Genomic DNA, 56229 nt, shown 5'->3' on the forward strand with positions numbered 1-56229 from the left:
AAGAATTGCGATGCGCCGGTCTGGTGGCCTGAGCGGCGTGCCCAGAACCCGATCCCATCTCGAACTCGGCCGTTAAACACGCCAGCGCCTATGGTACTGTGTCTCAAGACACGGGAGAGTCGGTCGCCGCCAGACCCGCCCATCGCAAGCACCATTCCCTCGACACGACACCGATCCGGCCCCGGACGACAGCGCCACCGCCCATCGCGGCAGACGCCCCGGACACGCCGAAACACTCTTGGCGCGGGGTGGAGCAGCCCGGTAGCTCGTCAGGCTCATAACCTGAAGGTCACAGGTTCAAATCCTGTCCCCGCAACCAAACATACAAACCTGCCGCGCCCAAAAGCGCGGCGGGTTTTTCGTTCGGCCGACCCCTCTGCGCCGAGGCATCTGAGCTCCCCCGACTTCAGGTCGGCCGCCGCGACGCCCAGAATCCACAAGGCCTCTCGCGCCGCATAGCGCCCGTCACCCGAGAAGGCTCGCTGGAGTTGCTTTCGCCTGCTCGCGATAGCGGCTGGAAATGCATCCTGAGCGCACAATCGACGGGTAACCGCGGGCTTGAAAGCTCTATAGCCCGCGCCGCCGCATCCCTCCGGCTGTAGAAGACGGCCATATCCGACTCGGAAGGACAAAGTGGCAATATCGATTGCGCACAAGCGACGCCCTGGCAGGCATTACTCCTTGAGGTTGAGCGATCAAAATCACTCTTCTTGCGTTGTTTGGACCCTTATACCCCGATCCTGAATTTAAGACTTGACCCATCTTCGGAATGCGATTGTATCAGGCGCCCGAATCGCGACGCAGTGCTTGCGTTCTGGCGAGCTTCGTCATCACGAGAAGGCAACGCACGAGACATGGCTCAGTCGACCGACGGTTCCCTCCGCTTCGTCACTCTCGCCTCTGAGATCGTCTCGGCCTATGTGAGCCACAATCACGTGCAGAGCGCGGATCTGCCCGGCCTCCTCAACGAGGTGCATGCGGCGATCCGAGGGATCTGCGATGCCGGCGCCCCCACCCCGGCCACCAAGGCGACCCCGCAGGAAATCCGGCGCTCGATCACCTCGGATTTCCTGATCTCCTTCGAGGATGGGAAGCCCTACAAGACGCTGCGCCGCCATCTCACCCTGCGCGGCCTGACTCCGGAGGCCTACCGCGCCAAGTGGGGCCTCGCCCCCGACTACCCGATGACCGCGCAGAGCTATTCCGAGCAACGCTCGCAGCTCGCCCGCTCCCTGGGACTGGGGCAGCCGCGCGCGGCGACGACGGCGCCGGCCCCCGAGCCTGAGCCCGCGCCGCAACCCATCGGGAAGCGGCGGACCCGTAGCAAGGAGGCCGTCTGACGACGCACCGCTTGCCGTGAAGGTGTCGTCGCCCTGCCGCAATCGGCCTCGATAGCGTAGGGCCACAAGGTGCGCCTGCCTTCTCTCGGTCTGGACGGCGCGCCCGCCCCGACGCCGGAGACCTGCATGCTGACCCGCCTCACCCTGCCCGCCCTCGTCGCAGCCCTGCTGGCCGCCAGCCCGGCCGCGGCGCAGATGGCGCGTACGGAGACCCGGGAGCCTGCGAAAGACGGCACGGCGAAGGTCGTGCCCCTCAGCAAGGCCGACGTGCAGCTCTCCTTCGCCCCCGTGGTGAAGCGGGCCGCGCCCTCGGTGGTGAACGTCTACGCGTCCCACGTGGACAAGCGCTCCAGCGCGCGCACCAGCGCCATGGAGGAGTTCATGCGCCGCTTCTTCGGCGAGCCGGAGGGCGGCCGCGGACCCCGGGGCGACCGGGCGCAGCGGTCCCTGGGCTCGGGGGTGCTGGTCGATGCCGACGGGCTCGTGATCACCAACAACCACGTCATCGACAACATGAACGAGGTTCGGATCGCCCTGGCGGACCGGCGCGAGTTCGAGGCCACGATCGTGATGCGCGACACCCGCACCGATCTCGCGGTGCTCAAGATCAAGGAACCGCCGAAGGGCCTCGTGCCGATGCCGTTCGGCGACGCCGACGCCCTCGAGGTCGGCGACTTCGTGATGGCGATCGGCAACCCGTTCGGCGTCGGCCAGACGGTGACGCAGGGCATCGTCTCGGCGCTGGCACGCACGCAGGTCGGCTCGGCGGACTATCAGTATTTCATTCAGACCGACGCGGCGATCAACCCGGGCAATTCGGGCGGGGCGCTGGTCGATCTGCGCGGCCAGCTCGTGGGCATCAACACCGCGATCTACTCGCAGTCGGGCGGAAGCCACGGCATCGGCTTCGCGATTCCCGTGGGCATGGTCAAGGCCGTGGTCGATGCCGCCCGCGACGGCGCGGGCATCGTGCGCCGGCCCTGGCTCGGCGCGCGCATCCAGAGCGTGACCCCCGACATCGCCGACAGCATGGGCCTCGACCACCCGACCGGCGTGCTGGTGGCGAGCCTGCAGGCCAAGAGCCCCGCCGAGGAGGCGGGCCTGAAGCGCGGCGACCTGATCCTCACCGTCGACGGCCAGGAAGTCGCCGACCCGGAGGCCTTCGGCTACCGCTTCGCCCTCAAGGGCATCCAGGGCAACGCCCGGTTCGGGATCCTGCGCGGCACGACCCGCCAGACGGTGGCGGTCAAGCTCGCTCCGGCGCCGGAGACGCGGCCGCGGGACATGCTCAAGGTGAAGACCCGCTCGCCGTTCCTGGGCGCGACGCTCGTGAACACCTCGCCCGCGGTGGCCGAGGAGATGCAGGTCGATTTCCCCGCCGACGGTGTGGCCGTGCAGGCCGTGGACGAGAACTCCATCGCCGCCCGGGTGGGGCTGCAGAAGGGGGACGTGATCGTAGCGGTCAACGGCGTGCCGATGGCGACCACCAAGGATCTCGACCGGGTCACCCGCAACAGCCTCAATTCCTGGGAAGTGGCGATCAACCGCAACGGCGAGGTCCTGACTTCGGTGTTCGGCGGCTGATCCCGGGCGAGCCCGGCACCGGCTCGCGACCGTGGGCAAGCGTGGGCAAGGTCGGGCGCGCCGCTTGCGCCGCCGGCCGCGCCCGGTGTTGATGCGCAGATGTCCGACCTGTTCGCTTCCGCGGAGCCGCCCTCCGCGCCGGATTCCGGCCGCGCCTCCGGCACCGAGGCGGGCCGCCCCCTCGCAGACCGCCTGCGGCCGCAGAGCCTTGCCGAGGTCGTCGGCCAGGAGCACCTGACCGGGGAGGGCGGGGCGCTCACGCGCCTGCTGCGCGGGCGCAGCCTCGGCTCGCTGATCTTCTGGGGACCGCCCGGCACCGGCAAGACCACCGTGGCGCGGCTGCTGGCGCAGGGCACGGACCTGCATTTCGAGCAGATCTCGGCGATCTTCTCGGGCGTGCCCGACCTGCGCAAGGTGTTCGAGGCCGCGCGCAAGCGCCGGGCGACCGGACAGGCGACCCTGCTGTTCGTCGACGAGATCCACCGCTTCAACCGGGCGCAGCTCGACGCCTTCCTGCCGGTCATGGAGGACGGCACCGTCACGCTGGTGGGGGCGACGACGGAGAACCCCTCGTTCGAGCTGAACGCCGCGCTCCTGTCCCGGGCCCGGGTGCTGCTGTTCCGGGCCCTCGATCCGGGCGCCATCGCGCGGCTGCTGGTGCGGGCCGAGGCGCTGACGGGCCGAGCCCTGCCGCTCACCGAGGAGGCGCGCGGCGTGCTGGTCCGCATGGCCGACGGCGACGGGCGGGCGGCCCTGACCCTGGCGGAGGAGGTGTGGCGCTCGGCGCAACCGGGGGAGACTCTCGACGCGGAGGCCCTGCAGGCCATCGTGCAGCGGCGGGCGCCGATCTACGACAAGGCGCAGGAGGGCCACTACAACCTGATCTCGGCCCTGCATAAGACCGTGCGCGGCTCGGATCCGGACGCGGCGCTCTACTACCTCTGCCGGATGCTCGATGCCGGGGAGGACCGGCTGTTCATCGCCCGCCGGCTGGTGCGCATGGCGGTGGAGGATATCGGGCTCGCCGACCCGCAGGCCCTGGTGGTGGCCAACGCCGCCAAGGACGCCTTCGACTTCCTCGGCAGTCCGGAGGGGGAGCTGGCGCTCGCCCAGGCGGCGATCTACCTCGCCTGCGCGCCGAAATCGAACGCGGTCTACACCGCCTACAAGGCCGCGACCCGGCTCGCCAAGGAGGCGGGCTCCCTGCCGCCGCCGCGGACCATCCTCAACGCGCCGACCAAGCTGATGAAGCGGATCGGCTACGGCGAGGGCTACCGCTACGACCACGACGAGCCCGATGCCTTCTCGGGACAGGATTACTGGCCCGACGCGCTGGGGCGCCAGCACCTCTACGAGCCCACCGAGCGCGGCTACGAGACCCGCCTCGCCGAGCGCCTCGACCGGTGGGAGGCTCTGCGCAAGCAACGGCGCGGGGAGGCGTAGAGGCGTCCGACGTCATCGCGAGCGCAGCGAAGACAGCGTCATAGGTCGAGGGGCGCGTTGTCGATCACCTCCTTCATCACGAAGAAGGTCCGGGTCTGGCGCACCCCCGGCAGGCCGATCAGCGTGGCGCTGTGGAGGCGGTTGAAGTCGGCCATGTCGGAGACCCGGATCTTCAGCATGTAGTCGAAGTCGCCGGCCACGAGATGGCAGTCGAGGAGCACGGGAATCGCCCGCACGGCAGCCTCGAATTCGGAAAAGCTCTCGGGGGTCGAGCGGTCGAGCACGACGCCGACGAAGACCAGGGTACCGCGTCCGACCCGCATCGGATCGATCAGCGCCCGGACCGCCCGCACGAACCCGTCCGCGAACAGGCGCTGGATCCGGCGGTGGCAGGTGGCCGCGCTGGTGCCGACCCGCTCGGCGATCTCGGCATTGGCCATCCGACCGTCCGCCTGGAGCAGGCGCAGGATCTTCTGGTCGATCCGGTCGAGCCCTTCGGACATGGACGATCCTTTCATGTTCGACTGGAGAACCGGACTTTCCTGCGTGAGTTTGGCCTGGCAACGCAAGAGAACGACGTTCCACGCCCAAAGATCGAGAGCACCTTTCATTGCAAATCGGGTAGTTTTCCCTGCGCCTCGAAGATAGGAGCCGGGACCTCACGGCCCGGTCGTTCTCGGGGCCTCGCCTCGATGCATCCGGGCCGGACGGAGACCGCTCCTGCCCCCGGGCGCGTCCCGAGATCTGGAGAGACCCGATGCTGGCACAGTTCGAGCGCTATCCCCTGACCTTCGGCCCGACGCCGATCGAGCCGCTCAAGCGCCTGACGGCTCATCTCGGCGGCGAGGTTGAGATCTTCGCCAAGCGCGAGGATTGCAATTCCGGCCTCGCCTATGGCGGCAACAAGCTGCGCAAGCTCGAATACATCGTCCCGGACGCGATCAAGAGCGGCGCCGACACGCTGGTGTCGATCGGCGGCGTGCAGTCGAACCACACCCGCATGGTCGCGGCGGTCGCCGCCAAGATCGGCATGAAGTGCCGGCTGATCCAGGAGGCCTGGGTGCCCCACGAGGACGCCGTCTACGACCGGGTCGGCAACATTCTCCTGTCGCGGATCATGGGCGCGCAGACGCAGCTCGTGGATGACGGATTCGACATCGGCATCCGCGACAGCTGGAAGCGGGCGCTCGCCGAGGTCGAGGCCGAAGGCGGCAAGCCCTACGCGATCCCGGCAGGCGCCTCGGTGCACAAATACGGCGGGCTCGGCTATGTCGGCTTCGCCGAGGAGGTGCGCAAGCAGGAGGCCGAGATGGGCCTGCGCTTCGACTACGTGGTGGTCTGCACGGTCACGGGCTCGACCCATGCCGGCATGCTGGTGGGCTTCTCCGCCGACGGGCGCGCCCGCAACGTCATCGGCATCGACGCCTCCTGCACCCCGGCCCAGACCAAGGCCCAGGTCCTCGACATCGCGCAGAACACCGCCGCCCTGGTCGGCGCGGGCGACATCGTCGCCGACGACGTGGTGCTCAACGAGGACTACGCCTACCCGGTCTACGGCGTGCCCTCGCAGGAGACCGTGGAAGCGATCCGGCTCTCGGCCCGGCTCGAGGGGATGATCACCGACCCGGTCTACGAGGGGAAGTCGATGCAGGGCATGATCGACCTCGTGAAGAAGGGATTCTTCCCGAAGGGCTCGAAGGTGCTCTACGCCCATCTCGGCGGCGCCCCGGCGCTGAACGGCTACAGCTACACGTTCCGCAACGGCTGAGCCGGGGCGAACGCGCCTCCCATCCATCGCCTCATCCTGAAGGTGACCGCGCAGCGGGCCTCGAAGGAGGGCTCCAGGGATCGCAGCGTCCTCTGGAAGGCTCCTTCGAGGCCTCCGCTGCGCTCCGGCGCCTCGCGATGAGGGGGAGGGTGGAGGCCGCGACTCTGGCCTGCAGTCCCCTATATGGCGGCGCGGGACCCGCACCGGAGAGGGCAGGGATGATCGCACCGGCACGCGCGCTGCTCCTGGCCGCCCTGCTCGCCCTGGGCGGCCCCGCCGCGCGGGCCGCCTCGGGGCCGGCCGTGGAGGCCGAGAACGGGATGGTGGTCTCCTCGCAGCGCCTCGCCTCGCAGGTGGGCGCCGACATCCTCCGGGCCGGCGGCAACGCCGTGGATGCCGCGGTGGCGGTGGCCTATGCCGAGGCGGTGGTGAACCCCTGCTGCGGCAATCTCGGCGGCGGCGGCTTCCTGGTGCTGCACGCCGCCGACGGGCGCAGCCGCTTCGTCAATTTCCGCGAGACCGCCCCGGCCGCCGCGACCCGGGATATGTACCTCGACGCGACCGGCACCGTCGTGAAGGGCGCGAGCCTGCGCGGCTGGAAGGCGGCCGGCGTGCCCGGGACCGTGCTCGGCCTCAATACCGCGCTGGCCGAATACGGCACCCTGCCGCTGGCCCGGGTGATGGCGCCGGCGATCGCGCTCGCCCGGGACGGGTTCGTGCTGACCCGGGGCGACACCGACATCCTCGAATCCGGCACCACGCTGTTCGCAGCCCAGGCCAACGTCGCCCGGATCTTCCTGCGCCCGGACGGCAGCCCCTGGCGCCCCGGGGACCGGCTTGTCCAGGCCGACCTCGCCCGGACCCTCCAGGCCATCGCCGATCACGGCTCGGACGCGTTCTACAAGGGTGCGATCCCCGAGGCCGTCGAGGCGGCCTCACGGGCGGGCGGCGGCCTGCTGACGGCGGCCGACTTCGCCGCCTACACGGTAACGCAATCCGAGCCGCTGACCTGCCGCTACCGGGGCGCCACCGTCCTGTCGGCGCCGCCGCCCTCGTCGGGCGGCACCACGCTCTGCGAGATCCTCGGCATCCTCGACGGCTACGACCTGCGGGCGGCGGGGTTCAACTCCGCGCGAAGCGTGCACCTGATGGTCGAGGCCATGCGGCGCGCCTATGCCGACCGCAACCTTCTGCTCGGCGATCCGGCCTTCGTGGCGAACCCGGTCGACCGGCTCCTGTCGCCGGCCTATGCGGAGACGCTCCGGGCCTCGATCCGCCCGGACCGGGCGACCCCGTCCGCCGAGATCCGCCCGGATCCCGGCCTGGAGACGCGGGAGCGGGCCGAGACCACCCACATCTCGGTGATGGACAAGGCCGGCAACGCGGCCGCGCTGACCTACACGATCAACGGCTATTTCGGCGCCGGGGTGATCGCCGCCGATACGGGGTTCTTCCTCAACGACGAGATGGACGACTTCACCGTCAAGACCGGGGTGCCGAACCTGTTCGGCCTCGTGCAGGGGACGAAGAACGCGATCGAGCCCGGCAAGCGCCCGCTCTCCTCCATGGCGCCCACGATCGTGCTGCGGGACGGCAAGGTCGCGCTGGTGGCGGGCTCGCCGGGGGGCTCGCGGATCATCACGATCACCGCGCAGACGCTGATCAACATGCTGGATTTCGGCATGGCGCCGCAGGAGGCCGTGGACGCCCCGCGCATCCACCACCAGTGGCTACCCGACACGGTCTACGCCGAGCCCTTCGCGCTCTCGGCGGACACGCAAGCGATCCTGCGGAGCATGGGCCACACGCTCGTCGAGCAGAAGCCCTGGGGGGCGCAGGAGCTGATCGCGGTACGCGCCGCGGCGCCCGCGCTCCCCGAGGCGACGTCCTCGGGCAACGATGCTTCGCGCACGCAGGGGATGCGGCCGGGACTGCTCTACGGCGCCAACGACAACCGGAGGGCCGCCGGCGCGGCGGTTGGCGAATAAGGCGCGGTCGGCTGTATCGGAACAACCCCGTCGTGGCGGAACCCGCTCACCAGCCCCCTCGACGGTGCAGGCGCGGATCTGCCGGCCGATGCGGGGCGCGCCTGCGGTGTGCCCGGAAAAGAGGGAGGGCCCCGGGCTCGTGCGCCCGCGGACCCTGCCGCTCAGCCCTCTCCGGCCTCCCGTGCCACCGCCCGGAACCCGATGTCGCGCCGGCAGAAACCCTCCGGCCAGTCGATCCGGGCCACCGCCGCGTAGGCGCGACCTTGAGCGTCCGTGACGCTGTCGCCCAAGGCCGTGACCGCCAGGACCCGGCCGCCATCGGCCAGGAGCTGCCCGCCCTCGGCCCGGGTGCCGGCCTGAAAGACGTGAACCCCGTCGCCCTCGGCCCCATCGACGCCGCGGATCACCGATCCCCGGACCACGGCACCCGGATAGCCCGCCGCCGCCATCACCACGGTGAGGGCGGCCCGCTGGGCGTCGAATTCCAGGCTTACGCCGGAGAGGTCGCCCTCGCAGGCCGAGAGCAGGGCCGGCACGAGGTCGGAGGCGAGGCGCGGCATCAGCACCTGCGCCTCGGGGTCGCCGAAACGGGTGTTGTACTCGATCAGCTTGGGGCCGTCGGCGGTGAGCATCAGGCCGGCATAGAGGATGCCGGTGAACGGGCAGCCCCGCGCCCGCATGCCGGCGAGCGTCGGCGCGATGATCTCGGCCATCACCCGGGCCTCGATCTCCGGAGTGACCACCCGGGCGGGGGAATAGGCGCCCATGCCGCCGGTGTTGGGACCGCGGTCGCCGTCGAAGACCCGCTTGTGGTCCTGGGCGGTGCCGAGGGAGATGGCCCGCGTGCCGTCGCACAGGGCGAAGAAGCTCGCCTCCTCGCCGAACAGGCACTCCTCGACCACCACCTCGGCGCCGGGCTCGGCGAACAGGGCGGTCAGCGCGTCCTCGGCCTGGTCGAGGGTCTCGGCCACGGTGACGCCCTTGCCGGCGGCGAGGCCATCCGCCTTCACGACGATCGGGGCCCCCTGCTGCCGGACATAAGCCAGCGCCGGCTCCAGTTCGGTAAAGCGCGCGAAGGCGGCGGTGGGGATGCCGCAGGCAGCGCACAGGTCCTTGGTGAACCCCTTCGATCCCTCGAGCCGGGCGGCGTCGCGGGTCGGCCCGAAGGCACGGATCCCGGCAGCCTTCAGATCGTCCACCAGCCCGGCGACCAGGGGAGCTTCCGGCCCTACCACCACGAGGCCGATCGATTCCGCCGTGCAGAAGGCCGCCACCGCCGCGTGGTCCGTGACGGCCAGGTCCGGCCGGTTCGTCCCATGGCGGGCCGTGCCGGGATTGCCGGGCGCCGTGAATAGGCGCGTGCAGAGAGGGCTCTGGGCCAGCCGCCACGCCAGGGCGTGTTCACGGCCGCCGGAGCCGATCAGGAGAATGTTCATGCGCACGCCACCATGGACCGAGCTTGTGGGCGAAGCCTGCCGGTGGGCAAAGGTTTTTTTCGGGCTGTCCCCGCTCTGCGCGGATATCCCGGGCGCTCAGCAGCCGATGCAGACGCCCGTGTTGACGCCACCGCGCCGCCCACCCCCGTGGCGACCGAGATGACGGCCTCCATGGATTCCCCCCCGGACTCCCCCCCGGATGCCGCGATAGGGCAGGACGGGTCCGAAGGACTCGAATTGGACGTTGCGCTGGATCGTCTGGTTCAGCGTATTGAAGTCCGAGACCCGCTGCTGGTTGAGCGCCCGGATCTGACCCTGCAGGGCGAACGAGGCGTTGGCGGCGTTCGGGTCGTTCTGCTGCACCTGGGCCTGGGCGGCGCCGGCCGGGAGGGCGAGCGCCAGGGCGAGGAGCGCGCGGGATGCGGGGCGCATGGGTCCCTCCGTGCAACGTATCGCGATGTATCGCGTGGTCTTTCGAACTCGACGCGCCAGGATCGGTCCGGGTTCCGGGCCGCGTCAACCCGGCACGACCGGGGATTTCGTCTCCGGAAGGGTCTCGACCAGCTTGGGATCCAGCCCGGTATGCGCCTGGACCAGGGGATGCGGGGTCAGAGCCAGCCACTGGGTCAGGGAGATATCGGCATAGCGCGGGCTCTTGAAGATCTCCAAGAAGGTCAGTGTCGTGTCGCCGGTATTCTCGATGTAATGGCCCATGGCGAAGGGCACGTAGCCCACATCGCCGGCCTGGTAGTCGAAGGTTCGGGCCTTCGATTCCGAGCCGAACACGGTCATCCGGCCCTTGCCCGAGAGGTAGTACTGCCATTCGTCGCCATTCGGGTGCCAGTGCAGCTCGCGCAGGCCCCCGGGCTCGACCTCGACCAGCGCTGCGGCGATCGTCACGGAGGCCGGGAACACCGTGGAATCGGTGATGCGCACGCTGCCGCCCCGGGTGCGGATCGGCTCCTGCGCCAGCATCCGGTGGCTGAACGACTTCGGCACCGGGCCCGAGCCGCCCATCCGGTCGGCCGTGAGCGGGCCGGGCTTCGGCCCGGGGAAGATGTAGAGCTCCTTCTCGGGGATCCGGGCGAAGGCGCTCTCGGGCAGGCCGAAATTCTTCGCGAGCACGTCCTTGGGCGTGTGCGCCAGCCAGTCGGTCAGCAGGAAGGTGGAATCCTCCGAGAAGCCGCCGTCGTCGAACACGAGCAGGAACTCGCAGCCGTCGATCCCGTCGGCGGCGAGCCCCTGGATCGAGTGCGGGATGCCGCCCGGGAAGTACCAGAGATCGCCCGCGCCGACATCGTCCGCGAAGGTGCGGCCGTCTTGGTCGACCGCGGTGATCCGGGCCTTGCCCTTGATCATGTAGGCCCACTCGGCCTCCTTGTGCCAGTGCATCTCGCGGACCGCGCCGGCCTTGAGCCGCATGTTGACCCCCGCCATGGCCTTCGAGACCGGCAGCTCGCGGATCGTGGTCTGGCGCGCCCAGCCTCCCTCCTCCAGTCGCATGTGGCTGTCGCTGAACGACCATTTCAGGTTCGGCATCGTGCCGTGGTCGGTGCCGGGCGGCGCCAGGGTGAACGGCTCCTCGGCGGCCCGGGGCTTATTCTGCGGCCCCAGGATATCGGCGCCCTTGCCCCGGCGCTCGGGGAGGGGCGCGGCCGGCCCGGCGGATTGCGCCGCAGCGGAGGACGCCACCATCGCGCCGCCGACGGCGATGACGGCACGCCTGGAAATCTCGGACATCGCACTCGGTCCCTGCTCTGTCGCAGGGTAACCGGACGCCGGCCGGGAGGATCCGCAACGGGGCACCATCGTGCAGTGCGGCATCTCGCCCGGAGCCTGCGCGCGATCTATATCTTGAATGCACGATCAGACGCGTCCCGATTGGGGGATGAGCGCCCGAGCGGTGCACGGGGCGCGACCCGAGGGCGAGGATGGCGGATCGGGACAGTTCAGCCGCGGGCGAGGCCGGCCGCGCCGCGTCCCACGGCCGCCTGTGGATCGCCCTGCTCGCGCTGGCGGGCGCGGGTCTCCTCGGCTACCGCCACTGGCCGGAACAGTCCCGGGCGGCGAGCTCGGAACCGGCTGCCGCGGCAAAGCCACCGGCTGTGCGGGTCGCCCGGGCCGCCTGGGCCTCCGACACCTTCAGCCTGACCCAGACGGGCACCACCCAAGCCTTCGATACCGCCGGCCTCTATCCACGGGCGACCGGCTACATCGTCGAGCGCAAGGTCGATATCGGCACGCACGTGAAGAAGGGCGACCTGCTGTTCCGGATCAGCGCGCCCGACCTCGACCAGCAGCTGGTCCAGGCGCAGTCGCAGGCGCTTCAGCTCCAGGCGGCGCTGATTCAGGCACGGGCGATGGTCGACCAGGCCGAGGCCAACCGTCACCTCGCCGACGTGACCAACCGGCGGACCGCGACGCTCGCCGGCACCGGGGTCGAGACCCGGCAGAACGCCGACACCTCCCAGGCCGGGGTGCTGGCGCAGACCGCCAATGTCGACGCCGCCAAGGCGGCCGTGAAGGTGGCCGAGGCCAACATCGCCGCGCAGGAGGCGCAGGTCGCCCGGCTCAAGGTCCTGACCGGCTTCGAGGAGATCCGCGCGCCCTTCGACGGGGTGGTGACCACCCGCAACAACGATGTCGGCGACGCGGTGACGGCGGACACGAACACGGGCGCGCCGCTCCTGACCCTGGCGCGGGACGACGTGCTGCGCATGGCGGTGAACGTGCCGCTCTACGCCGCCGACGACGTCCGCGACGGACTCGACGCCAGGGTCGAGGTGGCGCAGATCCCCGGCAGGGTCTTCCCCGGCAAGGTCTCGCGCTCGTCGACGACCCTGCTCTCCACCGCGCGGACGCTGGCGACCCAGGTCGACCTCCCCAATCCGGACGGCACGTTGCGAGCCGGGCTCTACATCACCGTCACTTTGGAGATCCCCCGGTCCTCGCCCGCCGTGACGGTGCCGAACGAGGCCCTGATCTTCGACCAGCACGGGACCCGCGTGGCGATGATCGAGCCGGCCGGGGACGGGACCGGCGTGGTGCGGATGCGCCCGGTCACGATCTTCCGCCAGACGCGCACGCTGCTGGAGTTGCGCGACGGCCTGAACGGCGGCGAGCGCGTCGTCGTGGGGCCGCCGGCCTCATTGCGCGACGGTGACAGGGTCGTCCTGCGTCCGGAGGACAAGGCGGGGGCGTGAACGGCGGCACGCGGTCCAGGGCGATCCGGCCGCCGTAGCCTGCCGCTGCTGCCTGCCGCTGCTGCCTGCCGCTGCTGCCTGCCGGGCGTCAGGCCCCCCCTGCAGGCGGGCCTGTCCAGCCTTGGGACATGTCCAGCCTTGGGACAGCCACAACCGGCATAAGCCGTCGGACAGACGGTGCTCCGCCGCGGGGTCGCCCCCCGGCGCCGTCATGTCCGGCTGGCTCAAGGATCAGGTTGATCACCGTGGCACTCGGAACCCTCGCACTATCGATCGCGCTGCTTGGCCTGGCCCTGGCATTCTTCGGGGCGAAGCTGGCCTTCGCGGGGGGATCGTCGTTCTACCTCGCCCTGGGGGTCGGTTTGCTGGCCTCCGGCATCCAGCTGGCCCGGCGCCGCCAGAGCGGCCTCTGGATCTATGCCCTGATTCTGGCGGCGTCCTTCATCTGGACGATCGTCGAGGTCGGGCTCGACAAATGGCAATGGATCCCGCGCGGCGCCCTGATCTTCGCCCTCGGCCTGGTCCTCTGCCTGCCCGTCGTGGTGCATCGCCTGCGGGACGCGCCCGAACGGGCCTGGGCGCCGAGCCTCGGAAACGGCCCGCTCGCCCTCCGGGCCGTCGTCCTGCTCATCGCGGCCGCGAGCACCGCTTCCTGGTTCGTCGATCCGGTCGAGACGCGCGGCATCCTGCCGAAGGTCGCGGAGGCGAGGGCCGCCGTCGATCCGAGCGGCATCCCCTATCCGGCCGACGACTGGGTCGCCTATGGCGGCACCAATCTCGGTCAGCGCTACTCGGCCCTCGAGGACATCACCGTGGGCAATGTCCAGGGCCTCACGGTGGCCTGGGAGCACCATACGGGCGACCTGCGCGGCGACGGCCGGACGGATTCGAAGGAATTCACCTTCGAGGCCACGCCGATCAAGGTGAACGGGCTGCTCTATCTCTGCACGCCTCACAACATCGTGCAGGCCCTGGAACCCGAGACCGGCCGGCTGGTCTGGGCCTTCGACCCGCAGATGGCGCGGGACGGCCAGTACCAGCACCAGACCTGTCGCGGCGTGTCCTACAACGACTCGACCGGCTACGCGCCGCCGGCGGAGGCGGATCCGGCGACGGCCGGCGCCGTCGCGGCGGCGGTCGCCGAATGCCCGCGCCGGATCATCGCCGCCTCGGTCGATGCGCGGCTCTACGCGCTGAATGCCGATACCGGACTCCCGTGCCGGACCTTCGGGGCGGACGGTTTCGTCGATCTGACGGCGCAGATGCCGAACCTCCGGCGTGCCGCCTATCAGCAGACCTCGGCGCCGCTGGTGACCCGGAACCTCGTCGTCCTCGGGAGCGCGATCGCCGACAATTACTACGCGGAGAATCCGTCGGGCGTGATCCGCGCCTTCGACGTGCGCACCGGCGCGATCGTCTGGAAGTTCGACGCCGGCAAGCCCGACGCGACCGAACCGCTGCAGCCCGGTGCGCTCTACGAGCCCAACTCGGCGGTGGCCTGGACGCAGTTTTCGGCCGACGAGGCTCTGGGGCTCGTCTACGTGCCGTTCGGCAACCGGGCGCCCGATCAGGTCGGCGTGTCCCGGTCGAAGGCGGACGAGGCCCTCGTCGACGCCCTGGCGGCTCTCGACCTGGAGACCGGCAGGCTGCGCTGGGCCTTCCGGACCACGTATCACGACCTGTGGGACCGCGATAATCCGTCCCAGCCGGTCCTCCTGACCCTGCCGCAGGGCGACGGGACGGTGCCGGCGATCCTGATCCCCACCAAGGTCGGCAATGTCTGGGTCCTCGACCGCCGCACCGGCGCTCCGATCCGGCCGGTCTCCGAGGTCTCGGTCTCGACCCGGACCGACATCCCGGGAGAGGCGCCGTCTCCGGTCCAGCCGGTCTCGTCGCTCCGCTTCACGCCGGCTCCGCTGAGGGAGGCCGACATGTGGGGCGTCACGCCCTTCGACCAGATCCAGTGCCGGCTCACCTTCCGGTCGAACCGCTACGACGGCAACCCGTTCACGCCGCCGCAGGCGTCAGGCGGCGCGATCATCTGGCCCGGCAATATCGGGGTGTTCAACTGGGGCTCGGTGGCCGTCGATCCGGTGCATCACTGGATGATCGCGACGCCGCAATACCTGCCCTACCTCTACCGCCTGCTCCCGCGCCCGGCGAACGAGCCCGACCGGCGCCTCATCACCACCGATCCGGATTCCGCCCCGGGCAACGAGAATCTCGGCGGCCCCTACGCGGTGTCCATCGCGCACATGCGCTCGGCCCTCGGCGTCCCGTGCAACGCGCCGCCCTGGGGCGTGCGGGTCGGCGTGAACCTCGCGGACGGCACAACCGCCTGGAGGCACCGCAACGGCACCGTCGCCGGGCAGAAGATCGGCGGGGTCGCGGTCCCGATCCCGTTCGCCATGGGTATGCTGGCTCATGGCGGCACCCTGGCCACGGCCGGCGGCGTCGCGTTCACGGCCGCCACGCTCGACGACCGTATCCGCGGCTACGACATGCAGACCGGGGCGGTCCTGTGGTCCATGACGCTGCCGGCCGGCGGTCAGGCCACGCCGATGACCTATCGCGGCAAGGACGGCCGGCAATACGTGGTGATCGCGGCGGGCGGGCACGGCTCGCTCGGCACCACGCCGGGCGATTCGGTCATCGCCTTCCGGCTCCCGTGAGCCGGCGCCCGCGGCGCGAGCCCGGGGATCGCCGGCCTCGCGCCGGAACGGATGGCGCCGGAGGGCCCGGCTCTCCGACCGGGCAGGGGGCGTTCTAGCCCGCGAGCCGCGCCCGCGCGTCGATGCGGGCGAGGCGGGCCAGCAGGTACTCGACCTCGGCCTTCGCCTGCGCGGTGAGCGCCTGCGACGGCTTGCGCTGGGCGTCGGATGAAAAAATTCCCCGGCGCATGAACACGTATTTCCGCACCGCGAGCCCCAGCGGGCCCTGCTGCTGCTCGTAGCGCAGATAGGGGAGGTGGGCGTCGAACAGGTCGTGGGCGGCGTCGCGCTCGCCGGCCCGGCCGAGGCGGACCACGTCGACCAGCATCTCCGGGAAGGCGTAGCCGGTATTGGCCCCGTCGGCGCCGCGCTCGGTCTCGAAATCGAGGAACAGGCCGCCATTCCCCACGAGGATGGAGATGTGGCGCATGGAGCCGTCGCGCTCGAAGCCGCGCAGCGCCGAGATCTTCTCCAGGCCGGGCCAGTCCTCGTGCTTGAGCATCACGCAGGAGGGGTTCTCCGACACGATCCGGCGGATCACCCCCGGGGTCATCTGGACCGAGAAGGTGAGGGGGTAATCCTGCAGCACGAAGGGCACGTCCGGCCCGATCGCCTCGGCGGCGGTGCGGTAATAGCCGACCACCTGATCGTCGGTGCGCAGCGTGTTGGGCGGCGCGATCATCACGCCGGCGGCGCCCAGCTCCATCACCTCCCGGGCGAGGGCCCGCATGGCCGCGAAGCCCGGCGCCGTGACGCCGACGATGACCGGCAGCCGGGTGCGCCCGAGGACGCGCTTGGCCACCGCGAGGCCCTCCGCGTGGTCGAGCTTGCCGGCCTCACCGAGCTGGCCGAGAATCGTCAGGCCGTCGACGGCCGCAGCCCCGAAGAAATCGGTCATCCGGTCGAGGGAGACCTCGTCGATCCGGCCATCCGGATGGAACGGCGTCGGGGCGATCGGCACGACGCCGCGAATGTCGCTGGTGAGAGGCATACCGGTCTCCGTGCTGCTGCGGCGACCGCCGGCCGCCGGTGGGTATGCCCATACTCAAAAATCCCGGGCGCTGCGACGCACCCGGGACGGGATCGGCCTTCGGTCAGGCCGTTCGGTCAGCCCAGCAGCTTGTCCAGGGTGATCGGCATCTCGCGCACCCGAACGCCGGTGGCGTGCCAGACCGCGTTGGCGATGGCCCCCACCGTGCCGGTGATGCCGATCTCGCCGACGCCCTTCACGCCGAGCGCGTTCACCACCGCATCGTCCTCGTGGACCAGGATCGCCTCCATGGCGGGCACGTCGGCGTTCACCGGCACGTGGTACTCGGCGAGATTGTCGTTGAGGAAGCGGCCGGTCCGCGGATCCATCTCGGCCCGCTCGTGCAGGGCGAAGGACAGGCCCCAGATCATCCCGCCGTAATACTGGCTCTGGACGAGGCGCGGGTTGATCACCCGGCCCGCCGCGAAGGCGCCGGTGAGGCGGCTCACCCGGATCTGGCCGAGATCGGGATCGACCTTCACCTCGGCGAAGACCGCGCCGTGGGCGTGCATGGCGTAGGACGCCTGCGCGGCCGGATCGGCCCCGGCCTTGCCCTGGCCCTCGATGCTGGCGCGGCCGGCCCGCTTGAGGATGTCCGTGACGGATTCGCTCCGGCCCGGATCGTCGCGCCGGGTGAGCCGCCCGTCCGCCGCGGTGACGCCGGCATTGCCGGCGCCGTAGAGCGGGGAGGCGGAGTCGTTGGTGGCCAGCTCCGCGAGCTGCCGGATCACGTCGGCGGCGGCCGCGTGGATCGCGCCGCCGGCGGTGGCGGTGTGGCCGGAGCCCCCCGCGATCCCGGCATTCGGCAGGTCAGAGGAGCCCATCCTGAAGGTGAGGGCGTCCATCCCGATCCCGAGCCCGTCGGCGGCGATCTGGGCGAGTGCCGTCCAGGATCCCTGGCCCATGTCGATCGCCCCGAGCTCCACCGTGCCGGTGCCGTCGGCGCGGATCTCGGCCCGGGCCATCCCCTCGAAGATCAGCGCCGGGAAGGTGGCGGTGCCCATGCCGGTGCCGACCAGGAACCCGTCCCTGTCGCGGGTCTGGCGGGGCTGGAGCGGCCGCCCGGCCCAGCCGAAGGCCTCGGCGCCCCGCCGGTAGCAGTCCCGCAGGGCCTTCGAGGAGAACGGCTTGCCGGTGATCGGCTCGACCTCGGCGTAGTTGGCGAGCCGGAACTCCAGCGGGTCCATGCCGAGCGCGAAGGCCATCTCGTCCAGCGCGCTCTCCAGGGCGACGCTGCCGGTGGCCTCGCCGGGGGCGCGCATGAACAGCGGCGTGCCGGTGTCGAGGCGCACCGCCTCGTGCCGGATGGCGATGGCGGGGCTCGCGTAGAGGGTGCTGGTCGCCCGGCCCGCCGGCTCGAAGAAATCGTCGAAGCTCGACGAGGCGGTGCGGATGTGGTGGTCCAGCGCCGTGAGCTTGCCGGCGGCGTCGGCGCCGAGCCGGATCGTCTGCCGGGTCGGGCCGCGATGGCCCATGGGACCGTACATCTGGGTCCGGGTCGGCACGAGCTTCACCGGCCGGCCCACGAGCTTGGCCGCCATGCAGGCGAGCACCTGCGGCCCGGCCGGCACGCCCTTCGAGCCGAAACCGCCGCCGAGATAGGGGCTGTCGATATGGATGTCCTCGGGGCGGATGCCGAACAGGCCGGCGAGCCGGGCCTGCGACATGGCGAGCGCCTGGGTCGGCATCAGGAGCGTCAGCCGGTCCCCGTCCCAGCTGGCCACCGCCGCGTGGGGCTCCATGGCATTGTGGTACTGGGCCGGCGTCTCGTAGGTGGCGGCGATCGTCTTCGACGCGGCCGCGAGCCCGGCCTCGACGTCGCCGTCGGTCTCCACCGGCGGCGCACCGACGCCGACCGAATCCGGCGTGAAGGCCTCGCCGGAATCGAGCCCGATCCGCGGGGTCTCGGCCGCGTAGGTCGGGGCGAGCAGCCGGGCCCCTTCGGTGGCCGCCTCCAGGGTCTCGGCGATCACCACGGCGATGGGCTGGTTGGCGTAGCGGACCCGGTCGTTCTGCAGGAGGTCGAGGCGGAAGGTGAACGGCCCGTCCTTGGCATCCGGATCCTTGGCGAGCGCCGGGGCGTGCCCCGGCCGCATCACCGCCACGACGCCGGGATGGGCCTCGGCGGCGGCCACATCGAGGCCGGTGACGCGACCGCGGGCGATCCGGGCGACGCAGAGCGCCGCGTGGAGGGTCCCGGGGGGCAGGTTGTCGGCGGAGAAGCGGGCCTGGCCCGTCACCTTGAGGGGGCCGTCGCGCCGGGTCAGCGGCTGGCCGATGCTGGAGCCGTGCCGGATCGCGCCGGCGGGGCGGTTCGAGGCGGGCGTGGAGGTCGCGGTCATGCGGGTCTCCTCAGACGATGCCGAACGGGGAGGCGGGGAGCGCCGGGATCCGGGCGGGCGTCCCGGCGGCGGCCTGGGTCAGCGCGCGGATCGCCACCCGGCGGGCGAGCTCGATCTTGAAGGCGTTGGCCTCGCCGGTGGGCTTGGCGCCGGCCAGCGCCGCGGCGGCGGCCTTCGCGAAGGCCTCGGGGGAGGGTGCCTGTCCGGCGAGCGCCGCCTCGGCCTCCGCCACCCGCCAGGGCTTCAGCGCCAGCCCGCCCAGGGCGAGCCGGGCCTGCCCGATCCGGCCGCCGGCCTCCAGGGTGAGGGCGGCCGCCGCCGAGACCACCGCGAAGGCGTAGGATGTGCGGTCGCGGACCTTGAGATAGCGGGCATGGCTCCGGAAGGACGCCGCCTCGGGGGGCAGGCGCAGGCCTGTGATCAGCTCGCCCGGCTGCAGGTCGGTCTCCCGCTCCGGATGGTCGCCGGGTAGCCGATGGAAGTCGGTGAGCGGCACCTCCCGGGCGCCGTCCGGCCCGGCGATCTCCACCACCGCGTCGAGGGCGGCGAGCGGCACGCAGAAATCGGACGGGTGGGTGGCGATGCAGTGCTCGCTCCAGCCCTGGACGGCGTGGATGCGGGTGGCGTGCCCCAGGGCCGCGCAGCCGGAGCCGGGCGCGCGCTTGTTGCAGGGCGAGACCGCGTCGGTGAAGAAGGGGCAGCGGGTGCGCTGCATCAGGTTGCCGCCGACCGTGGCGGCGTTGCGCAATTGCGCCGAGGCGCCGGCCAGCAGGGCCTCGGCCACCATCGGGTAGGTTTTTTCGAACATCGCGTCGTGGGCGAGGTCGCTGTTGCGCACCAGCGTGCCGATTCGGGTGGCGCCGTCCGGCAGCCGCTCGATCGACGACAGGCCGGGGAGCCGAGTGATGTCGACGACCCGCTCCGGGGTGGCGACGCCGCCCTTCATCAGGTCGACGAGGTTGGTGCCGGCGGCGAGGAAGGCGGTGCCCGGAACCTGCCCGGCCGCCACGGCCTCCGGCACGCTCGCCGGGCGAATGTAGTCGAAGGTCCTCACGCCGCGTCCTCCCGGTGCTCCGCTTGGCCGGCCGCGTCCTTTACGGCCTCCAGGATGCCCGCGTAGGCGCCGCAGCGGCAGAGATTGCCGCTCATGCCCTCGCGGATGCGCTCCGGATCGGTACCGGCGTGGCCCTCGCGGATCAGGCCGACCGCGCTCATGATCTGGCCGGGGGTGCAGAAGCCGCACTGGAAGCCGTCATGGGCGATGAAGGCCGCCTGGACGGGGTGCAGCCGGTCGCCCTCGGCGAGCCCCTCGATGGTCAGCACCTCGGCCCCGTCGAGGCTCGCGGCGAGGGTCAGGCAGCTGTTGATGCGCCGCCCGTCCACCAGCACCGTGCAGGCGCCGCACTGGCCGCGGTCGCAGCCCTTCTTGGCGCCCGTCAGGCCGAGGCGCTCGCGCAGGAGATCGAGGAGGGTGACGCGCGGATCGTCGAGGGCGATCTCGCGCGGCTGCCCGTTCAGGGTGAGCCTGAGGGGAATGGTCATGCGGCGGTCCCGGCTTCGAAGGCTGGAACCGTTACAGATAGCCGCCGCCCCGCTCTCGGCGAGACCTTAAGCAGAAAGCGATGTGCGCAAGATCACGGCACGCACAGGTTGGGCGCTTATGCAGACTTGACCTTAACCTCCGAGACGGATTTCAGCACCGTCTTGCCCTTGGCGGTCTTGATCTCCAGGGCCGGCTCCGCCTTCGAGGCCTCGCGCTTGACCGTGTTGCCCTTGATGGTCTTCTTGACATCCTGGGTGTGGACCTTGGTCACCTCGCCCGAGACGGTGCCCTGGCCCCACTTGTAGGTGACATCGTCCCCGGTCTTCACCTTCGCCTTGGCGGTCATGTGCGTCTCCATCGTGGATGCGGGGAAAGGCGCCCCGGGGCAGGGGCGTTCCCGGGTTTCCACGGCCGGAATGCCGCAGGCGGATCGACCCGTTCCCGGCTCACCGGCCGACCTCCCGGCGCAGGGCCGCGACCATCGTCTCGACCGCCGCCTGCGCGGTCTCGCCGAGGTCGATGTCGGTCTCGCCGGCGGTGACGAGGCCGCGACCCTCCAACTCCTTGACCCCCTCCGGATCGGCCTCGTGGCCGGCGCCGTCCCGGCGGATCACCGCGGTGACCTTTTCGCCGCTGACGAGGCGGTGATAGGCCGCGAAGGCGAAGATCGAGAGGGCCTTGTCGGAGAGTCCGTTCACGTCGTCGGCCATGCCTGGCGCCTCCTGCGCTCCGCGCGTCGTATCCGATGGGCGAACGCCGGACGGGGCCGGGGGCTCCGGACCCCGGCCGGGGTGCGACGACGGGTGCGCCCGTCCGAGCGGCGACGCTTCGCGCCGGGCCCGCCTTCCTGCTAGTCTCACAGCTCCCATGACAGCGCATACCGACCAGACCGAAGTGGAACCCAGCCCCGAGGCGGCCCGCCCCCCCGCGCCCCCCGATCTCGACTATCGCCTGCGCCAGCAGGCGATCCTGTCCGAGTTCGGCGTCGAGGCTTTGCGCGGCACCGATGTCGACCACCTGCTGCAGCGGGCTGCGGAGCTGTGCGCGCAGGGCATGGGCGCCGAGTTCTGCAAGGCCCTGGAGTACCAGCGCGGCGCCGACACCCTGCTGGTCCGGGCCGGTGTCGGCTGGGGGCCCGACGTGATCGGGCAGGCCCGGATCGGGGCGGACCTCGCCTCCCCGGCGGGCTTCGCCCTCAAGACCGGGCGGCCGGTGATCTCGAACCACCTCGCCGACGAGACCCGGTTCCGGACGCCGCAGCTCATGGCCGATCACGGCATCCGCCGGGCGATCAACGTGCTGATCGAGAACCGGGACGGCGCCTTCGGGGTGCTGGAGGTGGACGACACCCGGGAGGGCATGTTCGAGGAGGCCGACATCGCCTTCATGCAGGGCTTCGCCAACCTGCTCGGCGGCGCCATCGAGCGCCAGCGCACCGAGAGCCTGCTGCGGGCCGCCCTCGCCCGGCAGGACCTGCTCGCCCGCGAGATGAGCCACCGGGTCAAGAACAGCCTCGCCATCGTGGCGAGCCTGCTCGCCCTCCAGGCCCGGGCCGCCGAAGACCCGGCCGTGCAGATGGCCCTGGCGGATGCGCGCAGCCGCGTCGAGGCGATCGCGAGCGTCCACGACCAGCTCTGGCGGCAAGGTGACAAGGACGGCGACAAGGCGGCGGGCGAAGGGGAGGGGGTCCCGGGCGAACTCGACCTCGCGCCCTTCCTGGAGAAGCTGGTGGCCAACCTCGCCAGCGGCGTGCCGGGCCAGCGGCTCGCCTGCACGGCCTGCCCGCAGCGGATCTCGGCCGACCGGGCGATTCCCATCGGCCTCTTGGTCAACGAACTCGTCACCAACGCGCTCAAATACGCCTATCCGCCCGAGACGCACCCGGGAGGCGGCGAGATCCGGATCCGCGCCGAGCGCCAGCCCGGGAGCCTCGTGGTCGAGGTCGCCGATGACGGGATCGGGCTGCCGGCGGAATTCGAGATCGGACGCAACTCGAAGAGCCTCGGCATGCGGGTGGTCGGCAGCCTCACGCGCCAGCTCGGCGGCAGCCTGACGATCCCGGCCCGGGGGAAGGGCGCCTGCTTCCGCCTGGAGGTGCCGCTGGACGGCTGAGCGCGGCGCCCGGCCGGGGCGGGGACGGGAGAAGGGCCCTGCCCCGTCGCGCGACCGGGGGCGACGGGCTCGGCGAGACAGAGCGCAAGACAGAGCGCGAGACAGAGCGGATGCAGTGACCGGGATCAGGATGACGGGGGCGCCCCTCGCCGAACGGCTCCACGCCTTTCGGAGCCTCGGGGACAATTGCGAGTTCGGCTTCGTGCAGCGCTACGGGGGGGTCGAGCCCTCCGGCCTGCTGCGCTTCTCCTACACGCCGATGGCGGACCTGATCCGCGGCCTGCGCTGCGGCTTCGCGGATTTCGGCGTGCCGGGCGACCTGCGGCTCTCCGTGAGCGCGGGCGGCACCTACTATTGTCACAGCCTGGCCTACAACATCTGGGCGAATACCGGACATCCGGCCGGCTCGATCGCGCCGGAGGTGCTGCTGGAGCGGGAATACGGCCGGCTGGCCCATCTCAAGCGCAAGATGCTGGACGACCTCGCCGACGGCTCGAAGATCCTGGTGCGCAAGGTCGGCCGCGACGAGCCCGAGGCCGACTTCGCCCGCTTGGCCGAGGCGGTCTGGGCGCATGGACCCTCGACGCTGCTGCGCGTGACCGAGGCCGGGCCGGACTGGGCTCCCGAGCCGGCCCGGCGCGTCGCCGACCGCCTGATCGCGGGACGGGTCCGCCGCTTCGCGCCGGCGGAGCAGGCCTGGGAGGTCGACCTCGAACCCTGGATGCACCTCGTGGACAGCACCTACGCGCTGGAGCGCGGCGCGGCGCCGAGCCGCCTCGACGCCGCCGCCTTCCCGGAGGCGCTGCCGCTGCCGGGCCGCCTGCGCCGGCATGTCGGCCGGCACCGGGCAAGGGCGCTCAGCGCCTACACCCGGGCGGTGGATCCCGCCGGCTTTCGCGCCGATGCGGTCCACGTGTTCTCGAGCTGGGTGTGGATTCCGGAGGAGTTTGCCGGGGACCGCATCTTCGCGGCGGCCGGCTATGCGCGGCTGGGCTGGCGCGACGCCGACCTGTCGCGGCGGCGGTGCTGGCAGCGCGTCTGGGCCGCGGGTCGGCTGCGGCCCGACGCGACGCGGGAGCCCGTCGGGCTCGGGATGATCGGCACGTGGCGGGACGGATTCTGGTCCGCCGGGGCGCGCTTCGCCGAGGGGCCGATCCCCGGGGATGAGCCCGCGCCGGACCTGCGGATGCCGCCGTTCCGGTTCCCGGGCCAGGATCTCCTCGGACGGCTGCGGCCGCGGTTCCGATAGACCGCCGGGCCCCCGGATCCGGGCTCAGCTTTCGCTTCCCAGAGCGCGGAGGAGTGTGCCGAGGTAGCGTCGTCGGTCCCGCCTCCGGCCCGATGCGCGTGGCCGCCGGGGCGGAGGCCGAGCCCTGGATGCGGGCGGGGATCGGAGACGATCGGGCCGCCCGCGCAGGGAGCCGGTCCCGGGATACCGGTTCGATTCCGGCCGATCCGATACGGCTGCACCATTGCCCGGGCGCGCCCCGCCCGTAAACCGCGCTCCCTCGCACAGAACGGGAGATTCCGGATGCGCAGCAGATCGATGATGACCCTGGGCGGCAGCGTCCTCGCCCTCGCCGGCCCGGCCTGCGCCGACGACACCCCGACCACGGCGGGTGCGGTCGATCGGCTCAAGGGCCTGACCAACGAGGCGATCGGAAGCGCGAAGCGCGGGGTCGGCAACCTGACGGAGGACGAGGCCCTCAAGGCGGAGGGCCGTGCGCAGAAGCTCCGTGGACAGGCCGAGCAGGGGCGGGGCAGGGCCAAGGACGTCCGCGAGAACGCCCTCGACCAATAGGGATGCGGCGGGCCCCGGCCGCGCCGGGCGGCCGGGGCCCGCTCCCGTCGGGGCAGAAGCGGGAGGAGCCTACGGGCAGGGATGGCGCAGGCCGTCATAGCCCAGGTAGGTCCCGGAGGCCGGGTCGTAGGAGGCGTAGCGGGCGGCGCAGGACGCCGAGCCGCGCACGACGACCGGGGCGGCGTAGACGTGTGCGGGCGCCCCGTAGACGGCCACGGGCCGCGCCGCGGCGTTGGCCGCCGCCGAGCCGATCACCGCGCCGGCGGTGAAGCCGAGCAGGCCGGCCCCCACGGCCGCCCCCACGCCGGGACCGCGGCGGTCGCCGTAGCCCCAGCGGCCGTACCCGCCGCGGTGCCAGCCTCCCCAACCGGCATGGTGCCAGCCGCCACGGAACTGAGCGTACGCGGTGGGAAGGGCGCCGGCCCGGAGGGCCTCAACCGCCTGTCCGGATGCGGCCTGAACGGGGGCAGCGAGACCCGCCAGCATGGCCAGGGTGGCGACGCCGGTCACGATCCTCATCGGTTCTCTCCATTCTCCAGAGGGGTGGAAATGCCCGCATCAGGCATTCACGAAGCCCAGTAACAATGGATCCGCAGGACCGTTCCAGTCGTGAGAAAGATCATTTTTGTCGCACCGGACGGGTCTGAAACAATCCGATACGAACAAGAGCGACGCGGGCGCGGCGTCTGGCCTCCCTCATCGCTGCCGTTGGCGTTCGGTGCGGGGATCCGCATCAGCCTCGTCTTTCGGCACGGCGCAGCTGGCCACCGCCCGGGGGCGCGAATACAGGAGCCGGCATCGGGCTGCTTGGACCAGCGCACCTCGGGCGATCCCGTCGGCGCCATGGCACCGCATGGCACCGCACGGCACCGCGGGCGCCCGCGGCGATGCGGCGGACAATCGTGCCGCGGGGAGGGGGCCCGAACAGCCCTCCCCGGGTGATCGCCCGGCCCGTCCCGCTGGCCGGTGCGCGGCCTCGGTGCGGCTCTGAAGTCGGACCGGTCAGGCGTCAGAGCGGTCGGCAGACGCACGGAACGCAGGGGCCGGTGCGCGGACGGTGGCCGGAACCGGCGCCCGCCGCGGGCACCGTTGCCCAAATATTCTTCAAATGTACATTTTTTGTTCCACGGCCCGCCTGAGACCGGCCCTCGCTCTGGTTATATCTAGAGTTCGCATAAGATATATTATGGAACATAAGCGTCATCCTCGCTGGGGCGAGGGGGCTTGGCTCGGCTTCCGACCCGGTTTGGCGCTCAGGTTCGGCGTGTCGAGCGGACCGGTTCGTAACCGGGATCCTGGCCGGCTCTGTGGCTGGCCCCGGCGGCGCGACCGGGACCGGTGCCGGGACGGCGCGCCGGGCGAGGGCCGTTCGAGCGCCGTTCGAGCGCCCTCCCCGGTCCCGCCCCTCGGACGGCCTCCGGACCCGTCGGGGCCGTTGCGGCGCGCCGATGGCGGCGAAGCGATCATCCGGAGACGGCGTCAGCCGGCGGGACCGGGCGTCCGGCGCTCGCCCAGGATCCGGCCTTCGCGGGTGCGACACTCGATCTGCTCCGATACGCGGCCCGGTCGGACACGGACGGCGGCCGGCCGCGCCAGGCTCCCGGCGCCCTCCAGGAAGCCCGCGGCGGTCATCGGCGCGTCGCGCCCGCCGCCGAGACCCCGCCACCAGGACACCGCCTTCTCCCGCTCGTAGCCGCTGCGCTCCGGCCGCAGGCGCACGCGCCAGCCGGCCTCGGCGGCGCCGTCCCGCCAGCCGAGCACGAGGTCGAGTCCGTCCGGCGCGGCTTCCAGGTTCAGGGTCGTGACCGGATGCCAGGCGGCCCCGGACCCGCCGGTCTCCGGCGCGGGGGCAGGGCCGGCCGGTTCGGGATCCGGCAATCCGGGATCCGCCGAGAGGATCGCCAGCTCGTCATCGGCCGCGGCCTCGTGCGGGGCCTCGGCGTCCGCGTCCACCTCCGGCTCGGTCCAGCAGGCCTCGCAGGTGGAGGCGTTCAGCGCGATCAGGGCGCCGCAGCCGGGGCAGGGCTTGGCGCGCGGGGCCCCTGCCCCGCTCAGGCCCTGGGTGGCGCTCCGGACCGTCACGGCGTCCACGGGACCGTGCATCCGCACCAGCCCGGCATAATCGAGGATCAGCGCGTCGGCCTTGCCGGGGGCGCAGCGCAGCGCCCGGCCGACCTGCTGCACGTAGAGCCCGGTGCTGCGGGTCGGGCGCAGCAGTGCCACCAGATCGACCTCGGGGACGTTGAAGCCGGTGCCGAGCACGCCCACCGAGGTCAGGCAGCGGATCTGTCCGGCCCGGAACGCCGCCACGATCCGGTCGCGCTCCCGGCGCGGGGTCTCGCCCGAGACGCTCTCGCAGGCATACCCTTCCACCCGTACGGCGTCGCGGACGGCGTCCGCATGGGCGAGGCCGGCGCAGAAGGCGAGCCAGGCCCGGCGGGAACCTCCGTATTCCGCGAGTTCGGCGACCGCCGCGCGGGTGATCCAGTCGCGGTTGACCGCCGCCTCCAGCTCGCCCGGGATGTAGTCGCCTCCCCGCCGGCCGACGCCGGAGACGTCGAGCTGGGTCAGCGTCGCCTTGGAGACGAGGGGCGCCAGGAAGCCGCGCCGGATCAGCGTGAACGTGTCGGCCTCGTAGGCGATGCCGGAGAACAGCCGGTGCTCGCCCGCGTCGAGGCGGCCCGAATCGAGCCGGTAGGGGGTCGCGGTGAAGCCCGCCACCCGCAGCCCGGGGGTCATCGCCCGCAGGCCCGCCAGGAACCGGCCGTAGCGGGTGTCGGCGGCGCGGGGGATCAGGTGGGCCTCGTCGACGATCACGAGGTCGCGGGGCCCCACCGCGTCGAGCCGGTCGGCCACCGACTGGATGCCGCAGACCAGCACCTGCGCGTCGGCCTCCCGCCGCCCGAGCCCGGCGGAGAAGATCCCGGCCGGCGCCTCCGGCCAGGCGCGGCTCAGTTCCGAGAAATTCTGGGCGACGAGTTCGCGGCTGTGGGTGACGATCGCCACCCGGGCGAGGGGGTCTTGCTCCAGGGTCTCCCGGGCGAGGGCCGCGATGACCAGCGCCTTGCCGGCCCCGGTGGGCAGCACGATCAGGTGGCCGGGCGCCGCGTCGTCCGCCCCTCCCCGCGCCCAGGCGGCCGAGAGCGCGTCGAGGCTGGCGCGCTGATAGTCCCGCAGGCGCAGCATGGCGGCGGTCTAAGCGGGTTTGCCGGTCCTGTCCGTGGCGGCGCGGTCACGGCGCAGCAGGTAGATGTCCATGATCCAGCCGTGGCGGTCCCGGGCCTCCGCCCGGACCCGGCGGATCGCGTCGCCCGTATCGCCCAGCCGGCCGGAGAGCAGGATCTCGTCCGGGCCGCCGAGATAGGCGCCCCAGTAGATCGTCAGGTCCGGGTCGAGATGGCCGAAGGCCGGGTCGCCGTCGAGCATCACCACGACGCTCTCGGCGTCCGCCGGCCAGCCCGCCGCGAGGCGGCGGCCCGTGGTGATCAGCACCGACCCGCCGATGCCGTTCAGCGGCACGCCGTGACGGGCGGCGAGCACCTGCACGCTCGTCAGGCCGGGGATCACCGTCCGGGTGACGGCGACGCGCCCGCGGTCGGCGATGCGGTCGAGGATGCGGAGCACGCTGTCGTAGAGGGCCGGGTCCCCCCAGGCCAGGATCGCCCCCACCTCCCCCGGCCGGAGATGCGCGGCGAAGGCCGCCTCCAAGCGCTCGGCCCGGGCCGCGTGCCAGGCCGCGACGGTGCCGCCGTAATCGGCCGGGCGGCGCTCCCGGGGCGGGTCCTCCACGGTGACGACCCGATGGGGCTTGGCGATATGGGCCGCGCAGATCCGGCGGCGGATCTCGACGAGGTCGGCGGTCTCGGCGCGCTTGTCGAGGACGAACACCGCGTCGACGTCGGCGAGCGCCCGCACCGCCTGGAGGGTCAGGTGCTCGGGGTCGCCCGTGCCGATGCCGATGACCCGGATCTGCCTGTCCTGCATGCCGTCCGTCCTCCGCCGGGGCGGGGGAGGGCCGGCGCCGGCCTCCCCTACAAGCGCGCGTCGGCTTTGGCGAGGATCGCCCGGGCGATGGTCAGGTCCTGCAGGGCGATGCCGGAGGAGTCGAACACGGTGATCGCCTCCGGATCGGTCCGGCCCCCCTCCCCGGTCCGGAGCACGTCGCCGAGGGCCCGCAGGCCGGCGGAAGCCCCCGCGGAGGCGTGCTGGAACTCCCCGATGGTGCGCGACTGCTCCGGCAGGTCGCAGAACAGCTGCGCCCGCTCCAGCAGGGCCGGGGGCAGTTCCTGCTTGCCCTTCGCGTCCGCCCCCATGGCGGCGACATGCGTGCCGGGGCGGACCCAGTCGGCCTCGAACAGCGGCGCGCGGGCCGGCGTCGCCGTGACGATCACGTCGGCGGCCGCGCAGGCCTCCCGGGGCGCGGCCGCCCGCACGGCGATCCCCGAGGCCCCCTGCCCCGCCAGGCGCTCGGCGAAGCCCGCGACCTTGGCGGCGTCCCGGGCGACCACCAGCACCGTCCGGATCGGCAGGATCCGGGCGAGCGCCGCGCACTCGAACTCCGCCTGGTTCCCCGCCCCGAAAACGGCGAGCACCGCCGAATCCGGCCGGGCGAGGACGCTGGCCGCCACCGCGTCGGCGGCGGCGGTCCGGTAGGCATTGACGCGGCCCGCCTCGATCACCGTGTCGACCCGGCCGACATCTTGGTCGAACAGCAGGATCACCGAATTGTGCCGCGGCAGGCCCCGGTCCGGATTGCCCGGCCAGAACGAGCCGACCTTCAGGCCGGCATAGTCGGCCGTCGAGCCCGACTTGATCGAGAACCGGTTGGTCGGCTCCGAGCCGTGCCCGAGCACCGCCGGGAACAGGGTGGTGCCCGGGGCGACCGCCGCGATCAGCGCCTCCCGGGCCGCCTCGAACGCCATGGCGTGGTCGACCAGGGCCGCGGAGTCCTCTTCCGAGATGAAGCGCATGGATTCGAAGACCTCCAGAGTCCGGGTTTCAAAAGGGCGTGCCCTTCGCGGGTGCAGGGCGGCGCCCTGCGGTCGGGGACGCCCGAGCGTCGGGGCGCCGCCCCGACACCCCGCCGAAGGGCTTCAGCCCTTCGGAATCCCCTACAGGGTCATGCCGCGGGCGGTGACCGGCCAGACGGCCTCGACCCGGCCGTTCCGCACGCCCACGTACCAGTCGTAGACGTTGACCGTCGGGTCGCAATGGCCGGGGATCAGCTTCAGGCGCTCGTTGAGCTTGAGCACGTTGCCGGGATCGCTGATCACCCCGTGCTCGTCCGAGCACTTGATGTACGCCACGTCGTCGCGGCCGAACACCACCGGCAGGCCGCTGTCGATGCTCTGCGCCTTCAGGCCGGCATCGCAGATGGCCACATCCGCCTTCGCCTTGCTCATGATCGCCGTGACGATGAACAGGCTGTTCTCGAATTCCGCGATCGGCCGGCCGTCCGCGTCCTTCACCCGCTGGTAGTCCGCGTCCATGAAGACGTAGGAGCCGCATTGCAGCTCGTTGTAGACGCCGCTGCCGCCCTCCAGGGCGAAGCTGCCGGTGCCGGCCCCCGCGACGATATCGCAGGCGAGCCCCTCGGCCTTCAGCAGGTCGACGGTGCGCCTGGTCTCGTCGATCGCCGTCTGGATCAGGGCCTTGCGCTCGCCGTAGTCGCGCACGTGCTGCGCCTTGCCCTGATAGGCCTGCAGACCCGCGAAGCGCAGGCCCGGCGCCTTCGCGATCGCCCTGGCGATCACCAAGGCGGGCTCGCCCGGGGCGACGCCGCAGCGGCCGGCGCCGACATCGATCTCCACGAGGCATTCGAGGGTGACGCCATACTGGACGGACGCCGCCGAGAGGTCGTCGACATTGCCGAGGTCGTCGACGCAGACCAGCACCCGCGCCCGTTTGGCGAGCGCCGCCAAGCGCTCGATCTTCTTCGGCGCCACCACCTGGTTGGAGACCAGCACGTCGCGGATGCCGGCGCTCACCAGCGCCTCGGCCTCGCTGACCTTCTGGCAGCAGACGCCGCAGGCCCCGCCCCGCTCGATCTGCACAGTCGCGATGTCGGAGGATTTGTGCGTCTTGGCGTGGGCCCGGTGGCGCAGGCCGTGCTCCTTCATGAAGCGGCCGAGCGTGTCGACGTTGCGCTCGAAGGCGTCGAGATCGACCATCAGGCAGGGGGTGTCGATCTCCTCGACCGGCATGCCGACGCAGGCGGGAATGTTGTTGCGCATGGTCCGTCTCCTCCGGATCGGGGTGTCTTGATCGGGATGTCTTGGTCAGCGGGCCTGGGTCACGGGGCGAGGCCCAGAAGCTCGGCGATGCGCGGCGTCGCCTTGATGCCCGTGCCGGTGAGCACCACCACGGTGGTCTCCCCGGGCCGGATCGCGCCGCTTGCGGTGAGGTCGGAGAGCGCCGCCGCCGCCATGGCGCAGGTCGGCTCGACGTAGAGGCCGGTGCGGGCGAGCTCCATCAGGGCCGCCTCGATGGCCGCCTCGGAGACCGCCACGGTGCCGCCGCCGGACCGGCGGAGCGCCGCCAAGACCTCGCGGCCGCGCACCGGCTGGGCGATCGAGGCGCCCTCGGCCAGCGTCGGGCGCGGGGTCACCGGCACGAAATCGTCGGCGCCCGCCGCGAACCCGGCATGGAGCGGCGCGCAATGGGCCGGCTGGACCGCGTAGAGCCGCGGCAGGCGGGCGATCTCCCCCCGGCGCAGCAGCTCCGAGAAGCCGATGTCGCAGCCGAGGATGTTGCTGCCCGCGCCGCAGGGGATGATGACGGCGTCGGGCGCGGAGAAGCCCAGATCCTCCCACAGCTCGTAGGCCAGCGTCTTGGTGCCCTGGAGGAAATGGGCCTGCCAGTTGTGGCTGGCGTAGAAGATCTCCTCCGCCTGCCGCACGGCGGCGTCGGCGGTGTCCTGGCGGGTGCCGGGCACCAGCTCGACCGCGGCGCCGGCGGCGCGCATCTGCACGGTCTTGGCCGGCGAGGTCGAGGCCGGGACCAGGATCTTGGCCCGCATCCCGGCGGCGGCCGCGTAGGTCGCCACCGCGGCGCCGCCGTTGCCGGAGGAATCCTCCAGCACCGCGTCGATCCCCTGCTGGCGCAGGATCGACAGCATCACGGACGCGCCCCGGTCCTTGAAGCTGCCCGAGGGCGCGAACCATTCGAGCTTGAAATGGGCATGGCCGCCCCGCCAGGGCCGGTGCACCAGCGGGGTGCAGCCCTCCCCGAGGGAGACCGGGTCGGAGACCGCCACCGGCAGGGCGGCGGCGTAGCGCCAGAGGGAGCGCTTGGCCGTGTCGATCTCCCCGCGTCCGATCCCCGGCAGGTCCGTGATCATCAGCGGACCGCCCGTCTCCGAGCGCCAGCGGGGCGTCTCGATCGGGTAGGTCGCGCCGGTGGCGGGGTCGAGATAGGCGGCAGATGGAGGCATCGCGGCTCGGTTTCCGGGGCGGTTCGGGAAGATAATACAAAATAATCTTGGTCGGCGCGCCTCCCTTCTCGCGGAGACGACGCCGGGCCGAGGCGGGCGGGGCCCGCCTCGTCAGGGCTCCGCCCCGACAACCCGCCAAAGGGCTTCAAGCCCTTTGGAAACCCGGGCCTCTCAGGCCGCGAGCGGCAGGATCGTCCGCTCCGGGGCGTGCTCGGCGGCGATCGCCCCGGCGACGATCTCGGCGGTGGCCCCCGAGAGGGTCCAGCCGAGATGGCCGTGGCCGGTGTTGTAGAAGACCCCGGGCCGGCGGCCGCGACCGACCTTGGGCAGCATGTTCGGCAGCATCGGGCGCAGGCCGCTCCAGGCCACCACCCGGTCGGTGTCGACCAGCGGGAACTGCTCGCGGGTCCAGTCGACCAGCGGCTGGATCCGGTCGTGGCGGATGTCGCGGTTGAAGCCGTTGAACTCGGCGGTGCCGGCGACCCGCAGGCGCTCGTCGCCGAGCCGGCTCGTCACGATCTTGGCCGCCTCGTCGAGGATGCTCACCTCGGGGGCCGCCTTCTGGGCCTCCGGAGTCAGCAGGTTCACGGTGATCGAGTAGCCCTTCACCGGGTAGACGTTGACCCGGTCGCCGAGCATCGCGGCGAAGTGCCGGCTGGCGCAGCCCGCGCAGATCACCACCGCGTCGGCCTGCAGGACCTGCGTGTCCCCGGCAGGATGGCCCGCAGCGCGCCAGCCGATGTCATAGCCCCCCTCCCCCGGCGCGATCGTCTCGACGCTGGCGTCCTGGACGAAGCGGACGCCCCTGCGGGCGCAGGCGGAGGCGAGCCCCCGGGTGAATTTGTGGATGTCGCCGGTGGCGTCGGAGGGCGTGAAGAAGCCCCCGTGATAGGTCCCGGCCAGCGTCGGCTCGATCGCCCGGATCTCCTCCGGAGTCACGGCGTAGCGCTCGAGGCCGCCCTCCCGCAGCAGGGCGTTGACTCCGGTCGCCTTCTCGAAGCTCGCCCGGTCCCGGTAGAAATGCAGGATGCCGCGGGTCTTCAGGTCGAAGTCGATCCCCTCGGCCTCGGCCATGGCGAACAGCGCCTCCCGGGCCTTCAGGGCCAGCCGCACGGTCTCCACGGTGTTCTCGCGGTAATGGGCGATCTCGCGGACGAACGCGGCCATCCAGGACAGCTTGTGCCAGGAAGGCTTGGGATTCATCAGCAGCGGCGCGTCCCGGCGCATCATCCAGCGCAGGCCCTGCATCACCGTGGAGAGCTTGTTCCAGACCTCGGCGTTGCAGGCCGAGAGCTGGCCGCCATTGGCGAAGGAGGTCTCCATGGCGGCGTAGCGCTGCCGGTCGAGGACGGTGACGCGGTAGCCGCGCTGGGCGAGCGCATAGGCGGTCGTCACGCCGGTGATGCCGGCGCCGATCACGGCGATGTGGGTCATGGGCTTGGACTCCGGGACGTGGACGCGTGGAGGCCGCCTCAAGCGGTCGGCCGGTTGCGCGCCCCATCTGTCCCGGTGCCTGAGAGCTTGATCCGTCCCGCCCTGGCGCGGCGAAGTACGGACGTCCCCTTCGGCGGGTGCCCACGGGTTCCCCCGCTGCACCTCTCTCCAGATCGCCCTGACGACACGGTTCCGGTGCCTGAGAGTTTCCGGGGCGGTTGCTCCGTCGGCGCCGGGTCCCCTCTGCTGGGAAGATCCCGGTCTCTCCCGCATCGTCACGATGGGCTGTCCCTGGATACGCCGATCGGCCGCAGGGGAGAAGCCCGCCCGTCCCGCCGGCGGCCGATTTCACCGACAGCCGCTGCGCGTTGTCACCGCCACCCACGCTCTCCGCCGGAGCGATCCCGGCCGCCGCCGGTTGACGCTGGATTCTCCGGGAGACACCCCGATGCTGACCAGGACCGCGATCTACGAGGGCAGGGTGCGCGACGCCCGGGAAGAGGAATTCTTCCGCCGGGTCCGGGACGAGCTGGAGCCGTTCTGGCGGCGATTCCCGGGCGTCACCGCCGTGCGGATCCAGCGCGTGGTCTCGAAGGACGCCGACGCGCGGCCGATCGCCATGATCCTGGAGATGGACTTCCCCGATCAGGCGGCGCTGGATGCCTGCCTCGCCTCTCCGATCCGCCCGGAATCGCACGCCGCCACCGAGGCGGTGATGGAGATGTTCGACGGCCGCTTCTACCATCTGGTCAGCACCGGGCGCACCATGTCGCTGGTGGATTAGGACCCGGCCTCGGAAGGTCAATCTCCGCTCGAACGCAACGGCAAGTTTACCGCATATAAACCTATACTGACATATTATAATAGCCTGAAGATAAAATCTCAGGCCTGAACATCAGTTGATCCAGCACTCTTTAAGGGTCTCGGCGCAGGTTCCGTCCGAGCGACACCCTTCTTGTTCAGGCGGACGGCGCGATGGCGAAATGGATTCCTGGCGCGGCCGTCTTCGGCCTCCTGTGCCTGATGATCATCCCGGCTCCCGGGATCTGGGGCGTCCTGATCGGGGCCGCCTGCGTGCTGGCCATCGTCGGCAGCCTGTGCATGCTCGCCCTCGATCGGGTGGCGAGCGCCATCCTCGTCTGGCGCTCGCGGATGCGGGCGCGACGCCCGAGCCCGAGCCGGAGCCGGAGCCGGGTGGTCCATGCCGGCTCCAGGATGACCCGGAAGGTCTGAGCCTCCGGCGGGGCGCCGGGGGCTGGATTCCCCGCGGCATCGGTGCAAGGTCCCGGCGCCGCGATCACGGCGCCTAAGACCAACCGGGACGGTCCGATGAAGCTCCTCTACTCCCCCGCCTCGCCCTATGCCCGCAAGGTGCTGGTCCTCGCCCACGAGACGGGACTGATCGACCGGATCGCCGTCACCGTCGCCGGGGCCTCGCCGACCGGGCCCTCCGCGGAGGTCGCCGCCCACAATCCGCTGGGCAAGATTCCCGCCCTGATCCTGGAGGACGGCACCGCCCTCTACGACAGCCGGGTGATCTGCGAGTATCTCGACGGCCTCTCGTCCGGGCGGCGCCTGTTCCCCGAAGGCGCCGCCCGCTGGGACGCGCTGACCCGGCAGGCGCTGGCCGACGGGCTGCTCGATGCCGCGCTGCTCGCCCGCTACGAGCGCGTGCTCCGCCCCGAGCCCCAGCGCTGGGACGCCTGGGAGGCCGGCCAGATCGGCAAGATCCGCGCGGCGCTGGACCGGTTCGAGAGCCTGGTCGGCGGGATGCCGGCACTGGATATCGGCACGGTCGCGATGGCCTGCGGGCTGGGCTACCTGGACCTGCGCTTTCCCGATCTCGCGTGGCGGGAGGGCCGTCCGGCGGTCGCGGCCTGGTACGCGCAGTTCGAGCGCCGGCCCTCCATGGCGGCCACCGTGCCGAAGGGCTGAGCTCCCGCCGCGCCGGGCCCCGCTACGGCCGGGCCCGGTCCGCGATCGCGTAGGGATGGGTCGAGCCGAGGGGATCGGCGAGGAAGTCCTGGACCGTCCCGGCGCCCGTGCCGAAGGTGATGAGCAGGAAGCCGCCCGCCAGGGCGAAGTTCTTCAAAAAATCCCAGAACAGCGCGCGGCCCTTGCCCCCCGCCCAGAAATCCCCCGGCACCCAGAACTGCTTCCACAGCAGCGCCGTCACCCCGCAATAGCCGGCGAGCACGAAGGCGGCGGCCCGGTCGGCGACCCCGGTCAGGATGCAGAGCGACATCCCGATCTCGACGCCGAGCCCGATCAGGATCAGCACCGTTGCGGGCGCCGTGGCATGCACGGCCTCCCGCGCCTGCCCGACCGCGCCCCGGAAGTTCAGGATCTTGTCGAGGGCGCTGAACGGCAGGAACAGCAGCACGAGGAGCAGGCGGACGCTGAACGCGATTGCGACGCTGAGGCTGGCCATGCGCTGAACGGTCTCCCGATCCGGCCCGGTTCGGGCCGCCGATCCAAGGCGCTGATCCAAGCCGCGAGCGGCGCAAAGGTTTCGCGCGGCCCCGCCGGCCGCGTGCAGATCCTGGCCCCCGAAGCGCCCCGTGCGGGCCGGCCCCGGCGGTGCGCAGCGCGTCTTCGATCACGGGCGGCATCCCGGCAACGCAGACTCGGACGCCTCAGCCGAGACCGGCCTGCGCCGCGCCCACCTCGTCGAGGCGACGGCGCCCGGCACTCTCGAGAACGCCGTTCAGATCCGCCCGTGGCACGCCAACGTGCTTCGGCTCGGCGGCCCCAACATACACCTCGCGCGCCACAACTTCGTCCTGCCGCTGGTGTGCCGCCTGGTGCATCCCGGCTCCGGAAGCTCGGATGTCGGCCAGGGCGGGACGTCGAGAGCCGAGAGCGAAGCCGAGTCCCGGCGGCTGGTCGACCGCTTCGGCCGCATCCCCTGGTGAGTTCGCGCCGCGCGGCGGACGCTCTGCGGGCCGGAAGCGCGCTCGACCGGCGCGGATGTTGGTTCAGACTGGGAGCGCCCCTCGCGACGAGGACGCTGAGCCGGTCGTGCAGGTGCGGATCAGCCGCCGCACGAAGCCCGCGCACGCCTCAAGTTCGTCCCGGGTGACGTACTCGTCGGCCCGGTGGGCCCGGGCGATGGAGCCCGGTCCGATCACCACGGCGGGCACGCCGCCGAGCCGCTCGAACAGCCCACCCTCCGTGCCGTACGAAACCTTGGCGTGGCCGTTGCGGCCCGCGAGGCGCTTGGCCAGGGTCACGATCTCGGCCTCCGGATCGGTGTCGAGGCCCGGATAATCGATCAGCGGCTCGACATCGACGCCGCAGGCCGGATCGCCGGCCCGCATCAGCGGCGCCAGCGTCCCGGTGGCGTACCCGATCGCCGCGGCCGCCAGCGCCGCGGCATCGTCCGCGCCGATCGCCCGGTACTCGAACGCGACGCTGCAGGTGTCGGGCACGATGTTGAGCGCCGTGCCGCCCCGGACCACGCTCGACAGGCCGGTGGTGTGGGGCACGTCGTAGAGCGGGTCGCGGGCCCCGTCCCGGGCGATGGCCTCCGCGGACAGGCGGACATGCTCGATGAAGCGGGCGGCGTATTCCACCGCGTTGACACCCTGGGGCGCCAGGGCCGAGTGGCTGGCCCTGCCCCGGAAGGTGAGGCGGGCGGCCGACTTGCCCTTGTGGCCGACCACCACATCCATCCCGGTGGGCTCGCCCACGAAACAGCCGAGCGGCCGCGGCACGCGCTCGAGCATCCGGGCGATCAGCGGGCGCACGCCGAGGCACCCCACCTCCTCGTCGTACGAGATCGCGAGGTGGATCGGGGTGGCGAGATCCGCCGCGACCATTTCGGGCAGGAGCGCGAGGCAGACCGCGAGGAACCCCTTCATGTCGGAGGTGCCGCGCCCGTAGAGCCGCCCCCCCGCCTCCCGCAGGGCGAACGGGTCCGACGACCAGGGCTGGCCCTCGGCCGGCACCACGTCGCTGTGGCCGGAGAGCACGTAGCCGGGGCGGGTCTCGAACGGCCCGACGCTGACCAGCAGCGCCGCCTTCCGGCCGGTCGGATCCGGCACCCGCTCCACCGCGGCGCCGTGGCCCCGGCAATAGGCCTCGGCCCAGTCGATCAGCGGCAGGTTCGAGCGGTCGCTCACCGTGTCGAAGGCGACGAGCGTCCCGAGCAGCGCCACCGGATCGGGCGGGCCGGAGGGCGGCAGGACGGTCTGTGCGGGCTCTGTCATGGATGGCGTCCTGCAACCGCGCGCGAATCGGCCCGGATGGGGCGCCCGGATTCCTACGGGGTTTTCGGCGCTTCGGGGATCCCGGGCAACGCCCGGACCGCCCGACCGGTCCCGGGAACCGGTGCGGCGTCCGAGCGTCGCTCTCGGTGGAGGCCGCCGGAGACCGCCCCTGGGAGCCCGAACCATGCGTCGCCGTCCCGCTCCGATCCGCGCCGCCCCGATCCTCGCGACCCTGTTGCCGGCGGCCCTGCTGCTGGCCGCCCCGGCCGAGGCCCGGCCACAGGCCGGGACGCCGCGCCATCGCGTCGCGTCCGACATGGACCGGACCCTCGCCCGAAGGGCGGCGCGGGACCGGCCGGACTGGCGGGTCTGGCAGCGGCCGCTCGTCCCGGCCTTCGCTCCGGCGACGCGCGAGCGGGTCGCGGCCCCGCCCTTCACGGGCTGGGGCTACGGCGGCACCCTCCCGGGGGCCTGGCCCGGCTTCTGATCCGCCTCGACCCGGGCCCGACCGCCTGCCATGGTGCGGGCGACCGAAGGCCTGAGACGGACGCGATGGTGCTGGAGTTCCGCCTGGACGATCCGACCCCCGCGGATCCGCGCCGCCGCTGGAACGCCCTCGCGCAGGAGGCGCGGGACGCCTGCTACGACAACACCCGCGCGGTGGCCGACAGCGCCGCCCAGGTGGCCGCCCGGAATGCCGCCTCGGCCGCCTACCGGGCCGCGCATCCGGCGGGCCTCGACGTGCCCTACGGCCCGGGCCCCCGCAACGCCCTCGACCTCTACCCGGCCCGGGACGGGGCGGCGCCCTGCCTGGTCTTCATCCATGGCGGCTACTGGCAGCGCGGCGCGCGGGAGCTGTTCGCCTGCTTCGCGCAGGGCCCGAACGCCGCCGGCTGGTCGGTGGCGATGGTCGGCTACACCCTGGCGCCGGAGGCGAGCCTCACCCGGATCGTGGCGGAGATCGGCGCGGCCCTCGACTGGCTCGCCGCCCACGGGGCCGCGCACGGGATCCGCGGCCCCCTGATCCTGTCGGGCTGGTCGGCCGGCGGGCTGCTCACCGCATTGCATCTGGGCCATCCGGCGGTGGCGGCGGGGCTGGCCATCTCCGGCGTCTACGACCTCGCGCCGATCCGCCAGACCGAGCTGGACGCCAAGCTGAGCCTCACCGACGCGGAGGTCGAGACCCTGTCCCCCCTGCGCCGTCCGGCGGTGGCGAAGCCGCTCTGCATCGCCTACGGCTCGCGCGAACTGCCGGCGCTGATCCACGACGCCCGCAACCTGCACGCCCTGCGGGCGGCGGCCCACGCCCCGGGGGCCCTGCTGCCGGTGCCCGATGCCGAGCACTTCTCGGTGCTCGACGCCCTGCGCCGGCCGGGCGGGATCCTTGTCCGGGCGGCCCATGCCCTCCTCGAGGGCTGACGATCTGGGCAATGGGACGATTCCGGGCGTATTTACAACTCCCGATAGAAATTTCGCATCGCCGGAGACCGCTCCCGTCTTGCTGAGGCCCGCGGCGCGTGCTGAGACGGGGGTGCGGGCGCGATCTCCCTCCTCCGGGAGCCGGCCGGATCCGAGGGAGATCGGATGCAAGCGGTCGCGCGATCGGAAACCCCTGCGGCGGCGGCCCGCGCCGATCCCGCGGACCGGGCCGACCGCCGCCGCCGCGGATGGGGCACGCCGCGGCTGCGCGTCGTCCTGGCTTTGGGCTTCGGCACCCTCGGCTTCCTGGCGACCCTGGCGCTCGCCGCCCTTGTGAGCCGGGAGGCGACCCGACGGCTCGAGGCGGAGGTCGGCGGCCAGCTCACCGAGATCGCCAGCCAGATGGCCCGGAACCTCGATATCGGGATGTTCGAGCGCTGGCGCGACATCCAGATCGCCGCCGCCTCGGACAGCCTGCGCGATCCCGGAACCGCGACGGCGGCCAAGCGCGCCGTGATGGAGCGGCTCCAGGCGACCTACCCGGCCTATTCGATCATCGGGCTGGTCGACGCCGACGGGCGCGTATCCGCGACCAGCACGGGCGCCCTGGAGGGCGCGGACGTCTCCGGCCGGGACTATTTCCGCGGCGGCCTTGAGGGACCCTATGTCGGGGACGTGCATCCGGCCAAGCTCCTCCAGAGTCTGATGCCCCCGGTCGACACCGGTGCGCGCGGGGCGGCGCGGGAGCCGCTGCGCCTCGTCGATGTCGCGGCCCCGGTCCGGTCGCCGGACGGCCGCGTCCTCGGAGTGCTGGCCGCCCATCTCGACTGGACCTGGGCGCGCGACATGGCGCGCATCCTCGAAGGCGCGCTCCGGGGCCATCGCCAGGGGGCCGAGATCCTGATCCTGTCCCGCGACGGCACCGTGCTCCTCGGTCCGCCCGCCCTGCAGGGCGCCGCCCTGCCCCGGGCGGTCCTGACCGGCGACAGATCCCTCGATCCGCAGGGCACGAGCCGGGTCGGGCCCTGGCCCGACGGCGCCGCGGCATATCTCAGCGCCCACGCGTCCACGACCGGTCACCGGGACTATCCCGGTCTCGGCTGGCAGGTGGTGGTGCGGCAGACGGCCGACCGGGCCCTGACCGCGGTGGCGGCCCTGCGCGGGGACATCCTGGTGGCGGGCAGCGTGGTGGCGCTCGCGGCGGCACTGCTCGCGTGGCTGCTCGCCGGCCTGATCGCCCGCCCGCTGCTGGACCTGGCGGTGGCCGCCGAGACGCTGGGCCGCGACCAGCGGCCGCCGCCGCTGCCCCGCGCCTTCGTGCGCGAAGGCGCGATGATCGCCGACGCCCTGGGCGCGGCGGCGGACGAGCTCGCCCGGCGCGCGGACACCCACCGGCTGCTGATCGATGAACTGAACCATCGGGTGAAGAATACCCTCGCCACCGTGCAGGCGATGGCGGCCCAGAGCCTGAAGAACCTCGGCGGGGACGCCGCGGCCGGGCGCGACGCCTTCGAGGCGCGGCTGCTCGCCCTGTCGCGGGCCCACGACATCCTGACCCGCGAGAGCTGGGCGAGCGCGGACCTGCGCGGCGTCGCGACCCAGGCGATGCGGCCCTTCCTGGGCGCGGAAGTCCCGGGGGGCGCTCGGTCCGGCAGCGATCTGGCGAGCCAGACCTCATCCGGTGCGCTGCCGCCGCGCATCAGCCTGGAAGGTCCCGACCTGCGGCTGCCGCCCGAGGGCGCGCTGGCGCTCACGATGATCCTGCACGAATTGTGCACCAACGCGGTCAAGCATGGCGCCCTGTCGGTTCCGGGCGGTCGCGCGGCGCTGGTCTGGACGGTGGAGGCCGGCCCAGACACCGATACCCTCCGGGTGACATGGTGCGAGTGCGGCGGCCCCCCGGTCGTCCCGCCGACGCGGAAGGGATTCGGCACCCGCCTGCTGGAGCGGGGCTTTGCCGGGAACAGGACCGCCAGCCTGACCTACGAGGCTGCGGGCGTCGTCTACAGGGCGGCCAATCCCCTGCCCGCCCCCGGCCGCGCGGCCGCGCAGCCCACGCCGCGTCTGCAGGCCGGACGGGCCTGATCCCGCTCCGGCCCGATCGGCTTTCCCTCCCGTTCCACCCCGACATCGACCCCGCCTCACGGCGTCGGGACAGCGGCCGTGCATTCCCTTAGCCCGGCCCCTTAGCCCGGCCCCACGGTCCGGCCCCACGGTCCGACAGAGCCCGATCCGGCGCATCGGAACCAGATCCGGCTTTAATCCCGGCGCTGATTTCGTGACGAGACAAAGACGTGCGCAAACACACTCTGTAGTACATTGGTGATGGATTAAAGTCTTTATTGATGTGATGTGCTGAGACGCACATGAGATTTGCAAGAGTTTGACTAGGTTCGACTGACCGGCAGGGATTCGGTGTCCCCGGCCACAAGACGAACGCGCGAGGAAACGCCATGCCCCAGTCACGACACGTCCCGATCCGCGGCACCACCGTCGGCCTCGCCCTGGGCCTCCTGGCCGGACTCCTCGGCGCGCCCCTGGCCGCGCAGGCCGGCGAAGGCGGCGGCGGGAGCCGCCAGGCCGCCGGCGGGGGCCACATGAGTTCCTACGTCAGCGATCCCCATCACGACCCGCGCTCCCTGCACTCGCAGCGCGCCGGGACCGGTCAGCTCCTCGGAGCGCCGATGCTCCACGAGAGGGCCGGCACCACGGTGGCGCGCCGCCGCGCGGTCGATCCCCACTGGGCGTCCGGAACCGTAGAGCCCCGCCGGGCCCGACGCTGAGACCGCCCACCCGGCTCCGGGACGGCTCGCCTTCCTCCCCCCGGCCTGGCCGGGGGACCTTCACCCCGACCCGACCGCTCGGGCCGCACGACCCGCCCCCCTTGGGACGGGTCGTGCGGCCCGAGCGGTGTGCCCGCCCCGGTTTCTCCCCCGGTTCTCCCAGCGTCAGAGACCCCTTCATGAACAACATCATCCAGGGCATCGCCAGCTTCCAGGGCAACGTCTTTCCCGGACAGCGGCAGATGTACCAGCAGCTCGTGCGCGACGGTCAGCAGCCGAGCGCGCTGATCATCGCCTGCGCGGATTCCCGGGTCTCGCCGGAGCACATCACCCAGGCGGGGCCGGGGGACCTGTTCGTCTGCCGCAACGCCGGCAACATCGTGCCCCCGGCCTCCGACGTGGTCGGCGGCGTCTCCTCGGCGATCGAGTATGCCGTGGTGGCGCTGGGCGTGCGCGACATCGTGGTCTGCGGCCATTCCGATTGCGGCGCCATGAAGGGGCTGATGAACCGGGATCTGCTCAAGCGGATGCCCAGCGTCGCGTCCTGGCTGCGCCACGCCGAGGCCGCCGAGCGGATCGTCTGCGAGGCCTATCCCGAGGGGATGGACGCGCAGGCCCGTCACCACGCCCTGGCCCTGGAGAACGTGGTGGTCCAGCTCGCCAACCTGCGCACCCATCCGAGCGTCGCTGCCGCCCTCGCCAAGGGGTCCCTGCGGCTGCACGGCTGGTTCTTCGAGATCGAGACCGGCGCCCTCCTGGCCTATGACGGCGCGAACGGGCGCTTCCGGCCGATCGCCGGGGCCGACATGCCCGTGGCGCAGGATTCCTCCACCGGCAGCCGCCTGCAGGCGGCCTGACCCATGCGGATCCCCAGCAGCCTGACCGCCGCCCTCGCCCCGGGCGGCGCCATCCGGACGAACCTCGCCCGGGACCTGCCCGCCTCCGTGGTGGTCTTCCTGGTGGCGCTGCCCCTGTGCATGGGCATCGCCATCGCGTCCGGCGTACCGCCGGAACGCGGTCTCGTCACCGGCATCGTCGGCGGCATCGTGGTCGGCCTCATCGCGGGCTCGCCGCTCCAGGTCAGCGGGCCCGCCGCGGGGCTCGCGGTGATCGTGTACGGGTTCGTGCAGGCGCACGGGCTCGACGCCCTCGGCCCGGTCCTGGTGGTGGCGGGCCTCGTCCAGCTCGCCGCCGGCGCCCTGCGGATCGGCGGCTGGTTCCGGGCGATCTCGCCGGCCGTGGTGCACGGCATGCTGGCCGGCATCGGGATCCTGATCGTCCTGGCCCAGATCCACGTCCTGACCGACGCCCTCCCCCGGGCGAGCGGCCTGGACAACCTCGTGGCGATCCCGGCCGCGTTCTTCGACTTCGTCACCGGCACGGGCGACCGCACCGGCGCCGTGATCGTCGGCGGGTTCACCATCGCGGCGATGATCGCCTGGGAGCGGCTGCGCCCGGCGCGGCTCCGGCTCCTGCCCGGGGCGCTCGTCGGCGTGCTGGCGGGCAGCCTGGCGGCCGGCCTCGGTGGCTTCGCCGTCAAGCGCGTGGCGGTGCCGGAGGCGCTCTTCTCCGGACTCGCCCTGCCGGGGGCCGAGGCCTGGGCGCGCCTCGCCGAGGCCGAGATCCTGATCATGGCCCTGGTCATCGCGGTGATCGCCAGCGCCGAGAGCCTGCTCTCGGCGGCCGCTGTCGACCGGATGCACGACGGCCCCCGCACCCGCTTCAACCGGGAGCTCGGCGCCCAGGGCATCGGCAACCTGATCTGCGGACTCCTCGGCGCGCTGCCGATGACCGGGGTGATCGTACGCTCCTCGGCCAACGTCCAGGCGGGGGCGGTGAGCCGGGCCGCCACGGTGATGCACGGGACCTGGATCCTGGCCTTCCTGCTCGCCCTGCCCTGGCTGCTCGCCCTGGTGCCGACCGCGAGCCTCGCCGGCATCCTGGTGGTCACCGGCTGGCGACTGGCGAGCCCGGCCCACGCCCTGCACCTGCAGGCCCGCTACGGCTGGCTGACCGCCGCGATCTGGCTGGCCACGATGGCCACCGTGGTGGCGGTGGACCTGCTCTCCGGCGTGCTCACGGGCCTCGCCCTGAGCCTCATCCAGGCCCTGCCGAGCCTGCGCAAGGGCCGGCTCCGGATCGAGCACGCGGCGGCCCCGGAGGTGCCCGGCGTGCCGGAGCTGCGCCTGTCGGGGGCGGCGACCTTCCTGCAGCTTCCGAGCCTCACGGCGGCCCTGGAGCGTACCCCCGAGGGCGGCGAGGTCCGCCTCGCCACCGACAACCTCGCGGCCATCGACCACACCTGCCTGGAGATGATCGGCGACTGGGCGAGCCGGCGCAGCGCCGCCGGCAGCCGGATCGCCGTGGTCGGCGGGTCGGGAGTCCCGCACGACCGGCTCGCCGCCGCGGTGGCGGCCCCGGCCCACTAGGAAGCCCTGTGCCGAAGGGGCAGACCCTTCGGCACAGGGCGCGTCGGAGCAGGCCGTTCGGACGCGGGCCCGAAGCGGACGCGGGGCGGGCGGGGTCCGAAGGCGGGACCGTAGGTCCTGCGGCGGCGCCCCGATGTTTCCACGCGGATCCGAGCGGACGGCGCCCCCGGGCCTGTCCGCGTCGCGGCAGACGGTCGCGGCAACCGGTCGACGGGGCCGCCTTCCGGTCCGTCCCGACGCGGGCCGGGAGCCGCCCGGGTTCGTCGGAACCCGGAATTCCATCGTTTTCACAACCGGTTAATCCTGAATCTTTGCGCCCCCTTAACGGGCGGACCGCCAGACTCGCCGCTACGGCAGGCCCGCTGCGCGGGATCGGCCGCGGAATGGTACTCGTCAGGAGCTTCGTCGATGATCAGGTTCCTCGCGGCTTCGGCCGCATGCCTGGTCCTGTGCGGCGCCGCGGCGGCGCAGGACATGCCCGGCCTTGCGACGCTGCATCCGCCCGATCCCGCCCAGCCGGTGGCGGCGAGCGCCCCCGTCCCGATGCCGGACGGCGGGGTGGCGCCGGGACTGCGCCTGGGATCCGTTCCCGATCCGGACGCGGCCCGTCCCGACCCGGTCCCGACGCCCCCCGGCAGCCTCGCGCTCCGCAGCACCGCGGCCGACGCCGCGCAGACGACCGCCAGCCTGAAGGCCCCGTCCGCCACGCCCAAGCCGTGGTGCGCGCAGGAGCGGCGGGTCGGCACCGGTCTCGGTTTCTGCCTCGTCAATTGAGCGGTCCGCCCGGGCCGTGCCGGGCTCTGCCCCGGACCCGGTCGCCGGCTCAGGAAGCCCCGTAGACCGCGACCGCGTCGAAGGTCTCGCCGTCCTCCGGGGCTTGGTCGCGAGAAGCGACGAGGGAGGCGACGAGGAGGACCAGCACGGCCGCTGCGACGGCCGCGACCGCGAGCGGCCGCGTGATCAGATCCGCATGGGCGCGGGCGGCGTGGATCACCGCGCAGCCGAGAAGGAAGATACACACCTGCGCGGCCGGCGTCGCGAAGGCCGCCGTCATCGCGGCGTCCCGGTCGTCCAATGCCGGCCGATCACGCCGATCGGGTCCATGACGGTGTTCATGTCCGTGTCCATGGCACGCCCTCCCCGGCTGAGGCTGCCGATGCCCGGCTTGACCCGCAGGCGGTCGGCCGCGCCGGCCGGCGTGCCCGAACATGCGGGCGCGGGCGACCCGGCCGGGCGTCACGTCTGCGTGACCGGGCCCCCTCGGGCGGGTTCCGGATCCGGCGGCGCCAGGGCGTAGGTGGCCTCACCGACCCGGCTCAGGGGCCCGCCCGGCCCGGACCGCTTCCACAGCCGCGTGTTGAGGGCCGCCACCGGATCCCGGCCGGGCAGGGTGAAGCCCTGCCCGACGAGCACCTCCAGGATCTCGGCCGCGTGCAGCGGCCGGCCCGCGCGCCCGATCGCCGCGCAGGCCGCCTCCACCACGGCCCGGCCGTAGCGGCGGGCCCCGGCGGCATCCTCCGTGAAAGCGATGGCCGGCGGGATGGCGCCGCGGGCGCCGGCGGCATCTGTCCGGACCACGGGACGCGCCTCCGGACGCACTTCCGGACGCGCTTCCGCCCCCCGTCGTCCGCGCGGCGCGCCGGAATCCTCCGCCGCCGGTCCGGACCGATCCCCCGGCACGCCCGGGTCCCCCAGCGCCGGATCGTCGGCGGGGTCTCCGCGAAGGCGCGCCCCCGTCTCGGGGACCGGATCCGATGCCGCCCTCGCCCCGGATCCGGCGGCTCCCAGGCGGCGGCCGAGCTCGAGGTAGAGCATGAGGTCGGCGATCTGCCGGTCGAGGGCCTCGCGCTGGCGCCGCAACGCGGCGAGCCGCGCCTCGATCTCGGATTCCGACAGGCCCACGCGATGGTCCCTCCGACCTGAGGGAACATCTACCCGTTCTCAGCACCGGTGGGAATGCTCAACGTCGGAATATTCCGTCACGCCTGAGCAACGGTAGGAATATTCCTTCCGGCGAGCCCTATTCCCTTGCCCGCTTGCGCATTCCCTTGGCGGCCGGCCTGGGCGGCACGAGCAGCGTGCTCGGATCGGCCGGATGCAGGGTCAGGCCGCCCTCGTCGAGGACCAGCGGCAGCCGCGGGAAGACCTCGCGCAGATGCGCGAGATCCGCCTTGAACGCCTGCCGGAAGCTGCGGATCGAGGCGTTCTCGGCGCCGAACTGCGCGTGGAGGTTGGCCCAGGTCAGGCGGAGCGGGCGCTGCAGCGACCGCAGGCGGTAGCCGGTCCAGAACAGCAGGTCGAGCTTGCGCGCCGAGCCCGAGAAGGCCCGGGCCGCCCGCACGTCCACCGGCAGGGCGTGCCGGATCAGGGTCTCGTAGAATTCGGGGTCGAAGCGCACCGTGCGCCCCGCCTCGTCGGCCCCCTCGCCGGCGCGGGGGCGCCACAGTTCCAGGCTGCGGAACGGCGGAACGTTGAGGGTGGTGGCGCTGTCGCGCCCGTCCCAGAGGCCGATCTGCATGGAGCAGGCGGCCAGCCGGTTCAGCTGCTCCTTGAACTGGCGGATGGTGCCGCGCTCGCCCCCCGTGACCGCGAAGCCCATCTCGCGCATGAAGCCCGACAGGGTCTCGGCCACCTTCACGGTGGGGCTGCGCTGGCGCACGGCCTCGGTGCAGAGGTGCAGCAAGACCAGCCGGGCCTTCGGGCCGTAGGGCAGCCCCTGGGGCTCGAAGGCGCCTGTCTCCGGATCCTTGATCCGGCCGGCGATCAGGCTGAGGGAGTTGCGCCCGTAGCTGCGGGAGAATTCGCGCACCGGCCCGGGGTCGCGGTAGGGCAGGCCGCACAGCGCCAGGACCGAATGGATGTGCTGGAGGCTCGACGGGAGCGCCGGCTCGCTCTCGATCACGAGGCGCACCGCGTCGCGGCGGCGCTGGTCGCGCGACAGGCCGGCCCGGCGGCTCTCCTCCTCACCCAGGAGGGCGGCCTGGGCATCGCGCTCGCGCTGACGGTGGAGCACGTGCTCCACGATCTGCGCGAACAGGAAGCCGCCGCGCGCCGCCTCGATCTCGGCCTGCAGGTCCGGGTCGTGGATCCCGGCGATCTTCTCCTCGATGCTCATCGCCCCTCGGTCCGCGGCACAGGGGCGCGTTCGTCCGGCGAACGGGAGAACGGCCCGATCCTGCCATGCCACGATTCGGACGCCGCGGACCCGGTTCGATCGGGCTTGTCCCGGCAATCCACGCTTCCCCACTCCCGGCCCGCCCCCGAATGCAGGCGCATGACCGGGGCCGGGTGACCGCGGCCCCCCTCCGGCCCCGCGCGACGCAGAGTTCGATACGGGGTCCGTCCGCCGCCCGATCCCACGCAGAGTCCGATACGCCAGCCCGCCCGCGTTCCGTCCCCGTTATCCACCGGCGCGGGCCGGAATCCCCGCCGAATCCGATACGCGGCCGCGCAGATTCCGATACGCCACGTCGCCGGTCCGGCGCAGAATCCGATACGCGGCCGCGCAGAGTTCGATGCGCACCCACGCAGAGTCGGATGCGCAAAACCACATCAACCCCATGGCCAGAATGAGGAATTTCGGACTGCATATAACTTGCCGAACTGACTCTCTGAAAGACTCTTCCAGATAATCTTCCTAGTTTCGGAGAGCCTGTTCGTTCTGACGAACGAACCCTGATCGCACCGGAAGCGCACAGGGTACGAAGGGAATGTATGATGGTTTTCCACATTCCCTCGAATTGCCGCCGTCACCGCTTGACGATCCGCAGAGCCTGGATGGCGGCGGGCCGGCCGGCTTCGTCACGGGGACCGTCGCGATCCCCGCGATGGCGGCTTGACGCGGGCGATGCCGCCCGGTTTCTCGGAGCCGTCCCAGAGGGCCCTCAGATGAAGAGCGTGCCGATGCCTCCCTTCCCGATCGAATCCCGATGACGGACCGCCGCGATGACGGCCGTCCGTCCGGCGGTCGCCCCGCCCCGAATCGCCCGCACGGGCCCCGACGTCCGGCTCTGCGGCCCGGCAACCGCCCCGGCAGCCGTCCCGGCGCGGCGGGCCGCCAGCGGGAGGCGGACGGCGACGGGCCGGCCGTGCTCTATGGCTGGCATCCCGTGGTTCAGGCCCTGGGCAATGCGCAGCGCGGCCTGCAGCGGCTGCTCGCCACCGAGAACGCGGCGGCGCGGCTGGAGGCGGAGTTCGGCGGCGCCTTGCGGATCACCCCGGAACTGGTCCGGCCGAGCGAGATCGGCCGCCTGCTCGGACCGGACGCCGTCCACCAGGGGCTGTATCTCGAGGCCGAGCCCCTGCCCGCCCCGGGGCTCGACGATCTGCCCGCCGACGCGCTGCTGCTGGCGCTCGACCAGATCACCGACCCGCACAATGTCGGGGCGATCGTCCGCACCGCCGCGGCCTTCGGGGTGGCGGGGATCGTCACCACGGCGCGCCACGCCCCGGGCGCAACCGGGGTCCTGGCGAAATCCGCCTCCGGCGGCCTGGAGCACGTGCCGTTCGTGACCGTCCGGAACCTCGCCGAGGCGCTGATCGCCCTGGGGGAACGCGGCTTCACCCGGGTCGGCCTCGATTCCGACGCGCCGGAAAGCCTCGACGCCGTGACGGTCGCCCGGCCGCTGGTGATCGTGCTGGGCGCCGAGGGCAAGGGGCTGCGCGAGCGCACCCGGAGCTGCTGCGACCTGCTGGCGCGGATCCCCTTCGCGGGGGCGATCCGCAGCCTCAACGTCTCGAACGCCGCCGCCATCACCCTCTACGCCCTCGGCCGGACCGAGACCTGACCGCGACCTGACCGAGGCCTGTCCGCGACGCGGACCGACGGCCCGGTCGAGACACGTTCGGAAACACGGAACCGGCGCCGGAAGCCCCTCTTCCGACTAGGCAGTTTCCGCAACTTCCCGTAGAGTTGCGGATGAGGGGGGCGTAGGCTGGAAGGCTGCGTCCGGATGCTGGACGATGTGATGACCTATGGCGGCTGGGCCGTCGGCCTGGTCGCTGTCGGCGTATGGACTTGGCTCGCGCGGCGTGCCTTTCCGAGTTTCGAATCCTTCGTGAGGGGCTTCGACGACGAGCTGCAGCTGGGCGCCAGCCCGGAGGAGCGCGCGCGCAGCGCGCGCTGGCATCAGGTCCGTCAGGCCGCCGTGGCGCTGACGGCCGTCGCGGCCCTGTGCCTGTCGATCGGGTTCGCGATTCCCGACTGAGCCCGCCGATTCGGCCGCGCCGGATCCGCGCGCTCACCGCCTCGGCCAGATCGATGTGGCGCTCCTGACCTTCCGGCACGGTTCCGGAGGCCGGCGTGCACTGAGGGCGCGGGGCGTCCCGGCGTTGGGCCGCGGCAGGACCCACGACAGATCCCGGATTCGAAGGCGCCGGGACCCTTCGCGGGTGCAGGGGGTGCCCTGCCGTCGGGCATGGCCCGGTGACGCCGGGGCGCCGCCCCGACACCCCGTCCGAGGGCGCGCCCTTCGGAAGCCCCGGCTCAAGCCGCCCGGATCCGGGTGAGGAAGCCCTCCGCGGCCTCCCGCAGGTCGCTCGCTTGGCGGGACAGGTCCCCTGCTGCCCGCAGCACCTGTTCGGAGCCCCGGCTGGCCGCGGCGGCGGCCTCGCCGACGCCCGCCATGTGCCCCGAGACCCCGCGGGTGTCCTGCGAGGTCTGGGCGGTGGTCCGGGCGATCTCCGCGGTGGCCGCGCCCTGCTCCTCGACCATGGCGGCGATCTCGGCCCCGATCCGGGCGAGGTTGCGAATCACCTCGGTGATGCTGCCGATGGACCGGACCGAGGCCTCCGTCGAGCCGGTGATCTCGGCGACCTTGGCGGCGATCTCCTCGGTGGCCCGGCTGGTCTGGGTGGCGAGGTCCTTGACCTCGGCGGCGACCACCGCGAAGCCGCGGCCCGCCTCGCCGGCGCGGGCAGCCTCGATCGTGGCGTTGAGCGCCAGCAGGTTGGTCTGACCGGCGATCTGCGAGATGATCGCGACGATCTCCCCGATGCTCCCGGCCGCCTGGGCGAGACGGTGCACCTCGCCGGCGGTCCCGTCCGCGTCCCGGGTCGCGGCGGCGGCGAGGTCGGCCGAGGCCCCCACCTGTACGCCGATCTCCCGGACCGAGGCGGTGAGTTCCTCGGTGGCCGCCGCCACCGTGTCGGCCGAGCGCGCGGCCGAATCGGCGGATCCGGCCACCGTCCGGCTGAGATCCGTGGTGTCCTGCGCGGTCCGGGCCATGCCGTGCGCGGAGGCCTCCAGCTGGGCGGCCGCCGCCGAGACGGCCGCGACGATGCCGCCCACCTGGCGCTCGAAGCTGTCGGCGAGGCCCAGGGCGGCGGCGCGCTGCGCGGCACTCGCCTCGGCGGCGAGCCGCTCCTGCGCGGCCCGGGCGGCGCGACGCTCGGCGACGCTGTCGCGGAAGGCGACCGCGGCGGCGGCGATCGCCCGGACCTCCCGCGGGCCCCCCGACGGGATCGCCAGATCGGCCGTCCCCTGGTCCCGGCCGATCGCGGTCAGAACCTGCGCCATCCGGGCGAGGGGGCGCGCGATCGCGGTGCCGAGCCAGACCGCGAGGCCGGCCGAGAGGGCGAACAGGGCGAGGCCTCCGGCGATCCAGAGGGTCAGCATCCGGTCCGCCCGGGCGCGCAGGGCGCCGGCGGCGGCCTCCAGATCGGCGGTGAGCCGGTCCTCCACGCCCTTCAGGGCATCGATGCGCTGCGTGGCGAGGCCGAACCAGGAAGGCGCGTCGCGGAAGGCGAGCGGCGTCCCCGGCATCGTCTCCTGGGCGATCCTGCGCAGGCGCGCGACCGCCCGGGCCGGCTCGGTCGCCTCGGCGGCGTCGAGAAGGGTCGTCTGGGCGGCCTCGGCCCCGGCCCGGAACAGGCCCGCATAGGTCGCCTGCTCGGCCGAGAGGGTGGCGAGCCGGCGCGCGGCCGCGAGGTCCAGGTTGCCGGAGGCGAAGACCGCCGAGGCGGCGGCCCGCTCCTGGCCGGCGGCTTCCTTCATGGCCAGGAAGGCCGCGTAGGCGTTCGCCCGGGCGGCGAGGCCGGCCTCGTCGATCGCCCCGCCCATCGCCCGCACGAGCCCGAGCCCCTCGCCGATCAGGCCGGTGTAGTAGCCGGCCGCCTGGGGGACGCCGGCCGTCAGGGCATCCACCGCCCGCCGCTGGTCGGCGAGCCCGGCGAGCGCCTGGCCGAAACCCGCGCCGCGCGCCGCGAAGTCCGGGCCGTACTGCGTGGCCGCCGCCATCGCCCCGGGAAGGTCTGCGAGCGCCGCGTCGGTGCGCACGCGCTGGGCGGCGAGTTCGGGCCCGAACTGTGCGCCCTTCGCGCCCAGGAACAGGCTGGAGGCACCGCGCTCGCGCTGGGCCTCATGCACGAAGGCGCTGATCCGCGAGGCGAGGCCGACGAGGCTCTCCACCCGGTCCATCTCGGCGCGCCGCGCCCACTGGTCGGACACCGTCCAGCCGGCGGCCCCCGCGAAGGCGAGGCTGGGGGCGAGCGCCACGACCAGGATCCGGGCGCGAAGCGAGGAGAGGAGGATCATCGGCGGCAGGACATCTCGGAGAACAGAACGGAGCTTGGCCGCAGGTCATAAAGATCTGGTTATGCTGACCTGCCCGGATTCGGTGCAGCTCTGCCTGATCGGATGGCAGTTTCGGTCGGGGCGGCGCTGTCGGTGTGCAGGTTTGCCAGGTCTTCAGCGCGGGGATAATCGGTTCCGGGGATCGCCCGTGCGGGGGCGGGCCGTCTTTCATCAGCGGCGGTACTTCGGCGGAGGCCGTCCGGGGAATTCGCTCCCCCGGTTCTATTGCGGGGCGCGGGATCGTGACCCTGCGCCGGGTCATGCGGGACCGCCGCCGCCGGAGCGCCCTGAACCGCCGGGTCCTCTCCAGCGGGGGGCGACAGCTGCGCCCTTCCGCGCCCCAGCCCGCGTCGTCTCCGCCACCGCCGCCCCCCGGGCCGGGATCGTCGCTCTCGCCACCCCGCTCGTCACCCCGATCGACGACCCGGAGCGGCTGATTTCCGGCTCCGCAAGCGCAGGAGCCTGTGGCGGCCCCGGGCGTTCCCGTCCCGGCGCGCGATGGGCGGCCCGCAGGATGGGCGGCCCGCAGGACGTCGCCGCCGGGGCGCACGCCTCGACGGGCTGTCTCGCCGCGTTGACGCGGGGCGCCTGCGCACCACTCTGGATGAGCATGACGGGGGGATCGACGCCGCGAGCCCGCGGCGCGCCCCGGCGCCGATCGAGAGCGGGCGGGCCGAGGACAGGATCGTGCGCGACGGTTTTCGGAGTGAGGAGGACGCGATGGCGGACGCGGCGGGGACCGGCATCTTCGACGTGGCGGCGCTGGCGGCGGCGCTGCCCGGCAGCGCCCAGACCCTCCTGGTCGACACCTATCTGACCGACCGGGAGGCCGCGAGCGCCCGGGTGTTCCGGGTCTACCGGCCGACTCCGCCGCATTACCACGCCACCTGCGACGAGTACCTCTACTGCCTGTCGGGCCGGGGCACGGTCTGGCTGGGCGACCCGGCCGCCGCGACCGCATTCGGCCCCGGTCAGCTCCTGGTCTTCGAGAAGGGCACGGTCCACGCCATGCCGGAGATCGATCCCGCGGAACCGGTGGTGTTCCTCGCGATCGACACCCCCCGGCGGGCGCCCACCGACATCGTCTTCGTGAACCCGGAGGACGGCAGCCCCGCCACCTTCATGGCGCGCAACGCCGAGGCGTGAGCCTCACACCGGCAGGGACCGCCCGGCCGCCGCCACGGCGAGGAGCAGGGCCGCCACGAGCAGGAGCGCGGCGGACAGGCCCAAAGCCTGCGCGGCGAAGCCGATCAGCGCCGGGCCCGCCAGCACCCCGGCATAGCCGAGCGTCGTCACCGCCGGCACCGCCACGCGCGCGGGCATCGCGGTCTGGCGGCCGGCCGCCGTGAACAGGACCGGGACGATGTTGGCGCAGCCCGCCCCGACCAGGGCGTAGCCGGCGAGGGCCGCCTCCCAGGCCGGGACCAGGACCGAGAGCGCGAGTCCGGCGGCCGCCAGGAGGCCGCCGAAGACCACCACGGGCCGCCGCCCGAGCCGGGCCACGACCCGATCGCCGGCAAGGCGCCCCGCCGTCATCGTCACCGAGAAGGCCGCGTAGCCGAGCGCCGCCCAGGCCGGATCGAGGCCCCGCTGCTGGATCAGGAACACCGCGCTCCAGTCGAGGGCCGAGCCCTCGGTGAGGAACACCACGAAGCAGAGCAGGCCCAGCACCAGCACGACGCCCCGGGGGCGCGCGAAGGCGGGGCCTCCGCTCCCCCCTGCCCGCTCGGCCGGCAGGATCCCGGGCCAGGCGGCCGCGAACAGGGCCGCGATCCCGGCGACCAGGAGCAGCACGCTCCAGCCCGCGCCGAGCCCGGCCGCCAGCAGGCCGCTGGCGATCAGCGCCCCCAGGATGCAGCCGAGACTGTAGAGGCCGTGGAAGCCCGACATCATCGGGCGCCCGCTGGCGCGCTCCACCACGACGGCCTGCAGGTTCATGACGCAGTCCACCGCCCCCATCCCGGCGCCGAACAGCACCAGCGCCAGGGTGAGCGGCACGAGCCCATCGCCCACGGCCAGCACCGGCAGGGCGAGGCCGATCGCCAGCGTGCCGGCGAGCAGGACCGGCCGGAAACCGAGCCGCGAAGCCGCCGCCCCGGCGCTCGGCATCGCCAGGATCGAGCCGATGCCGAAGGTGAGGAGCAGCAGGCCGAGCCCCGCCGCGTCGAGGCCGGCGCGGTCCTGCACCAGCGGCACCAGGGGCGCCCAGGTGGCGTTGGCGATGCCCACGATCAGGAACAGCAGCCGCGTGGACACGCTCTGTCCGCGGGCCGCATTCCGGTCCCCCGCCCCGCCGAGGGCGACCGGGTCGGTCAGGTCGAGCGCTGGCATCGGCACCTGTCGATGGAGTCGAGTCCGAGGGTGGATCCCGGCGACGTGGGGCCTCGGTTCCCGCGGTGCAACACCGGGCCGTCGTCGCGCGCGCCGTGCCGCGCGCCCGGAGGGGACACCGGCGGCCCCATGCGTCGGCGACTTGCCCGGTTCCTCGCAGGCGCCCTCGCGCGCCCGCTTGGACGCCCGCTTGCACGCCCGCTTGGACGCCCGCTCGGGCGCTGCCGGAACGCTTTGCCGCGCGCGCAAGGGCGGCGGCTCGTTCGCCGAGCGGTTGCCGCCGTACGCGTTTCGTTCTAGCAAGGGCGGCGCATGACGGACCTGCGTCCCGCCGGCCCCACCTTGCCGTCGGCCCCCTCGGGCTCGACATGTGTCGGAGCGGCGGCTGGCCCGCGCGCGAATCCGATCCGGATCCGATCCGACTGCGTCGACGCCTCGAAAGACCGCCGCCCTCATGGCCAAAGCCCAAGCTGGAAGTCGTGCCGCAAGCCGCGCCGGCGCCGCCCAAGCTGCCCCGACAGCCGCCGCGCAGACGGCGTCCAAGGCTCCGAAAGCCGCCACCGCCGCCCCGGCCCCGCAGCCCAAGCCGACCCGCGCGAAGTCCGAAAAGCCCGCCCGCCCTGGGGCGGCCGCCGAGGCCGCGATCGACGCCAAGCTGGCGGCCCTGTTCGACGCCGCGCCGGCGAGCGCCCATGACCGGCGGGTCATCGCGGTCCGGGGGGCCCGGGAGCACAACCTCAAGAACGTCGACCTGACGATCCCCCGGGACAAGCTCGTGGTGTTCACCGGGCTGTCGGGCTCGGGCAAGTCGTCGCTGGCCTTCGACACGATCTACGCCGAGGGGCAGCGCCGCTACGTCGAGTCGCTCTCGGCCTATGCCCGCCAGTTCCTGGAGATGATGTCGAAGCCCGACGTCGACCAGATCGACGGGCTGTCGCCGGCGATCTCCATCGAGCAGAAGACCACCTCCAAGAACCCCCGCTCCACCGTCGGGACGGTCACCGAGATCTACGACTACATGCGCCTGCTCTGGGCGCGGGTCGGCATCCCCTACTCGCCCGACACCGGCCTGCCGATCGAGAGCCAGACCGTCCAGCAGATGGTCGACCGGGTGCTGGAATTGCCGGAGAAGACCCGGCTCTACCTGCTGGCGCCCGTGGTCCGCGGACGCAAGGGCGAGTACCGCAAGGAAATCGCCGAGTACCAGAAGAAGGGCTTCCAGCGCCTGCGCGTGAACGGCGAATACTACGCCATCGACGACGTGCCCAAGCTCGACAAGAAGTTCAAGCACGACATCGACGTGGTGGTCGACCGCATCGTGGTCCGGGCCGATATCGGCTCGCGGCTGGCCGAGTCCTTCGAGACGGCCCTGGAGCTGGCCGATGGCATCGCGGAGGTCGTGTTCGCGGATGCCCCCGAGGGCGAGACGCCCCGGACCATCACCTTCTCGTCGCGCTTCGCCTGCCCGGTCTCGGGCTTCACCATCGCGGAGATCGAGCCCCGGCTGTTCTCGTTCAACAACCCGTTCGGCGCCTGCCCGACCTGCAGCGGCATCGGCCACGAGATGCGGATCGACCCCGAGCTGGTCATCTCCGATCCCGCTTTGAGCCTGAAGCGCGGCGCCGTCGGCCCCTGGGCGAAATCGACCTCGCCCTATTACGGCCAGACCCTGGAGGCGCTGGCCGAGCATTTCGGCTTCAAGACCAGCGTCCCGTGGCAGAGCCTGTCGGAGACGGCCCGTGCCATCGTGCTGTACGGCTCGGGCAAGCAGGCGATCCGCTTCGCCTACGACGACGGGTTGCGCAAGTACACGGTCAACAAGCCCTTCGAGGGCGTGATCCCGAACCTGGAGCGCCGCTACAAGGAGAGCGACTCGGACGCCGTCCGGGAGGAGATCGGGCGCTTCATGAGCGAGACGCCCTGCGCCGCCTGCGGCGGCAAGCGGCTGAAGCCCGAGGCGCTCGCCGTGAAGGTCGCCATGGCCGACATTGCCGATGTCACGGCCCTCTCAGTCAGTGAGGCGCATCGCTGGTTCTCGGAGCTGCCGGAGAAGCTGACGGCGAAGCAGAACGCCATCGCGGTCCGGATCCTGAAGGAGATCCGCGACCGGCTGAGCTTCCTGGTGGATGTCGGCCTCGAATACCTGACGCTCGCCCGCGGCTCCGGCTCCCTCTCGGGCGGCGAGAGCCAGCGCATCCGGCTGGCCTCGCAGATCGGCTCCGGCCTCACCGGCGTGCTCTACGTCCTGGACGAGCCGTCGATCGGCCTGCACCAGCGCGACAACGAGCGGCTGCTCGGCACGCTCAAGCGCCTGCG

The 56229-nt window shown here is 72.5% G+C and carries 49 protein-coding genes, 1 tRNA gene, 1 rRNA gene and 2 riboswitches (1 of these 53 only partly in view); of the genes, 27 read left to right on the plus strand and 24 right to left on the minus strand.

Annotated features, from left to right (window positions below):
- The first annotated feature begins 19 nt into the window (after nt 1-19).
- The 5 genes from rrf to BM396_RS26355 all read left to right on the plus strand — a co-directional run bounded on the left by rrf (nt 20) and on the right by BM396_RS26355 (nt 4367).
- Nucleotides 20-135: ribosomal RNA gene (rrf, locus tag BM396_RS26335) — 5S ribosomal RNA — on the plus strand.
- Between the two features lie 107 nt (nt 136-242).
- Nucleotides 243-319: transfer RNA gene (locus BM396_RS26340), tRNA-Met, on the plus strand.
- 535 nt (nt 320-854) lie between these two features.
- Nucleotides 855-1340 carry a Ros/MucR family transcriptional regulator gene (locus BM396_RS26345; RefSeq protein WP_043385990.1) on the plus strand — a complete coding sequence of 162 codons (486 nt, stop codon included), beginning with the start codon at nt 855-857 and terminating at the stop codon, nt 1338-1340.
- A gap of 126 nt (nt 1341-1466) precedes the next feature.
- Nucleotides 1467-2924: a Do family serine endopeptidase gene (locus BM396_RS26350; protein WP_043347519.1), complete on the plus strand. Its 1458-nt coding sequence runs from the start codon at nt 1467-1469 to the stop codon at nt 2922-2924.
- Between the two features lie 99 nt (nt 2925-3023).
- Entirely contained in the window at nt 3024-4367 is a 1344-nt protein-coding gene (locus BM396_RS26355; protein WP_043385987.1) for a replication-associated recombination protein A, read from the plus strand.
- A gap of 38 nt (nt 4368-4405) precedes the next feature.
- Here the strand turns inward: BM396_RS26355 and BM396_RS26360 are convergent, their stop codons facing one another.
- On the minus strand, nt 4406-4870 hold the full coding sequence (locus BM396_RS26360; RefSeq protein ID WP_043385985.1) for an Lrp/AsnC family transcriptional regulator: 465 nt from the start codon (nt 4868-4870) through the stop codon (nt 4406-4408).
- Between the two features lie 254 nt (nt 4871-5124).
- Between BM396_RS26360 and BM396_RS26365 the strand changes: the two genes are divergently transcribed.
- Nucleotides 5125-6135, plus strand: a complete 1011-nt coding sequence (locus tag BM396_RS26365; protein ID WP_043385983.1) for a 1-aminocyclopropane-1-carboxylate deaminase — start codon at nt 5125-5127, stop codon at nt 6133-6135.
- Between the two features lie 218 nt (nt 6136-6353).
- Nucleotides 6354-8123, plus strand: coding sequence for a gamma-glutamyltransferase (ggt, locus tag BM396_RS26370; protein ID WP_043385981.1), 1770 nt, complete (start codon nt 6354-6356; stop codon nt 8121-8123).
- 161 nt (nt 8124-8284) lie between these two features.
- Here ggt and purD read toward each other — a convergent pair whose 3' ends face one another.
- From purD to BM396_RS26385, 3 genes are all read right to left on the minus strand, one after another.
- The gene (gene purD, locus BM396_RS26375; protein WP_043385979.1) at nt 8285-9559 is read right to left on the minus strand and encodes a phosphoribosylamine--glycine ligase; all 1275 of its coding nucleotides are present in this window, start codon (nt 9557-9559) and stop codon (nt 8285-8287) included.
- Nucleotides 9560-9655: 96 nt separating this feature from the next.
- Nucleotides 9656-9991 carry a hypothetical protein gene (locus BM396_RS26380; RefSeq protein ID WP_043385976.1) on the minus strand — a complete coding sequence of 112 codons (336 nt, stop codon included), beginning with the start codon at nt 9989-9991 and terminating at the stop codon, nt 9656-9658.
- An 84-nt stretch (nt 9992-10075) separates the two neighbouring features.
- Nucleotides 10076-11299 (minus strand): oxalate decarboxylase family bicupin, encoded by a 1224-nt coding sequence (locus BM396_RS26385; RefSeq protein ID WP_043385974.1) that lies wholly within the window; start codon nt 11297-11299, stop codon nt 10076-10078.
- Nucleotides 11300-11490: 191 nt separating this feature from the next.
- Here BM396_RS26385 and BM396_RS26390 point away from each other — a divergent pair, with 191 nt between their 5' ends.
- Nucleotides 11491-12762 (plus strand): efflux RND transporter periplasmic adaptor subunit, encoded by a 1272-nt coding sequence (locus tag BM396_RS26390; RefSeq protein WP_043385971.1) that lies wholly within the window; start codon nt 11491-11493, stop codon nt 12760-12762.
- Nucleotides 12763-13007: 245 nt separating this feature from the next.
- Nucleotides 13008-15434, plus strand: coding sequence for a membrane-bound PQQ-dependent dehydrogenase, glucose/quinate/shikimate family (locus tag BM396_RS26395; protein WP_043385998.1), 2427 nt, complete (start codon nt 13008-13010; stop codon nt 15432-15434).
- Nucleotides 15435-15528: 94 nt separating this feature from the next.
- On the opposite strand, the gene BM396_RS26400 is transcribed toward BM396_RS26395, so the two are convergent.
- The 6 genes from BM396_RS26400 to BM396_RS26425 form a co-directional block, all read right to left on the minus strand.
- Complete coding sequence (locus tag BM396_RS26400; protein WP_043385968.1) at nt 15529-16464, minus strand: dihydrodipicolinate synthase family protein; 936 nt, start codon at nt 16462-16464, stop codon at nt 15529-15531.
- A 116-nt stretch (nt 16465-16580) separates the two neighbouring features.
- Nucleotides 16581-18845, minus strand: coding sequence for a xanthine dehydrogenase family protein molybdopterin-binding subunit (locus BM396_RS26405; protein ID WP_051976183.1), 2265 nt, complete (start codon nt 18843-18845; stop codon nt 16581-16583).
- Between the two features lie 10 nt (nt 18846-18855).
- Nucleotides 18856-19899 carry an FAD binding domain-containing protein gene (locus BM396_RS26410; protein WP_043385964.1) on the minus strand — a complete coding sequence of 348 codons (1044 nt, stop codon included), beginning with the start codon at nt 19897-19899 and terminating at the stop codon, nt 18856-18858.
- Nucleotides 19896-20387, minus strand: coding sequence for a (2Fe-2S)-binding protein (locus tag BM396_RS26415; RefSeq protein ID WP_043345413.1), 492 nt, complete (start codon nt 20385-20387; stop codon nt 19896-19898). The genes BM396_RS26410 and BM396_RS26415 overlap by 4 nt, the downstream gene beginning before the upstream one ends.
- Nucleotides 20388-20503: 116 nt before the next feature.
- Nucleotides 20504-20734: a hypervirulence associated TUDOR domain-containing protein gene (locus BM396_RS26420; protein WP_043385962.1), complete on the minus strand. Its 231-nt coding sequence runs from the start codon at nt 20732-20734 to the stop codon at nt 20504-20506.
- A 100-nt stretch (nt 20735-20834) separates the two neighbouring features.
- Entirely contained in the window at nt 20835-21098 is a 264-nt protein-coding gene (locus BM396_RS26425; protein ID WP_043385959.1) for a hypothetical protein, read from the minus strand.
- 157 nt (nt 21099-21255) lie between these two features.
- Here BM396_RS26425 and BM396_RS26430 point away from each other — a divergent pair, with 157 nt between their 5' ends.
- From BM396_RS26430 to BM396_RS26440, 3 genes are all read left to right on the plus strand, one after another.
- Nucleotides 21256-22500: a sensor histidine kinase gene (locus BM396_RS26430; RefSeq protein WP_043345408.1), complete on the plus strand. Its 1245-nt coding sequence runs from the start codon at nt 21256-21258 to the stop codon at nt 22498-22500.
- 130 nt (nt 22501-22630) lie between these two features.
- Nucleotides 22631-23749: a hypothetical protein gene (locus tag BM396_RS26435; protein WP_083683397.1), complete on the plus strand. Its 1119-nt coding sequence runs from the start codon at nt 22631-22633 to the stop codon at nt 23747-23749.
- Nucleotides 23750-24031: 282 nt separating this feature from the next.
- Complete coding sequence (locus BM396_RS26440; protein ID WP_244538962.1) at nt 24032-24301, plus strand: CsbD family protein; 270 nt, start codon at nt 24032-24034, stop codon at nt 24299-24301.
- Between the two features lie 69 nt (nt 24302-24370).
- On the opposite strand, the gene BM396_RS26445 is transcribed toward BM396_RS26440, so the two are convergent.
- From BM396_RS26445 to BM396_RS26475, 7 genes are all read right to left on the minus strand, one after another.
- A complete protein-coding gene (locus BM396_RS26445; protein WP_244538963.1) occupies nt 24371-24787 on the minus strand; it encodes a BA14K family protein in 417 nt (138 codons plus the stop codon).
- 993 nt (nt 24788-25780) lie between these two features.
- Nucleotides 25781-27487 (minus strand): DEAD/DEAH box helicase, encoded by a 1707-nt coding sequence (locus BM396_RS26450; RefSeq protein ID WP_043385951.1) that lies wholly within the window; start codon nt 27485-27487, stop codon nt 25781-25783.
- A 9-nt stretch (nt 27488-27496) separates the two neighbouring features.
- Nucleotides 27497-28285, minus strand: a complete 789-nt coding sequence (gene cobF / locus BM396_RS26455) for a precorrin-6A synthase (deacetylating) (protein WP_043345401.1) — start codon at nt 28283-28285, stop codon at nt 27497-27499.
- Between the two features lie 47 nt (nt 28286-28332).
- Nucleotides 28333-29271, minus strand: a complete 939-nt coding sequence (locus tag BM396_RS26460) for an ornithine cyclodeaminase family protein (RefSeq protein ID WP_043385948.1) — start codon at nt 29269-29271, stop codon at nt 28333-28335.
- A 141-nt stretch (nt 29272-29412) separates the two neighbouring features.
- The gene (locus BM396_RS26465) at nt 29413-30534 is read right to left on the minus strand and encodes a DSD1 family PLP-dependent enzyme (protein WP_043385946.1); all 1122 of its coding nucleotides are present in this window, start codon (nt 30532-30534) and stop codon (nt 29413-29415) included.
- 59 nt (nt 30535-30593) lie between these two features.
- Nucleotides 30594-31733, minus strand: a complete 1140-nt coding sequence (locus tag BM396_RS26470; protein WP_043385943.1) for a threonine synthase — start codon at nt 31731-31733, stop codon at nt 30594-30596.
- Nucleotides 31734-31904: 171 nt separating this feature from the next.
- Nucleotides 31905-33167: a D-amino acid dehydrogenase gene (locus BM396_RS26475; RefSeq protein ID WP_043385940.1), complete on the minus strand. Its 1263-nt coding sequence runs from the start codon at nt 33165-33167 to the stop codon at nt 31905-31907.
- A 65-nt stretch (nt 33168-33232) separates the two neighbouring features.
- Nucleotides 33233-33341, minus strand: a riboswitch (glycine riboswitch).
- 3 nt (nt 33342-33344) lie between these two features.
- Nucleotides 33345-33447, minus strand: a riboswitch (glycine riboswitch).
- 168 nt (nt 33448-33615) lie between these two features.
- Here BM396_RS26475 and BM396_RS26480 point away from each other — a divergent pair.
- From BM396_RS26480 to BM396_RS26490, 3 genes are all read left to right on the plus strand, one after another.
- Nucleotides 33616-33951: a hypothetical protein gene (locus BM396_RS26480; RefSeq protein ID WP_043345389.1), complete on the plus strand. Its 336-nt coding sequence runs from the start codon at nt 33616-33618 to the stop codon at nt 33949-33951.
- A 191-nt stretch (nt 33952-34142) separates the two neighbouring features.
- The gene (locus tag BM396_RS26485) at nt 34143-34400 is read left to right on the plus strand and encodes a hypothetical protein (RefSeq protein ID WP_043345387.1); all 258 of its coding nucleotides are present in this window, start codon (nt 34143-34145) and stop codon (nt 34398-34400) included.
- A 96-nt stretch (nt 34401-34496) separates the two neighbouring features.
- A complete protein-coding gene (locus BM396_RS26490; protein ID WP_043385937.1) occupies nt 34497-35102 on the plus strand; it encodes a glutathione S-transferase in 606 nt (201 codons plus the stop codon).
- A 22-nt stretch (nt 35103-35124) separates the two neighbouring features.
- Here BM396_RS26490 and BM396_RS26495 read toward each other — a convergent pair whose 3' ends face one another.
- Complete coding sequence (locus BM396_RS26495) at nt 35125-35598, minus strand: DoxX family membrane protein (RefSeq protein WP_043345382.1); 474 nt, start codon at nt 35596-35598, stop codon at nt 35125-35127.
- 130 nt (nt 35599-35728) lie between these two features.
- Here BM396_RS26495 and BM396_RS26500 point away from each other — a divergent pair, with 130 nt between their 5' ends.
- Nucleotides 35729-36082, plus strand: a complete 354-nt coding sequence (locus tag BM396_RS26500) for a hypothetical protein (protein WP_043385933.1) — start codon at nt 35729-35731, stop codon at nt 36080-36082.
- A gap of 63 nt (nt 36083-36145) precedes the next feature.
- Here the strand turns inward: BM396_RS26500 and argE are convergent, their stop codons facing one another.
- The gene (argE, locus tag BM396_RS26505) at nt 36146-37378 is read right to left on the minus strand and encodes an acetylornithine deacetylase (protein ID WP_043385931.1); all 1233 of its coding nucleotides are present in this window, start codon (nt 37376-37378) and stop codon (nt 36146-36148) included.
- Nucleotides 37379-37562: 184 nt separating this feature from the next.
- On the opposite strand from argE, the gene BM396_RS26510 reads away from it, so the two are divergent.
- The 7 genes from BM396_RS26510 (at nt 37563) to BM396_RS26540 (ending at nt 44783) form a co-directional block, all read left to right on the plus strand.
- Entirely contained in the window at nt 37563-37865 is a 303-nt protein-coding gene (locus BM396_RS26510; protein ID WP_043385927.1) for a hypothetical protein, read from the plus strand.
- Between the two features lie 65 nt (nt 37866-37930).
- Nucleotides 37931-38797 (plus strand): alpha/beta hydrolase, encoded by an 867-nt coding sequence (locus BM396_RS26515; protein WP_043385924.1) that lies wholly within the window; start codon nt 37931-37933, stop codon nt 38795-38797.
- Between the two features lie 165 nt (nt 38798-38962).
- Nucleotides 38963-40882 carry a sensor histidine kinase gene (locus BM396_RS26520; RefSeq protein WP_043385921.1) on the plus strand — a complete coding sequence of 640 codons (1920 nt, stop codon included), beginning with the start codon at nt 38963-38965 and terminating at the stop codon, nt 40880-40882.
- A gap of 368 nt (nt 40883-41250) precedes the next feature.
- A complete protein-coding gene (locus BM396_RS26525) occupies nt 41251-41580 on the plus strand; it encodes a hypothetical protein (RefSeq protein WP_051044734.1) in 330 nt (109 codons plus the stop codon).
- Between the two features lie 179 nt (nt 41581-41759).
- A complete protein-coding gene (locus tag BM396_RS26530) occupies nt 41760-42437 on the plus strand; it encodes a carbonic anhydrase (protein WP_043385918.1) in 678 nt (225 codons plus the stop codon).
- A 3-nt stretch (nt 42438-42440) separates the two neighbouring features.
- Complete coding sequence (locus BM396_RS26535; protein ID WP_236961467.1) at nt 42441-44009, plus strand: SulP family inorganic anion transporter; 1569 nt, start codon at nt 42441-42443, stop codon at nt 44007-44009.
- A 408-nt stretch (nt 44010-44417) separates the two neighbouring features.
- Complete coding sequence (locus BM396_RS26540; RefSeq protein WP_043385916.1) at nt 44418-44783, plus strand: hypothetical protein; 366 nt, start codon at nt 44418-44420, stop codon at nt 44781-44783.
- Between the two features lie 49 nt (nt 44784-44832).
- Here BM396_RS26540 and BM396_RS26545 read toward each other — a convergent pair whose 3' ends face one another.
- From BM396_RS26545 to BM396_RS26555, 3 genes are all read right to left on the minus strand, one after another.
- The gene (locus BM396_RS26545) at nt 44833-45063 is read right to left on the minus strand and encodes a hypothetical protein (RefSeq protein WP_043351523.1); all 231 of its coding nucleotides are present in this window, start codon (nt 45061-45063) and stop codon (nt 44833-44835) included.
- 182 nt (nt 45064-45245) lie between these two features.
- The gene (locus tag BM396_RS26550; RefSeq protein WP_043385913.1) at nt 45246-45911 is read right to left on the minus strand and encodes a hypothetical protein; all 666 of its coding nucleotides are present in this window, start codon (nt 45909-45911) and stop codon (nt 45246-45248) included.
- Between the two features lie 118 nt (nt 45912-46029).
- Nucleotides 46030-47124: a replication protein RepA gene (locus BM396_RS26555; RefSeq protein WP_043385909.1), complete on the minus strand. Its 1095-nt coding sequence runs from the start codon at nt 47122-47124 to the stop codon at nt 46030-46032.
- Between the two features lie 814 nt (nt 47125-47938).
- On the opposite strand from BM396_RS26555, the gene BM396_RS26560 reads away from it, so the two are divergent.
- Nucleotides 47939-48796, plus strand: coding sequence for a TrmH family RNA methyltransferase (locus BM396_RS26560; protein ID WP_043385906.1), 858 nt, complete (start codon nt 47939-47941; stop codon nt 48794-48796).
- A gap of 165 nt (nt 48797-48961) precedes the next feature.
- Nucleotides 48962-49216, plus strand: coding sequence for a hypothetical protein (locus tag BM396_RS26565; protein ID WP_043385904.1), 255 nt, complete (start codon nt 48962-48964; stop codon nt 49214-49216).
- Between the two features lie 278 nt (nt 49217-49494).
- Here BM396_RS26565 and BM396_RS26570 read toward each other — a convergent pair whose 3' ends face one another.
- Nucleotides 49495-51543 carry a methyl-accepting chemotaxis protein gene (locus BM396_RS26570; protein ID WP_043385901.1) on the minus strand — a complete coding sequence of 683 codons (2049 nt, stop codon included), beginning with the start codon at nt 51541-51543 and terminating at the stop codon, nt 49495-49497.
- A gap of 759 nt (nt 51544-52302) precedes the next feature.
- On the opposite strand from BM396_RS26570, the gene BM396_RS26580 reads away from it, so the two are divergent.
- Nucleotides 52303-52728 carry a cupin domain-containing protein gene (locus tag BM396_RS26580; protein WP_043351508.1) on the plus strand — a complete coding sequence of 142 codons (426 nt, stop codon included), beginning with the start codon at nt 52303-52305 and terminating at the stop codon, nt 52726-52728.
- A 3-nt stretch (nt 52729-52731) separates the two neighbouring features.
- Here BM396_RS26580 and BM396_RS26585 read toward each other — a convergent pair whose 3' ends face one another.
- Entirely contained in the window at nt 52732-53913 is a 1182-nt protein-coding gene (locus BM396_RS26585) for an MFS transporter (RefSeq protein ID WP_043385899.1), read from the minus strand.
- Nucleotides 53914-54367: 454 nt separating this feature from the next.
- Here BM396_RS26585 and uvrA point away from each other — a divergent pair, with 454 nt between their 5' ends.
- On the plus strand, nt 54368-56229 hold the 5' portion of the coding sequence (gene uvrA, locus BM396_RS26590; protein ID WP_043385896.1) for an excinuclease ABC subunit UvrA. Its footprint extends 1258 nt past the window's final position; only the first 1862 of its 3120 coding nucleotides appear in the window; it begins with the start codon at nt 54368-54370; its stop codon lies beyond the right edge, outside the window.

Source organism: Methylobacterium sp. UNCCL125 (assembly GCF_900116795.1).
GTDB lineage: Bacteria > Pseudomonadota > Alphaproteobacteria > Rhizobiales > Beijerinckiaceae > Methylobacterium > Methylobacterium fujisawaense.

What these genes read in the sequence shown, in the direction of transcription:
- BM396_RS26485 (WP_043345387.1), top strand. Translation starts at nt 34,143, where the DNA reads ATGGCGAAATGGATTCCTGGCGCGGCCGTCTTCGGCCTCCTGTGCCTG.
- BM396_RS26415 (WP_043345413.1), bottom strand. Translation starts at nt 20,387, where the DNA reads ATGACCATTCCCCTCAGGCTCACCCTGAACGGGCAGCCGCGCGAGATC.
- BM396_RS26425 (WP_043385959.1), bottom strand. Translation starts at nt 21,098, where the DNA reads ATGGCCGACGACGTGAACGGACTCTCCGACAAGGCCCTCTCGATCTTC.
- BM396_RS26530 (WP_043385918.1), top strand. Translation starts at nt 41,760, where the DNA reads ATGAACAACATCATCCAGGGCATCGCCAGCTTCCAGGGCAACGTCTTT.
- BM396_RS26435 (WP_083683397.1), top strand. Translation starts at nt 22,631, where the DNA reads ATGACGGGGGCGCCCCTCGCCGAACGGCTCCACGCCTTTCGGAGCCTC.
- BM396_RS26445 (WP_244538963.1), bottom strand. Translation starts at nt 24,787, where the DNA reads ATGCTGGCGGGTCTCGCTGCCCCCGTTCAGGCCGCATCCGGACAGGCG.
- BM396_RS26520 (WP_043385921.1), top strand. Translation starts at nt 38,963, where the DNA reads ATGCAAGCGGTCGCGCGATCGGAAACCCCTGCGGCGGCGGCCCGCGCC.
- BM396_RS26430 (WP_043345408.1), top strand. Translation starts at nt 21,256, where the DNA reads ATGACAGCGCATACCGACCAGACCGAAGTGGAACCCAGCCCCGAGGCG.
- argE (WP_043385931.1), bottom strand. Translation starts at nt 37,378, where the DNA reads ATGACAGAGCCCGCACAGACCGTCCTGCCGCCCTCCGGCCCGCCCGAT.
- BM396_RS26510 (WP_043385927.1), top strand. Translation starts at nt 37,563, where the DNA reads ATGCGTCGCCGTCCCGCTCCGATCCGCGCCGCCCCGATCCTCGCGACC.
- BM396_RS26470 (WP_043385943.1), bottom strand. Translation starts at nt 31,733, where the DNA reads ATGCCTCCATCTGCCGCCTATCTCGACCCCGCCACCGGCGCGACCTAC.
- BM396_RS26565 (WP_043385904.1), top strand. Translation starts at nt 48,962, where the DNA reads ATGCTGGACGATGTGATGACCTATGGCGGCTGGGCCGTCGGCCTGGTC.
- BM396_RS26480 (WP_043345389.1), top strand. Translation starts at nt 33,616, where the DNA reads ATGCTGACCAGGACCGCGATCTACGAGGGCAGGGTGCGCGACGCCCGG.
- BM396_RS26465 (WP_043385946.1), bottom strand. Translation starts at nt 30,534, where the DNA reads ATGCGCAACAACATTCCCGCCTGCGTCGGCATGCCGGTCGAGGAGATC.
- BM396_RS26400 (WP_043385968.1), bottom strand. Translation starts at nt 16,464, where the DNA reads ATGCCTCTCACCAGCGACATTCGCGGCGTCGTGCCGATCGCCCCGACG.
- BM396_RS26450 (WP_043385951.1), bottom strand. Translation starts at nt 27,487, where the DNA reads ATGCTGCGCCTGCGGGACTATCAGCGCGCCAGCCTCGACGCGCTCTCG.
- BM396_RS26525 (WP_051044734.1), top strand. Translation starts at nt 41,251, where the DNA reads ATGCCCCAGTCACGACACGTCCCGATCCGCGGCACCACCGTCGGCCTC.
- BM396_RS26380 (WP_043385976.1), bottom strand. Translation starts at nt 9,991, where the DNA reads ATGCGCCCCGCATCCCGCGCGCTCCTCGCCCTGGCGCTCGCCCTCCCG.
- BM396_RS26555 (WP_043385909.1), bottom strand. Translation starts at nt 47,124, where the DNA reads ATGAGCATCGAGGAGAAGATCGCCGGGATCCACGACCCGGACCTGCAG.
- BM396_RS26560 (WP_043385906.1), top strand. Translation starts at nt 47,939, where the DNA reads ATGACGGACCGCCGCGATGACGGCCGTCCGTCCGGCGGTCGCCCCGCC.
- BM396_RS26350 (WP_043347519.1), top strand. Translation starts at nt 1,467, where the DNA reads ATGCTGACCCGCCTCACCCTGCCCGCCCTCGTCGCAGCCCTGCTGGCC.
- purD (WP_043385979.1), bottom strand. Translation starts at nt 9,559, where the DNA reads ATGAACATTCTCCTGATCGGCTCCGGCGGCCGTGAACACGCCCTGGCG.
- BM396_RS26440 (WP_244538962.1), top strand. Translation starts at nt 24,032, where the DNA reads ATGCGCAGCAGATCGATGATGACCCTGGGCGGCAGCGTCCTCGCCCTC.
- BM396_RS26515 (WP_043385924.1), top strand. Translation starts at nt 37,931, where the DNA reads ATGGTGCTGGAGTTCCGCCTGGACGATCCGACCCCCGCGGATCCGCGC.
- cobF (WP_043345401.1), bottom strand. Translation starts at nt 28,285, where the DNA reads ATGCAGGACAGGCAGATCCGGGTCATCGGCATCGGCACGGGCGACCCC.
- BM396_RS26385 (WP_043385974.1), bottom strand. Translation starts at nt 11,299, where the DNA reads ATGTCCGAGATTTCCAGGCGTGCCGTCATCGCCGTCGGCGGCGCGATG.
- BM396_RS26490 (WP_043385937.1), top strand. Translation starts at nt 34,497, where the DNA reads ATGAAGCTCCTCTACTCCCCCGCCTCGCCCTATGCCCGCAAGGTGCTG.
- BM396_RS26345 (WP_043385990.1), top strand. Translation starts at nt 855, where the DNA reads ATGGCTCAGTCGACCGACGGTTCCCTCCGCTTCGTCACTCTCGCCTCT.
- BM396_RS26460 (WP_043385948.1), bottom strand. Translation starts at nt 29,271, where the DNA reads ATGCGCTTCATCTCGGAAGAGGACTCCGCGGCCCTGGTCGACCACGCC.
- BM396_RS26580 (WP_043351508.1), top strand. Translation starts at nt 52,303, where the DNA reads ATGGCGGACGCGGCGGGGACCGGCATCTTCGACGTGGCGGCGCTGGCG.
- BM396_RS26495 (WP_043345382.1), bottom strand. Translation starts at nt 35,598, where the DNA reads ATGGCCAGCCTCAGCGTCGCAATCGCGTTCAGCGTCCGCCTGCTCCTC.
- BM396_RS26535 (WP_236961467.1), top strand. Translation starts at nt 42,441, where the DNA reads ATGCGGATCCCCAGCAGCCTGACCGCCGCCCTCGCCCCGGGCGGCGCC.
- BM396_RS26585 (WP_043385899.1), bottom strand. Translation starts at nt 53,913, where the DNA reads ATGCCAGCGCTCGACCTGACCGACCCGGTCGCCCTCGGCGGGGCGGGG.
- BM396_RS26475 (WP_043385940.1), bottom strand. Translation starts at nt 33,167, where the DNA reads ATGACCCACATCGCCGTGATCGGCGCCGGCATCACCGGCGTGACGACC.
- BM396_RS26405 (WP_051976183.1), bottom strand. Translation starts at nt 18,845, where the DNA reads ATGACCGCGACCTCCACGCCCGCCTCGAACCGCCCCGCCGGCGCGATC.
- BM396_RS26360 (WP_043385985.1), bottom strand. Translation starts at nt 4,870, where the DNA reads ATGTCCGAAGGGCTCGACCGGATCGACCAGAAGATCCTGCGCCTGCTC.
- BM396_RS26420 (WP_043385962.1), bottom strand. Translation starts at nt 20,734, where the DNA reads ATGACCGCCAAGGCGAAGGTGAAGACCGGGGACGATGTCACCTACAAG.
- BM396_RS26545 (WP_043351523.1), bottom strand. Translation starts at nt 45,063, where the DNA reads ATGACGGCGGCCTTCGCGACGCCGGCCGCGCAGGTGTGTATCTTCCTT.
- ggt (WP_043385981.1), top strand. Translation starts at nt 6,354, where the DNA reads ATGATCGCACCGGCACGCGCGCTGCTCCTGGCCGCCCTGCTCGCCCTG.
- BM396_RS26540 (WP_043385916.1), top strand. Translation starts at nt 44,418, where the DNA reads ATGATCAGGTTCCTCGCGGCTTCGGCCGCATGCCTGGTCCTGTGCGGC.
- BM396_RS26390 (WP_043385971.1), top strand. Translation starts at nt 11,491, where the DNA reads ATGGCGGATCGGGACAGTTCAGCCGCGGGCGAGGCCGGCCGCGCCGCG.
- BM396_RS26570 (WP_043385901.1), bottom strand. Translation starts at nt 51,543, where the DNA reads ATGATCCTCCTCTCCTCGCTTCGCGCCCGGATCCTGGTCGTGGCGCTC.
- BM396_RS26355 (WP_043385987.1), top strand. Translation starts at nt 3,024, where the DNA reads ATGTCCGACCTGTTCGCTTCCGCGGAGCCGCCCTCCGCGCCGGATTCC.
- BM396_RS26365 (WP_043385983.1), top strand. Translation starts at nt 5,125, where the DNA reads ATGCTGGCACAGTTCGAGCGCTATCCCCTGACCTTCGGCCCGACGCCG.